Below are 57,002 nucleotides of genomic sequence, written 5' to 3' on the forward strand. Positions count from 1 at the left end.
ACGGCAATTTGGCCTTTCCCTGCTTTCAATGTACAGAGGAGCTTTATAGAATGCGGAAAGAGGCCATTGCTTATTTGTCTACAACCATTTTTTACATGAAAATTATAGATGGCTTTCTATTTTATATTTTAATACAATACTAATTATAATGATTATAAATATATATAGATTATTTCGTTGAATATATTCTGCTTGTGGGCAGGGAGGATCGTTGCATATGTACGGACTGGTAAACAAAGGGATTGAACAATTGATTTGTGACAGCTATGGGGAACAGACGTGGGAGGAAATCAAGAAAACAGCCGGGGTAGAAGCTGCAGGATTTGTGAGTATGCAGCCGTATGATGATCAAATTACATACCGGTTGGTGGAGGCAGCCTCTCAAGTGCTGGGCGTGCCGGGAGAAGAAATCTTGGAGACCTTCGGAACGCACTGGGTGATATACACCGTGCAAAAGGGATACGGAGAAATGTTGAATCTGGCCGGCGATAACTTTGTTGACTTTGTAAAAAATCTGGATGAACTGCACACAAGAGTTGGACTGCTTATGCCGGATTTGGATCCTCCTTCCTTTGAAGTGGAAGAGTTGGGAGAAAACAGGCTGATTGTGCGTTACTATTCCACACGGCGGGGGCTGACGCCAATGATTGCGGGTCTGCTGAGGGGATTGGCCCTGCGTTTTCAGGTGCAGGCAGACATTGCACTGGCGGCCGGGAGAAGTGAAAAGGCGGATTATGATGAGTTTTTCATACACATTCGGGGTGAAGAAGCATAATGAGCAGCAGGTGGGAGAAAAGCGCCGATTTTTTGGAATTGTTTCCTTTTCATATTGTGGCAGATCAGAATCTGCAGCTTGTGAGCGCCGGCCATGTGCTGCAGCGCCTATATCCGGAAATGCAGCCGGGCCAGCATATCGGCCGATATTTTTCTATTCATAAGCCAAAAGCCGTGCTGGAGTTCCATTCATTGCGAAAGCATCAGGACAGTTTATTTATTCTGCAGGGGCAAAACGGGCTCAAGCTGAAGGGGCAAGTCCATGTTTTACAGGAACAGGTATGCTTCCTGGTATCGCCATGGATTACCGATCTGGCCAATCTGGGGGGATTTGGCTTATCCTTAAAGGATTTTCCTCTCTATGACAACATGACTGACTTCTTATTTTTGCTACAGTCCCATCAAACAGCATTGCAGGAAGTAAAAGAGCTGTCCGGCAAGCTGCAGCAGCAGCATACCGCTCTGCAGGAAGCAAATCGTTTGCTGGAATCCCAAAAAACCATTTCTGAGGTGTTAATTGCATCCAGCGATGTGGAGGAAGCCATGGACCAGATTCTTCCCTTGCTGCAGAGCATGACGGACAGCGAGGCTTGCCGTATGTGGCAGCCTACAGCATGCGGCTGCTTCTTGCAGCCAGAGGGAAGCCAGATGCTCCTGAAGGTGGCTGTGGAGGATGAACATGCAGTGTCCCGGGCATTTGTGTCGAGGAAACCAGTGCACCAAGAGAATTCCTGTTGTGTGCCAGTCGTTTATAAGGAGAAGTGCTTCGGCGTGTTACAGCTGCAGCGGCACAAGGCGCTGACAGAAAGGTCGCAAACCGTTTTGCTGGAAATCACATATCGCCTCGGCCAGTTTATGGACCGGATCCTGTCCGAGCAGGAGCTGCGCCTGGCCAAGGAGCAGGCCGAGCGGGCAACAGAGCTGAAATCTGTATTTCTGGCAACGATGAGCCATGAACTGCGTACACCGCTGAATGCGGTCATCGGCATGACAGACCTGTTGTCGGATACGGAGCTGCAGGAGGAGCAGCGGGAGTATGTGGATACCATTCGCAGCAGCGGCAGTTTGCTGCTCTCGGTGATTAACGATATTTTGGATTTCTCTAAAATTGAATCCGGCAAGCTGGAGAGCGAGAGCATGCCGCTGCGTCTGGAGGAAACACTGAAGCTGACGGTGAATTTGCTGAAGCCTTTGGCGATGGAAAAGTGCATAGAGTTATATTATGAGATGGACTCATCTGTTCCAAGAGTGATTATGGGGGACGAAGTACGGCTTAGACAAGTGCTGCTGAACCTTGTCAGCAACGCCGTGCGATTTACGGAACGGGGAGAGGTGTGTATCCAAGTGCAGGCATATGAGTCAGATGAACAGGTACAGCTGGAGTTCTCTGTACGTGATACAGGCGTCGGTGTTCCACAGGATAAAATGGAATCTTTGTTTACTCCATTTACACAGGCAGATTCCTCAATCAGCAGAAGGTACGGCGGCACCGGGCTTGGACTGGCGATTTGCGCCGGGCTGGTGGAGATTATGAATGGCACCATCCGTGCCGAGAGTGAGGAGGGGCGGGGATCTGTGTTTACTTTCCATATCCCGGCTGCAGCAGTGAAGGAAGAAGCGCTTGTCTCCGGTTCGGCTGCGGCCCTGCCGGAGGAGGGCCCTCTTCGCCTTGAGGCCCGCATTTTGTTGGCGGAAGACAATGTGGTGAACCAGAAGCTGGCTGTTCGTGTTTTTAAAAATATCGGTTACGAGGTAGACTTGGCTGTAAACGGGGAAGAGGTGCTGCACAAGCTGAAGAAGCAGTCCTATGATGTAATCTTCATGGATGTGCAAATGCCTTATATGGATGGTTTGGAGGCTACCCGCATCATCCGCCGTGAGTATACAGAACGGCAGCCTGTTATTATTGCCATGACGGCCAATGCAATGGCGGAGGACCGGGAGCGCTGCTTTGCGGCCGGTATGGATGATTTCTTGTCCAAACCGATCCTTGTACAAGAAATTCAACGGAGCCTGCAGCATTGGCTGGCTGTAAAGGAGCAGGAGAATTGCCGGCAGGCGCCTGAATCAACCCCATCGGCAGAACTGCTGGACCGGGACATGATCCAGGAGCTCTGGGAGCTGGGCGGGAAAGAATTTCTGTTCGAGCTTGTCGAACTGTTTGAGGAGCAAGCAGCGTCATTGCTGGAGGTCATCAGACAATCGGTGATACAGCAGGATATACAGCGGCTGCGTGAAGCTGTGCACGGCTTGAAGGGCATCAGCTTAAATACGGGAGCGGCCCGTATGGCTCAAGTGTGCAAAGATATAGAGGATATAATAAAGAGCCATACGTTGGATTGGACTGCAGTGAACGGCACGGAACAGCAGCTGTGGCGCCTGCAGGCAGAGACGATACAGCAGTTGCAGAAGGACTTCCTGCAATCTGAAGGATAAGGGGTGGCAGGGATGAAGGAAACGGTTCATATTGTAGAGGTGCAGCCAGACAGTGTATTGGCTGAAGATGTACTTACAGACAGCGGCCTGCTGCTGGTGAAGAAGGGGACTCTCTTGACAGGTACGCTGCTTGAGAAGCTGCGTTATTTAGGAGTGGGCGAGGTTGCGTTGCAGAATGCGCCGGCAGAGAAGCCGCCTGCTTCCGAGGCAGGTCCTAAAGCAGGCATGAGAATGGTGAAGCGTGTGATGGTAGTGGACGATTTGCCGCTGAATCGCCGCCTGATTTCCAATATTCTGCAGCAAAGCTTCCCGGAGGCGGAAGTAATTGAAGCTTCAGACGGCTTGTCTGCTGTGGATATGTATGCATATGTGAAGCCGGATTTAGTGTTTATGGATATTGTCATGCCCGCCATGGATGGCATTACTGCGATTAGGAAAATGAAGGAGACAGACCCGCAGGCAAACGTGATTGTTTGTTCCACGCAGGGGGAAAGCAAGATGGTGCTGGCGGCGATTCACAGCGGAGCAAAGGATTTCATTGTGAAGCCGTATTCCCGCAGCCGGGTGATGCAGGCAGTAGAGCGGGTCATGGGAGTATAAGGGTTTCTGCCCAAAGGCACTAACATACAAACAGGCAGCTGTGCCCCCACAGCTGCCTGTTTGTATGCGGGAAGGAGATTTTCATAGAAAAGTAGAACGTACTAAAAATTGCCGCCTGTACGGATGGCGGATCAGGGAAGGAGGATTCTATGATATGAAGGCTTCTGTCATCATAAGCGACAAGAGGGGACACCATGTGCGGTTTGTTCCGTCCGTAGAAATAGAACAAGAGAAGGCAGCAGTGGAACTGCTGCAGCAGCAGGTTCAAAGACTATGCGGCTTGCCTGTGGCCATTGGCCGGGAGCTGTGCCGTCATGAAGCAGCGGACGGGGAGGTATTCTCTCTGTACGAGGCTTTTGCGGCGGAGCATGCAGGACAGTGGCATAAGCGGGGCGATTTGCAAATCATGCCGAATTGTGAAGCGCACCGCCCTGCCCTGCAGGCATGGCTCGCCGAAAAGAAGCCGCCAGAGCTGCGCGCTCCGTGGTTTCAGGCCGGATGGCACGAGAAGGCTTGGGCATGGGGAGAGCAGGCAGTCTTGCATGCCGGCCGGCAGCTGACCGGAGAGCTGGTGCAGCTCAAGGCATCTGATTTCAGCTTTGTGCAGCGAATGGGTACAAACGCGGGGGATGTATATTTGAAAGCAACAGGCACCGCGGCCCGCCATGAAGCTGCATTGACCCGCCACCTTGCCGGGCTTCATGCCAATACGGCCGCCGTGCTGGATACGCAGGAAACAGAGGGCTGGCTGCTTATGCCGGGCCTTGGCGGTACACCGTTGCGCGGGCAAACAGATCATGCTCTGTGGCAGGGGGCGCTGCGTGCCTATGCACAGCTGCAGGTAGCGGAGGCGGCGCAGGTTGAAAAATTGCTGACAATGGGCGTACCGGACCGCCGTATTCCGGTGCTGAAGCGGGATATTCGCGAGCATTTGGCTGATATGTGTGCCACCGGGCTGGCCGAGGAAGAAGCAAAGCAGGTGCTGGATTTGCAGGAGGAACTGCTGGATATGTGTGACCAGCTGATAGCGATTGGTCTGCCCGACAGCATTGAGCATGGGGATTTGCATTCCGCCAATATTCGTATTGTGGATGGGCAGCCGTTCTTTTTTGACTGGGGCGATGCCTCCATCACACATCCGTTCTTCAGTACCCGCATTTTCTGGCATGCGCTGGATGAGCTGATTGCTTCAGAGGCAGAATGGCTGGACATGGTGAATCGTTTCCGCCCGTACTACTTGGAGGCGTGGAAGGAATTTGCGGAGGAAGACAAGCTGAAGCAGGCCCTTCTGATCACAGACCAGTTGGCCTGTGTACAGCGCGCTTTAAGCTGGCACTTATACTTGACGCCAAGCAGAGAGGATCAGGCAGAGTCGTACCGGAGGCCGTCGCAGTGGCTGCAGCTGCTGCTGGAGCACCGAGCCCTGGTGAGACAGTCCTGACCGTAGCAGATTATTCCGGCGAGTGCCTTCTCATTTGGCACTCGCCTTCTTTGTATGCTGTGTTACATGTTGCTATTGGTGTGCAGTGCAGGTTCATTGCCCCTTGGAAATGAGAAATCTATACCATGAATTTGGACAGCCGTGAATGGTAATATGCATCGGCGTTTCAAGTACAAAGCATATTACTAGAAACTTATTCATAAAAAAGAATTTTCTGTACTGTAGCTGGCATGCTAGAATAGAAGGAAATGGAAATTTTGGGAAGAGGAGATAGGGTGCTGAGGGTTGAAATTGCAACGGCAGGATATACAGAGGAAGCGAGCATTCAAGATGTTTTCTTTCAGATTCAGGAGGGGGAACTGGTGGCCCTCATTGGGGCGAATGGAGCCGGCAAGAGCACGACCATTAAAGCCATTCTCGGCTTGCTGCCGCATGTGAAGGGGAATGTGATGTTTCCAGAAGGGGCGTATGCCTATGTGCCGGAGCAGCCCATTTACTATGATTATCTGACTCTATGGGAGCATCTGGAGCTGTTGGCGGCTGTCCGTGAGTTTAAGGGCTGGGAGGAGAGAGGAGAGGAGCTGCTGCGGATTTTCCGTTTGACCGAGCATAAGCACGAATACCTGACACAGTTTTCCAAAGGAATGAAGCAAAAGTCCATGCTGGTTCTGGCGTTTCTGGCGCAGCCGCAGATGTATATTGTGGACGAGCCGTTTGTCGGGCTGGATCCAACGGCTGTACGGGATTTTCTGCTGCTGCTGGAGAGGGAGCGGCAGCGCGGTGCCGGCATCCTGCTTTGTACCCATGTGCTGGATACGGCAGAACGGCTTTGTGAACGATTTCTGCTTGTCTCGGACGGAACACTTGTAGCGGACGGCAGCCTCGCGGATTTGCAGGGACGCTGCCGCATGCCTGGTGCGCCTTTAACGGAATGCTTCTATGTGTTGACGGAGCTTCGCCATGGATAAGCGCTTGTTCTCTAAACGCTTGCTGTCTGAGTGGAAGCAAAAAATGACATCGCTTCGCACAGTGGCGGACTGGACCGTTGCCCTATATTGTATCATTCCCGCCCTCGTGTTTGCCGGCTTGTACTACCGGTCTCTGTGGCTGGACCCACCGCCTTGGAGCAGGGCGCTGCCTGGCACGGCCTGGCTGTTCGGTATGTACCTCGTTACCTATGGCCGGCAGGCACGCTCCTTTTTGGAGGAGGCTGACAGCCTATTTTTGCTGCAGCAGCCCCATTTGCTGCGGGGCATTAGATGGAGAGGGACAGCGTATACAGGGATGCGGGTCGCATGCAGCAGCATATTGGCGGCGGCGCTCTTTTGGCCGCTGCTGCAGCTTGGAGCCGGAGAACTGCTGCGGGTGGTTCTTTGCTTTATTTTCATCCGATGGGCGGGTGTTCTGCTGAACAGACTTGTTGCTCTCCGCTTCGGGGGCAAATGGAAGCGCGGGCTGCTGCAAATCCCATTCTTTCTTGGCGGCTGGTATGCCTTATGGGGAAGTGTGTATGCTGCTCGCTTGCCCATCTCCGCCTGGATATGTGTGCCTATTGTTCTGGCTGGTCTTGTTGCTTTGCTTGTCAAGAAGCGGCTTGCCGATCAGGGAGGGTTTCTGCGGGAAGCAGTGCTGGAACGGGCAGAAGCAATGCGCTGGACGTCCATTCTTGTACTGGGAAGCGGCCAGGTGCAAAAGCCGGTGCATGATAAGAAGCCAGCCTTATTCCCGAAGTCCAAGCGGATTTGGCCGGGGAACAGACCCGATGCCCGCTTTCTGGACTCCTTCTTAAAGGACTATTTCCGGACAAGCCCCAGCCGCTCCTTTTACTGGCAGCTGACCGCCTATAGTCTCGTTCCTTCTTACATTGCGCCTTGGTGGCTGTCTCTCTTGGTTGCGGCATTTGCCCTGCTCGGACTGTATCAAAGCAGCGGCAGCCATTGGAGGGAGTTTGCCAGTAAACCGCTGCTGCAGCTGTACGGACAAAACGGACGGGTGCTGCTTTTGGGACAGCAGGCCAGGATGTATACCCTGCTGCCTGCCTTGGCTGTCTATCTTGTGCGCCTGGCAGCCTGCTGGAGCATCTGGGTGGGCTTGTCAGGTCTCGTGCTTCTCGCGGCAGTGCTGCTGCATCTTGCATTCGCGCCGGCCGGGAAGCGCCCTGCGTGACAACCGCCGCCACATTCCGCTACAATAAAAAAAGGAAAGAGGCAGCGGCACTCTTTCCGTCATGAGTCTGTAAGTGTCTGGTGGATGAGATAGGCCAATGTGACAATGCTCACACCGATGTATAAAGCTGTTAAAGTCATCACTGCTCCTCCTTCCCGGCAAATAGAATGGATAATTGTTACAATTCTATGGCAGATTTCAAAAAATTATGCATGCATGATATGAAAAAAGTAACCCTTCTGTAACAATGCAACAAACTGTTTTTGTTGTATAATAAAGGAAACAAAATGTGCATCCGCACAGAGAGATAGGAGGAGCACATATGCCGAGTTGGTTAAAACGGACGCTTGTCACGCTGATTACCGTCCTGACCTTCGGTCTTGTCACACCGCCAGCCAGCCTGCTGGAGAATACAAAAGCCGATAAGACAGCAAAAGGTGTGGAGGTATCTGCCAAAGGGCAGGGGCTGACTGCCGAAGAAGCTTTAAAGGAAGAGCCGCCCAGTCTTACACCGGCTATGTTTGTCACCTACGCTGTGGGGGAGGCCGAGCGGCAATCGATGCTGAAGTTTGGATCGAAGATTGGTCCGGTAATCGGCGACCGGTTCAAGCAGGATATCTTGCCGCGCATGGAGCAAACCCTGACAGGTTTTGCCGGCAACGTGCCAACGGAAGACCTGCAGCATCTGGCTTTGTCACAGCGGCCAAAGGGCGGCGAAAATGAAAAGATTTTTCATGTCTATGATGCCCGTTCCGGCGAGGACCTGCTGCGTTTTCATGTGCGGCGCGACCATCCGCCAAAGGACGGATACTATTTCGACTTTCACTACCACAGCAATACTGACGGATTTTTGGCGCACCATGAGCTGGGGCGCATTTATTGGAATAAAAATCAGCCACCGCAATGGCTGTCATAAGGGGAAAGCCTTGTCTGTTTTTGGGGACAAGGCTTTCTTTTTTTTGCCTCCAAACAATTCCGCCGGCAGAAGCCGGACAGCCGCGTCTTTTTTCAGAAACAGGCTCATATGCATGGAATATGTACAATCCGTACACAGAGAGGCGAGAGAAATGAACGAGGTGACAGCATGAGAGGTGCGAAAAAATTTCTGTTTCTGCTGGCGGCCAGTGCGGCATGTGTGCCAGGTCTTGCTTGGGCTGCCGATGACCCCATTGTCATTGTGCGCAATGTGACGAACGGTCTCATCAACTTCTTCATGATTGTGGCGCCTTCGCTTGGCACCGCTGCAATTATGGCACTGGGCACCATGTATATTGTGACAAATGACTCCGGCAAGAAGGGTGACTATAAGAAAAATATGAAGGAAATCTTGTTCATTGTCGCCCTTGTTCTCAGTGCCGGTGCCATTATGAAATGGTTTATCGGGCTTTTGGGGTGAAGGGATGAGGGAGAAGGAAGAATATACAATTCCGGATAATGTCCGCGGCCATTTCGAGGTGGCCCCGAATGTGTCACTGAAGGATCTGCTGTACTTTGTTCCGGGGCTGCTGATTGTGATTCCGGTGCTGCTCATGCCGGTGTCCATGTATGTGAAAATCCCGGCAGCCACCATTTGCCTGGCTGTATCCGGTGTTCTTGTGTATTTGCGTCCGGTGCGGGAGAATATCCCGTTTTGGCAGCATGTCCGTGAGCTGCTGCGCTTTGCCGTGCGGCAGCGGATGTATACATACCGAAAGGAGGAGTGGGGAGATGTGGAGCAGCTGGAAAGCGAAACGGGAAGAGCGGAAGCGGCGGCGGCAAGAGAAGGCGGTGCAGGATCTCATTCCCGTACGCGCGCTTGATGGCGGCATCGTTGTCACGGATGACTTCCGGCTTGTGCAGCTGCTGCGGGTGTCTTCTTTGAATCTGGACCTGATGAGCCATCGCGAGCTGCAGGAGGTTATGGAGAAATATGAGCTCTTTTTGCGCAGTCTGTCTTTTCCTGTCCAGACGGCCATCATGTCTCAGCCGGTTGATCTGGGCGGCTATATTCGCGGGCTGGAGGAAAAGCAGGCAAGCATGCCGGATGTGAAACGGGATTTGCTGAACGGCTATCTTGCGTATGCCCGCGCCATCGAGACGAGCACCAGCATGATTCAGCGGCAGCGGTATCTTGTGTTCATGGAGGCCATCCTCGGCACAACCCGGCAGGCATACGAAACTGCTATGCAGCAGCTGGAGCAAAAACGGAAGTATGTGAAAAGCGGACTGGAGGAAATGGGGCTGGAGGCGCGCGAAGCGAGCGGACTGGATGTGGCCCGTTACTTACATACCTTGTTCGACTATACAGGATCGCAATATCGGCCGGTTGAAGACGATCTTGTGCCCTGTCTGACGAGGAGGGAGGGCATATGAGCCTTTTCAAGAAGCAGAAGGAACAAAATGAGCTGGAGCAATACTTGGAGCCTGCTGTGCTGCTGAAGAACAAGCTGGCGCCCGGATGGATGGAAGAGCATCGCAACCATCTTGTGTTCGGGGGCAACTATGCCCGGACGCTGCTCGTGGTGGACTATCCAAACAGTGTCCGCGGCAACTGGCTGTCGCGGCTGTACCGTTTTTCCGGAAACATGAATATCAGCACACATCTCGTTCCTGTGCCGAGTGACAAGATGGTGCGCCATTTGAACCAGTCTATTGAGGAATATCAGGTTAGGCTCAACCAGCCCCTGTCGCCGGTGCGGCGCAAGGAAACGGAACGGAAGCAGCGCAGCGCGGAAAAAATGCTGGAGGTGCTCCTGCACCATAACCATAAAACGATTTTTCTTGTCCATACGTATATTCATCTGCAGGCAGCTTCCCTGGAGGAGCTGGACCGCTTGACGGAACGGCTGCAAAGCGTCATTTGGAAGACGGGTCTGTCTGTCGTGCCGGCGCGGGACAATATGCTGGAGGCGTTCCGCAGCGTTCTTCCCATCAGCGATGTCCGGCTGCCGCACTATACGCATCAAAACATGCATACCTCGGCCGCTTCGTCCATGCTCCCGTTTGACGAGAGCGAGCTGTTCATGAAAAGCGGCATCATCATGGGGCATAACCTGCACACGGATAATGTTGTGCTCGTGGACATGAATGACAAGAAGGCCTTTCCGTCCCGCAATATGCTCATTCTCGGCACGACAGGAATGGGCAAAAGCTTCTTCATGCAAAAGCATCTGCTGCGGCAATGGGTGCTCGAAAGCGCGGATACCCGCTTTTTTATTCTGGATCCCGAGCGTGAATTTGCGCGGGTTGTCAGTCAAATCGGCGGCCAGGTCATCCGGATCAGCAATAATACAGAGCATATCATCAATCCGTTTCATATTTTGCATGATGCGACGGACGATGATATGCAGGGCAGTGTGCTGTTTTTAAAAATGCAGCGGCTGAAAATTTTCTGTAAGCTGATTTACCCGGATATGACCATTCTGGAGAGCGCCTTATTGGAGCGGGCTCTGTTCGCTGTGTATGCGCAGTACGGGATTACGGAGGAAACCGTCTTTGCCGGCCGTGATGCACATTTGTTTCCTACTCTTGGAGATTTGTACCAGCTGCTGGAGGGCCTTGCCTATGCGCAGTTGGCCAGCTTCCGCGATATCCTGCGCATGTACACGGAAGGCACAAACTCCAAGCTGTTCAATGGCGTGACAAACGTGAACCTGCATAACAGCGTGATCTGCTTTGATATTAAGGATCTGCAGCAGGACGGCGACAGCCAGCCGGTGGCCATGTTTAATATTCTCTCGTTTCTGTGGGAGGAAATTACGCGTGACCGGGTGCATGGCAAGAAGCTGTACGTGGATGAAGCGCACCTGCTGATGGGCAGCGCCAAGAGCGCCATGTTCCTGCTTGATGTATATAAGCGAATCCGTAAATATGAGGGAGAGGCGATTGTTGCATCCCAGCAGCCCATCGATTTCCTCGGGACCGTGGAGGGCAGCCATAACGTCGGAAAAGCCATCCTGAACAACAGCATCAGCATGCTGCTCTTGGGTTTGCAGGATAATGACATCCGCGACCTCAAGCAGCATGATGTGCTCAGGCTGTCGGAGGAAGAGGAGCACATCATCAGCAGGCGGCGGCAGGGCGAGGGGATTTATGTGGTCGGGCACCACCGTGTCTTTATGAAGGTGGATGTGACCCCAGAGGAGCTCCGCCTCATTGATCCGCAGCAGTATGCTGAGCGTTACAAAGAGGTGACGTAGCATGTATGGCAAGGCCGTGCTGCTGGGGGCCCGCTATTGGCGCTATGTGGTGGGAGCCGCGCTGCTTTGCTTGCTGCCGTTGTTCCTGCTGTGGAGCATGGTCCCTGCGCCCTCCCCCGCTGTGCCGAATAGTGCCGGCGTTTCTGTAGACATATGGCGATGGGAGCCGATTTTGCGCGAAATGGTGAAGCGTGAGGGGCTGAATGAGGAGCATGTCGCCGTGCTGCTCGCCATTATCATGCAGGAAAGCGGGGGAACAGCGGCGGATGTCATGCAGAGCAGCGAATCCGCCGGGCTGCCGCCGGGAGCCATTACAGATCCGGCAGCGAGCATCCGCCAAGGCGTGGCCCACTGGAAAAATGTATGGAACATTGCAAAGGGGCTGGGCATTACAGACCTTGGAACAATTGTGCAGGCCTATAACTATGGTCCCGGCTGGCTGTACTATATGAAGGACAATGGCGGCATCGGCACGGAGGATTTGCGAAAGAGCTTCTCCCGGCAGCACACAAACCGTACCTCCTGCGGCTGGCGCAGCCCGTACTGCTACGGGGACTATACATATGCGGTGAAGGTCATGAGCTTTTTTCAGACGCTGCAGGGTACAGCATCCAACGATGCTTTGTACCGGCAGGTGATGGCAGAAGCCCTGAAATATAAGGGATGGCCGTATCAATGGGGCGGCGAAACACCGAATACGAGCTTTGATTGCAGCGGACTGCTGAAATGGTCCTTTGCAGCAGCGGGCATTTCCCTTCCGCGCACCGCCCAGGAGCAGTACCGCTATACAAGGCGCATTAACGAAAGCGAATTGCGTCCGGGTGATCTTGTCTTTTTTACAGGAACAAGCGACCATGCCTTCATCAGCCATGTCGGGCTGTATGTCGGCAATGGCCAAATGTACAACAGCAACAGCAGCGGTGTCGGCTACAGCGACTTGCGCAGTGCCGCCTGGCGCAGTAAAATTTACGGCTATGGCCGTGTATGGGCAGGTGGGAAGCAATGAAGCATTGGATCAAGGGTCTGGCCCTGTTGTCTGTCGCACTCTTCATCGCGGCCATTTGGCTGCTGATGCTGTATCTCAATAGCCGCAATGAGGTACAGCAGCCGGCCCGGCCTCCGGAAGCAAAGAAAGAAGTGAAGGGGCCGCAGCAGGAAGTGAAGCCGGCAAATGAAGAGCTGAGAAGGCTTGCTGTTGCCTTCAGCCGGGAGCTGTACGGGCAAAACCCATCGCCGCAGGTGCTGGCTAAGTATACGACAGCGAAAGCGAGGGCTTTGGTCATTCCGCCCGGAGACGGGGAAGGCAAAAGTGAAATAGACCGGAAAATTGTGCTGCAGGATGTGCAGGTGTACGAAGGAAGCAGCTCCGGCAAAGCGGCAGCGGTCATTGCAGCAATCAAACGGACGATTACAGTGAACGGGGTGTCCACTGCCAGCACCTCTTATATTCGCCTGGCTTTTGTAAAGGGGAGCAGCTGGCAGGTCGATGGACTCGTTCTAATTGGGGAAATACCGGCCCGCTGACAGCAGGAAGAGACGGAGGGAGCACGTTGTTTAAAAGTCCCGTTGAATATTTAAATGAAGTGATCGCTGGATTGATGACAGAAACCGCAAATGCAGCCTTTGCCGGCCTGAAAATCTACTTATTTGCTCCAACGGACCTGTCCCGATACGAATACGTGTCCGAGGCATATGACTTTGTATTCACTCTTTCGGTGATTATCGGCAGCGTCTTTTTCATCTATAACCTCATCTGCCTGCTGGTGCAAAAGGTCGGCGGCTACGAGCAGCGCAGCATGCAGGAGGTAATGGTGAAAACGGTTCTGGGCGGCACAATGGCAGTCTTGGCACCGTTCTTGCTGCAGCGGGTCATGATCCCAATCAATAACGCCATTGTCCAGCTGTTCTTGAACAAGGGCGTTCAGGTCGACAGCTTCAGCAGATTCACCGCAATACCGGGGGCCGGAACGACGGCCGTGCTGATTGCCGGATTTCTGATGGCACTTCTGTTTGTCATCCTGGCCATTCAATATGTCATCCGCACCGCGGAGCTGCTGATTATCCTCATTATGAGCCCGCTTGCCGCCTGGTCCATTGTGAATGACGAAATGAACATTTGGAGCATTTGGTGGCGGGAAATGACGGCGACCGTATTTACACAAAGCCTGCAGATTATAATTATTTGGCTTGCGTTCAACACAATCGGGGATGGGGCGGAGCTGAAGGACTTCATCGTCGGCTTTGGCTTCCTGATTTTCTGTATCATGAGCCCCCAGTTTCTGCGCAGGTTTTTGTACAGCACGGGTGCGGGCAAGAAGATTGCCGGCTTGGCGACAGGTGCCGGAAAATCAGTGCTGTTCCGGTATGTGACGGCGAAGCTGATTGGGTAAGAGGGTGCAGGCTCCTGCATCCTTTTTATATGCAAACAGCTGCCTGCAAGAATAGATTTAAAGGGTAAATATTCCATTTTAGGCTGATTTGATATAAAATTACCCGTACATTAAAAGGAGACTGTTTCTATGATATTTGAAACAGTGCCTGTTTGGTTTGGGGTCATGCATGATGGACGGGAGGAGAGAGGTTGATGAAAGGGCTGAACCACTTTTTGTTTTCTGTTTCAGATTTGGAGACATCCATCGCATTCTATCAAAATGTGTTCCATGCGAAGCTGCTGGTAAAGGGAAGGAGCACCGCATATTTCGATTTGCAAGGGATGTGGCTGGCGCTGAATGTAGAAAAGGACATACCGCGCAAGGAAATTCACCAATCCTACACGCACATCGCCTTCACGATAGAGGAGGCAGAGTTTGATAGCGTATATAAGCGATTGGAAGACTGGGGAGTGAACATATTGTCAGGGCGCCCAAGAGATGCACGCGACAAACGATCCATCTATTTTACGGATCCCGATGGGCATAAGTTCGAATTTCACACCGGCACACTGCAGGGTCGGCTGGAGTACTATCGAAATGAAAAGGAGCATATGGAGTTTTTTGAGTAAGGCATCCGGAGAAGTTTGTTTCCAAAGAGAGGCGACTGTAGATGAGATTTAAGACCATTGATGTGAAGCGGGATCGGGGGTTGATTGTACAGTTCCGCCGGGATTCCTATGTAGTCAGCTTTGGCAGTGACGAAGCCTTTGGCGATGAAGACGCGTATGTGAAGAGAATAGAAGAGCGTGCCCGCAGATTTCCTAAGGGACAAGTGCTTGTGGAAGAGGCTGGGGACACAATCGGCCAACTGGAGCTGCAGATTGTAGAGTATGAGGGCCGGGAGATTGGATATGTGAATCTGTACTACCTCGTCCCGGCATATCGTGGAAGGGGTGTGGGGAAACAGCTTGTAGAATATGCGGAGCGTTTTTTCCGCAAGCATCGTGTACAGGAATATCACCTGAGGGTGGCATCCACCAATGAAAGGGCCATTCGATTTTACATCAAGCATGGGATGACAAAGCTCAAGGAAGAAGCAAGCGACAATCCCGTGTGGCGGATGCAAAAGCAGCTGTAGGAACAGAAAATATTCCTTGGCATCTCTGTTGATGGAAATGGTACAATAAGGAAAATGGTATGGAGGAAGAGCATGAAGCATATTTTGCCTCTTTTTTGTTTAGAAATGCTGACAGTGCTTCTGCTTGCCTACAGGGCATATACACGCTGGGAGTTTTCGCTTATTCTTTGTATCGGGCTTGTGGTGCTTGCTGTCGTGCTGCTTGTGGCGTTTCATAAGCAGTATGAGAAATGCAGGGAACCCGAGGCTGGGAAGTAATGCATCCGCCAAAGGGCGCTGAGGAGAGTGTGGGATGAAACAAGATTGCCAGTTTACAAATCTGATTGAAACAGAAGCAGAGCTTCGCGATATGCTGGGCTACCCAAGTGAGCTTGTCGCCCGCAAGGTGATTGACCATTTGGATTCCAATTGTGAGGAGTTTATCTCCAAATCGCCATTTCTGGTCGTGGCCACGTCCGATGCCCACGGATTTTGTGATGTCTCGCCAAGGGGAGACGCACCTGGCTTTGTGCAGGTGCTGAGCGGAAAGCAGCTGCTGATTCCGGAGCGGCCGGGCAATAAACGGATGGACACGCTGCGCAACATCTTGCAGAATCCGCAGGTGGGCCTGCTGTTTCTGATTCCGGGATTGGGGGAGACGCTGCGGGTGAACGGCAAAGCGGTGCTGGTGAAGGACGAGGCATTGCTTGAGAGCATGGCGGTGCAGGGCAAGAAGCCGCTGCTGGGAATTGGTGTGGAAGTGGAAGAGTGCTTCATTCACTGTGCCAAGGCGTTCAAGCGCTCAAAGCTGTGGGAGCCGAAAGAATGGAACAGCCGGGAAAAGCTTCCATCAGCAGCCAAAATCCTTTTTGAACATGCAAAGCTGCCGAACACGAGTCGGGAGTCCATCCAGGAGCGGCTGGAGGAGAGCTATACACAGCGCCTCTACTAACGGAGACGTAAAAGGGAGACAGAGAATGTATGAGATTAGGATAAAAGAAATTACCAGGGATAACTGGGAAGAGGCCCTTAAGCTATCAGTGCATGAAGACCAAAAACCCTTTGTTCCCAGTATTGCGGAATCCCTTGCCTTTGCTTACATCAAACCATGGGATAAGGCTTTGGATCCTTACGTTTTATACGAATCCAATCAAATCATTGGAGCTTTTTATCTGACCTATACGCCAAACAGCGAAGAGAACTATTGGATTGGTGGATTTCAAGTTGATAAAAGGCTGCAAGGAAAAGGATACGGAAAGCAATCCTTCAAGAAGATCATTGAATTTATACAAGAGAAGCATCCTGCTTGCAAGGTTATATCATTAACAGTAGAAAAAGAGAATGAACAGGCCATTGGCTTGTATGAAAAGATGGGATTTGTAAGCTGGGATCAAGAAAACAGATATGGGGAGCACATATACAGGCTGAAGGTTAGATGACCTATGCATCATATCAACTTTGTTCTGACAGGATAAAGAGCAAAAAATGAAAGGGAATGAGCCGTTCTCTTGCTGTCTGTACGTTTTACCACTTGGGAGGTTCCCTTTTCCCCTTCTTCTTACGTTGCGGCGGGCCTGCTCTGGTCCATCGCAGCGTTTTTTTTGTGGGCAACAGAAAAAGTCCCTTGTCTAATATGTAATTTCCAGGTCATTACAGTAAACCGCGGTGAAATTTGTAATGCTGTTTCTTTTATGTAGAAGGGGAAGGCTGAATACAAAAGGAATTTACAATTTAAAATCTTTTAATCTTTTTATTTGATTTTATTGATATTATAGATGTATAATTAGGTATAACGCTGAAACCTATGGGGGATTTTCGCTTTTTACAGCAGGGGTTTTAAGGTTTTGGCTGTTTGTTGCTTTATACGGTTTACACTACAATACCAGTAAGCAGCACACATTAAGGCAACTATTTGCCGACGAGAAGAAAGGGGATAAAAGTTATATGTCGCCAGATCACATGATTTTTGAGAGTTTATGCCGCCAGTATGTGGGGAATCGGGTGGAAGTTTTAACCGGTGAACCGGAGGATATGAGAATGTACGAGGGGATATGGATTGGAAAAAATGATACAGGCATGTTTATTAAACCCGATAATCAAAGAATTATGTATATAGAATTCGATGATATCGCAGTTCTTCAGTTGGCAGTGTAAAGAGAGTTGCCGGCAGTGGTAATCCTTTTACATTGTGTTACGAATCCACGGAGACTCCTGTGGAAAATAAAGTAGATTAGGACTCTGGGCTACGGGAAACGATGTTCTCGAAAACAGCCTGACTTGTAAAGAGCATTTCCTTGTAGTGGGGAATGCTCTTTGTTTTTTGTCTGAAATTATTACTTGTTATCTATAAAAATATATTTCTAATCAGTAATGATTTATTGTAAAACAATAAAAGGTGTTTTTTATGAAGCGGGAGTCCACATTGTTTTTAAAAATGGCTGTCCTTCTTATTGGAACTCCAGTTCTTTCTTTGTGTCTATTTGGTTTAATCAGGTTGACTAATCAGCCAGTCAATCCAGACTATGCTTATATGCTGTATCCCATCTTGATTGTTATGTACGTGTCAGCAGCACCGTTTTTCGTAGCGTTGTATCAGGCTTTCGAGCTTTAAGGAAGAATGGAGATCTTGTAACAGGAAGAATGTTTTGCTGCGGGATTTGCCAATCACTGAAGCTATGATAACAGGGGATGGGGACTATATGAAGCGTATTCTGACGGCAGCTCTTGCGGGAAGCCTGCTTTTAGCCGGCTGCAGCAGCTCCAAAGTGCAATCTAAGCCGGAAACAAAGATCACCGTGGAGAATGTCAGCAAAATTAAAAAGGGCATGACTTATGAGGAAGTAAAGACCATTCTCGGTCCGGAAAGCAAGATAATTGAAAAAAACGAAGAGCGCAAGGCGGGCATCTATGGGTGGGACGGACCAAATAAGGGTGTGTTTGTTATTATTTCGTTTGCTGAAAATAAGGTCCTGATGATTCAGCAGCAGGGCCTGGCAAGTTAAACGTTTCGTTTAACTCCTTATAGCCTAGCTCCTAGTCCATAAGTTATGATAGGATAGAGCAATTTTTGGCTACAAGGAGGAGACAATAATGCATGGAGAACAAGCATATTTAGATATGTGCCGCCACATTTTGGAAAATGGCACGAAAAAGGAGGACCGGACCGGGACAGGCACCTTGTCTGTGTTTGGCTATCAGATGCGGTTTGATTTGCAAAAGGGATTTCCTCTCTTGACAACAAAGCGGGTGCCGTTCCGTCTCATCGTGAGCGAGCTGCTTTGGTTTTTAAAAGGAGACACCAATATCCGTTATCTATTGCAGCATAACAATAATATTTGGAATGAGTGGGCTTTTAAGAAATGGGTGGAGAGCCCGGATTATACAGGGCCTGATATGACCGACTTCGGCCGGCGCAGCCAGCAGGATGAGGAATTTGGCAAGGTGTATGAGGAGCAACTGGAGCTGTTCAAGCAGCGCATGTTGGAGGATGGCGAGTTTGCCCGGGTGTACGGCGAGCTGGGTCCGGTGTACGGCAAGCAATGGCGGGACTGGCAGACAACGCGCGGGGAAAGCATTGACCAAATACGCGATGTCATCGCGCAAATTAAGCGGAATCCGGATTCCCGCCGTCTCATTGTCTCAGCCTGGAATCCGGAGTTTGTGGCAGATATGGCGCTGCCGCCGTGCCACACGATGTTTCAGTTTTACGTGGCGGACGGGAAGCTGTCCTGCCAGCTGTATCAGCGCAGCGGAGATACGTTTCTTGGCATTCCGTTCAATATCGCCAGCTATGCGCTGCTGACGCATCTGATTGCACATGAATGCGGGCTGGCGGTTGGCGAATTTATCCATACGTCCGGAGATGCGCATATTTATGTGAACCACCTCGAGCAGGTGCAGGAGCAGCTGAATCGCGAGCCGCGTCCGTTGCCGTCCCTTCAGCTGAATGCCGGCAAGCAAAGTGTGTTCGAGTTTGATGTGGAGGACATTCAGCTGATCGGCTATGATCCGCATCCAACGATTAAGGCACCGGTTGCGGTGTGAGGAGGGGTACAGATGATTTCGATGATTGCAGCAATGGACGAGAATAATCTCATCGGCCGAAACAATGCATTGCCCTGGCATCTGCCGGCGGATTTGGCCCATTTCAAGCGTGTTACCACAGGACACACGATTGTGATGGGGCGGAACACCTTCGCATCCATCGGCAGGCCGCTGCCCAACCGGAGAAACATGGTGTTAACGCGTGATCCTGCGTTTCAGGCTGAGGGCTGTGAAGTGATTCATTCCCTGCAGGATATCCCGCAGGAGGAAGAGGTGTTCATTATCGGCGGAGCAAAGGTATATGAGCAGGCCATTTCATTTGCAGACCGTTTATATATTACCCGCATTCATGAAACATTTTCGGGGGACACATACTTTCCGGCCATCGACTCTGCGGAATGGGAGCTTGTATCCTGCGAGGCAGGGCAGACGGATGAACGCAACGTGTATGCACACGATTTTCTCCTTTATAAGAGAAAATAAAAAGACAGCCCGCAGGGGCAAGTAGTGCCATTTCGGTGAAGAAGCATACGAATGAAGAGACCAAATCGCATCATGATTTGGTCTCTTATTATGCATTTCTATCTGGAGTCTTGGGATTTCAGATAAAAATATAAAGGGAAGTGTTGGCTTCTGTGGAATACATTTCAATAAACGAAATAGGGAGATTTGAATGATTAAAGCCAATAACGAAGTACAAGTAAATGCAGAATTCAGTTTGAAGCAAATCACACCAATCATGTCAGTATTTTCACTTATCCTCGCGGTTTTAATATTTGTTTTTATTCAGATAGGCCTGATACCAATGCAAGCTTATTTTTCCTTCAATGATCCTTCTATCCTAGTTGTAAGCACTATTGCTGCATCTATCGGATTCATTATACTTAGCAGTTTGTTAGCGATGCTGATGCCCGCAAATCTGATTGATGATACAAATAAGACATTTCAAAATGAAACTCTAGTAACGATTGTGATTGGAATGCTTGTAATCGTATTGTTTGAAGAATTATTGTACAGAGGTATGATCCAGAACGGAATATTCCTTGTTTTTAAGAATGAATGGGCTGCAATAGCTGCTACAACTCTGTTATTTGTCTTTGCTCATAAGAGATATTTTAAAAAGCCTTTCATGCTGCTGAATATAGCTTTCCCCGGCCTGCTGCTTTGTTGGATCTATTTTTATACAGATAATATCATCGTTCCGTTTACCATTCACTATATAATGAACACAGCCACAACATTATTGTTCAAATATAATGTAATAAGGTTAAGAGGGAACGATTATTAAAAAGAGTAAAGCAACTGATATGCGAAATCAGTTGCTTCTTTTGCCATGCTGTCCGCCCGGTTCTTCCATTCAGAACGGAGGGTGTTATAGCATATATGTATGGACAAGCTCGAAGCAGTGCTTCTTTGTCCATTCCATGAGGCTCTCGACCTTCACGAACCGGGATAGCGAGCCGCCGCCCTCCTCATCATATTTTGCCTGGGCTGCAGTGTCCCTGTCGGCAATCCATTGCCGCTGCTTGTTTCTCAGCTCCTCCATTTGGGAGGGGGAGAGCTGGGTCTTCAAAGTGCTGTAAATATCATTTAGCGCGGTATCCCAAAGCTCCAGATTGCCGGCGCACATCTCGAGCCGCTGTACTTCATTCATGGCGTTGGCCGTGTTCTGTTCCTTTTCTTCCAATTTGGCAAGCTGGGCCAGGTACTCTGTTTTACTTTTTGCCTGCTGCTTTGCCGGAGCTGCCTTTGTATGTTGTTCTGCGGCAGCAGGCGCTGCTGCCTGCTGTTGCTCCTCAAAGTCATATACAAGTTGTGTATCCCTTGAGCTGATGGCCGCCATCCGATTGCTGGAAGCGCTCTGCATTTGAAATACATACGCTGTGCCGCCGGCCGATTTCGAAGTATACTCTCTGACAAATGCGGGCTGCTCAGCGTCGCTCGCCAGCAGCTTTGCGGCTTCTTCCTTTGTCAACTTGATGTCTTGGCCGCTTAGAGATTGTTTGTCCCACTGCTTCATCTTCCAGCGTCCCTGTTCTTTTGCCAGGATGAACTTCCACATGCTTCCCGTATTGGACAATTCAATGGCCGGGTCCAATGCGGAAATGGACAGCTCATCTCTCTTCGCTTGCTCAAAGCGGAAGCGGACGCGGTCATTGAGCTTCGGCTCAAAGGAAGCGTCGCATTCACAATAAAACTGGGAGACAAGCTGCTTTAGTGTAGAATCGGCAAAGTCTTCCGTGACATACGGCAGCAGCTTGGGCTTTATTACGGCAAAGTCTGCGGGCTTCGCCGGACTCCAGCCATTCTCTGCCCCTGATGCTTGGAGTGTATGAAAAATGGAAGTGAGATTCGCGTGTACGATACTTTGCACTTCCGCAGCGCTCAGTTTTTGGACCTCCTCTTGTTTGTCAGCTTTTGCTGTCACGCTCTTCGTCTCGCTTTTGGAGCAAGAAGTCGCGCTTGCGGCTGCTCCTGTAAGGAGAAGAAGCACGCTCAAGCTTTTGAACCATTTCAAATGAATTCCCCCTGTCTGTACATTACGATGCAATAATGATTGTATTAGGAAACTTTTGGGTTTTCTAGTATTTTAGTAAAATAATTTCCGGAGAAGGGGGGAGAGCCACGGAAGGCCAAGCCGGCAGTCCAAGAAAAGGTATTCTTTTTCTCAGGCTTGTCTTGTATAATGAAAAGGCACGCACAGGATGGTGCGGCTTATTTTGGAAAGATGGGGGCTATACATATGCTTCGGACTATTTACACAGCAGTGTGTTTAATTTTTCTTGTGCTGGGGACAGTTCCGTCCCTGCTCAGAATGCAGAGACTGAAGGGGAAGGTGTCACCGCAGGAATTCGACCGCCTTGTCCACCGGACTCCGCATTGGTTCGGCCGCGGCATGCTTGGTTTGACCGGATCGCAGGTGGAGGTGCGCGGGCTTGAAAACATGCCGAAGGATCAGGCAGTTCTCATTGTCGGCAACCACCAGAGCAACTTTGATATTCCGCTTCTGATGGGATACCTGGAGAAGCCGATCGGGTTTGTGGCGAAAGCCGAGCTGAAAAAAATTCCGATTGCAAGCACATGGATTGGTCTGATGAATGGCATATTCATGAACCGCAGTGACCGCCGCCAATCCCTGCAGGCAATCAAGGACGGCATTGAAGCCCTGAAGCAGGGCCACTCTCTTGTCATTTTCCCGGAAGGCACCCGCAGTAAAAGTAAGGAAATGGGAGAGTTTAAGACGGGCAGCCTGAGCCTTGCAGTAAAATCAGGCGTGCCAATTGTGCCTGTCACCGTAAACGGCACGTACAACATCCTGGAGGCGAACGGCAACCGCGTTCGTCCGGCGAAGGTTGTGCTCACGGTATCAAAGCCTGTCTATGCTGAAGAGTATCAAACTATGGATTCAAAAGCACTGACCCAGCATGTGCAGGAAATCATTGCGTCCAAATTGTAAAGCTCCGGTCCGCCGGAGTTTTTTCTATGTCTTGCCACCATAGGAAATGTGTTATGATAAAGGCGATTGCAGAGAAAGGAGTGAGCCGCATGCTGACGCTGCTGCAGGGCGGAGAAGTATACGCCCCTCACTATATGGGAAAGAAGGATGTTTTGCTGACATCCGACAGAATTGGATACATACAGGACACGATTGAAGTGCCGCACGGATTGAATGTAAAAGTGGTTGACGCATCCGGGCTGCTTGTCGTGCCGGGCTTCATTGATGCGCATGTGCATATTATCGGCGGCGGCGGGGAAGGCGGATTTAAGACGCGGACGCCGGAGCTGATGCTGAGCAATGCGACAACGGCCGGCATTACAACCATTGTCGGGGTGCTCGGTACAGACGGTACGACACGCCGCATGGAAAGTTTGTTGGCCAAGGCGCGGGCGCTGGAGGAGGAAGGGATTACGTGCTACATCCATACGGGCTCCTATCATCTTCCCTTGCAAACACTGACAGGCCGCATTCAGGACGATATCATTTTAATAGATAAAATTATTGGCATTGGAGAAGTGGCAATTTCGGACCACCGCTCCTCACAGCCGACTTTTGAGGAATTTGTAAAGGCGGCGGCAGCTGCCCGCAACGGAGGCATTCTGTCAGGCAAGGCGGGAATTGTTGAAATTCATGTAGGAGACGGCGAGGAGAAGCTTTCCCTGCTCGAGCGCATTATCGATGAGACAGAGATTCCCATCCGCCAGTTCCATCCGACGCATATCAATCGGAATGAAGAGCTGTTCCAGGCGGGCATCCGATATGCGCTGCGCGGCGGCTATGTGGATTTCACCACGAGCACCATTCCGCAGTTCTTGGAGGAGGGGGAGGTAAAATGCGCCCGCGGACTCCGTCTCATGCTGGAAGCGGGTGTGCCAATCGGCTGCATTACCTTCACCTCTGACGGCCAGGCCAGTCTGCCGGCATTCCATGCGGACGGCGAATTTGCCGGCTTGCAGGTCGGCAAGGTATCCTCTCTGTATAAAGAGGTGCGTGATGCTGTGCTGGAGGAAGGAATTCCGCTGGAAACGGCTCTGCAGGTTATCACAAGCAATCCGGCCGCAGTGCTGAAGCTTCCGCAAAAGGGTGCCGTTCAGGCGGGCAAGGATGCCGATCTCGTTCTCCTGAAGCGGGATACACTGGAGATTCACACAGTCATTGCAAAAGGAAATATTATGGTAGAATGTGGACAGCCTATGGTAAAGGGCATGTTCGAATGAGACAATATAAGCTGTTAAGGGCAAGGGAAAGCGCAGAATAAAGGGAAAATTTTGTGTCAGAGCATTGTTTGCGTTGACGGACACATGCTTTTTTGCCAAAATGAGAGAAGGAAGGCTTATGCCATTTTTAAGGGGGACCAACAAATGCCAAATATCGGATTTCCAGGACTCATATTAATTCTTCTCATTGCGCTGATTGTGTTTGGACCAAAGAAGCTGCCGGAGATTGGCCGTGCGTTTGGCGAAACACTGAAGGAATTTAAGCGCTCTACGAAGGATTTGCGCGATGAAATTGTTGAGGACAAGGATAAGAAATAAAAGCCGTAGGAAAGATGCGAGACTGCTCTTGCATCTTTTTTAGTAGATGGGGCTTGGGGGAAATGTGGTGGATATATGAACAATCAAGAAATGAGCGTAGTAGAGCACCTGAGTGAACTGCGCAAGCGGCTCATCATTACACTGGTTGCCTTTGTGGCCTTTTTGGCGGTTGGCTTTACGTTCACAAAGGATATATATGCTTTCATTGTGAAGGATTTGGATATGAAGCTGACAGTGCTGGGTCCGAGCGATATCCTATGGATTTATTTCATTATCGCCGGTGTATTTGCGATCGTTTGCACGATTCCGATTGCCGCATTTCAGCTTTGGCTGTTTGTCAAGCCGGCGCTCCGGCCAAATGAGCAGCGTCTGACACTCATGTACATTCCGGCGCTGTTCTTCCTGTTCGTCGGGGGACTGTGCTTCGGATATTTTGTTATTTTGCCGTTCGTACTGAAATTTCTCGTTGGCCTCGGCAGCACGATGTTTGAGACGATGTTCACAACAGAGAAGTATTTTGAGTTTGTCATCAATATGACCATGCCGTTTGCGGTGCTGTTTGAACTGCCGATTGTGGCGATGTTCCTGACCAGCATCGGCATTTTGAATCCGGTGGCGCTGCAAAAAATACGCCGTTATGCATACTTTGTGCTCATTGTTATTGCCGTCTGCATTACACCGCCGGATTTCATCTCCGATTTCTCGGTGGCGCTGCCGCTCTTGTTGATCTATGAAATCAGTATTTCACTGTCCAAGATTGTCTATAAGCGCCGATTGAAGAAGGAATTGGAAGAAGAAAGTGTCTACGAAGAGTAGGCACTTTTTTTCGTTTCTTGTTATACTATTTTTGTAAGCGCATACAATAAACGAAAGACATAAAAATTTAATACTTACACAGAAATTTAGACAAACTTTTTATGCTTTTGCCCTTATACTTGAAGTATATAAGCACTAAATCCATTAAAAAAGAGGATTGATATTGTGATTATGAAAAGCTTCTATTTCACCCACGCATCCGGCAAGACAGTCAAAATTATGGATATCCCCGTGCTGCAGGCACAGCATCCTTTAACATTTCACATTCAGAACCGCCTTCAACTGTTTGTCTCCAAAATTCAAAAGCAAAAGCACCCGCTCTACTCTTACTCATTCCGGGAATATCTGCGCAACTGCATGAAGTGGCCGGATTACTCAAATGTTTACGAAGTCAATTCGTTGGAAAAAAATGCATAATGGCTATCAGGGCGGAATGGGAGTTCCGCCTTTTTTTGTGTGTAAAAGACTGAGAGAGCCCGCCTGTCCAAGGGGCGCGGCTGAAAAAGCTGCGGCCAATTTCGTGTATTCTTTTACTTTTCGGGAAATATAAGGAAAAAAGAATGAGGAATGCAGGATGTGGTTTTGGCGTAGAAAACGAAAGCAAAATATAGAGGAAGACCCGGCAGTTCTGGACCTGGAGGCTGAGGTGGGCAGCGCAGATAATAAGGAGAAACCGCTGCAGGAAGAAGAGCACACTTTTGGGCAAGAATCGCATGGGAGAGAGCTGTCCCTGGAACAAGAGGGGGGACAGATGGAAGCCTTCGCGTTGAAGACGGAAGCATGGCAGGAGATAGAAGCCTCCGCGAAGCATGAGGAGCTTGTGCCCGGGTCAGAGGAAGAAACGGCAGCCGAACGCGGGATACCAGAGAGCGAGAATCCGAAGATTGAAGAGGAAGAGGTAAAGGCGGAAGAGGAGCTGCTTGAGCAGGAAGAGGCCCCTTCACAGGAGGCGGCCGAAGAAGCAGAACTCCCGGACAACAATTTCAAGAGCAAGCCGGAGGAAGACCCGGCAGCCGAACGCGGGATACCAGAGAGCGAAAATCCGAAGATTGAAGAGGAAGAGGTAAAGGCGGAAGAGGAGCCGCTTGAGCAGGAAGAGGCCCCTTTACAGGAGGCGACTGAGGAAGCTGAGCCCCCGGACAGCAATTTCGAGAGCAAGCCGGAGGAATCCGGTTTGCGTGTGGAGAACGGGCAGCAGAGGCTGGATGAGCAAACGCAGCAGACTGCACTCATGCTGAACAATGCGCTGCTGCGCGAGCAAATTCGCCTGGCAATGAATGATAACCCGGATTTACGTGCCAAGTTGCTGCTGAAAAACAATGAAGATATCACCATTTTCTATTTGAACGGCGCCGTGAATGAACAGGTGCTGAATCAGGACATTGTCAGCGTGATTCTGGACATGGACACAGTTGTGTGGAGCAACGAAGCTTTAAGGAAAGCCATCCCGCTTGCTGCTGTGCAGGAAAGCAGCGTTCTGGAGGCGGTGTGCCCCAGCCTGATTGGCGGCAGTGTATTTATTCATCTGAACAACAAAGCCAGCGGTCTGCTGTATACTTTGCCGCAGCCGCAATATCGGAGCCTGGCGCAGCCTAACAACGAAGCAAATGTATTGGGACCCAAGCTGGAGTTCACAGAATCACTGGCAACCAATACGCAGGTGTTGCGGCAGCTCATTCAAAACGAAAATCTTGTCATGGAATCCTTCACCATCGGCAAGCGGGCGCCGAAGGAAGCGCGCATTGTGTATATTAAGGACTTGGCCAACGAGGAGAATGTGCAGACCCTGCGGGAGCGGCTGACGAAGCTCGATGTAGATGATATTATGGACACCTCGGTGCTGATTCAAATGATTGAAGAGAATGAGTACTCCTTATTTCCACAGTTGCTCATGAGCGAACAGCCGCAGCGTTTGTCCTATGCGCTGATGAGCGGAAAGCTCGGCGTGCTGTTGAATGGCAGCCCGATGTGCATCATTGGGCCGGTTACCTTTTTCAGTTTTTTTGAATCGACGGAGGATTTGTATTTCCGCTGGAATGTCAGTACGTTTCTGCGGGCTTTGCGCGTGCTGGCCATGTTCATTTCCGTTATCTTTACACCTGCCTATGTCGCGGCGCTAACCTATCATTATGAAATTATTCCATCCGCCCTGCTTGTGTCCATCGGTCAATCGCGGGCGAATGTTCCCTTTCCGCCGGTTATGGAGGCTTTATTGCTTGAAGGGCTGATTGAATTGCTTCGGGAAGCGGGGGCCCGTCTGCCGACGAAAATCGGCCAGACAATCGGGATTGTCGGCGGTATCGTGATTGGACAGGCCGCTGTGCAGGCGGGATTTACGAGCAACATTCTCATTATTGTGGTTGCCTTGAGCGCCCTTGCTTCCTTCACCGCACCCAATTATGTCATGGGCACGATCATCCGGATTGTTCGCTTTCCGTTAATTATGCTGGCGGGGCTGGCCGGCGGAATCGGTCTTATGTTTGGGCTTTGCTTTCTCCTCATTCATTTGCTGAAGGTGACGAGCTTAAACCGGCCGTATTTGGCGCCCATATATCCCTTCCACTGGCAGGATCTGGCCCATAGCCTGATCCGGATTCCGCACCGGTTCGTGAAGGAGCGTCCGGCCTATAATGAGTCGCCGGAGATGGTTCGCAAGCGTGTGAAGCAGCCGAAGAAGAAACGACAGGATATTGATGAGTAGGAAGGCAGGAGGCAAATGCATGAAGCGGGCAGGAAAAGGACTGCTGGTGCTGTTGTCGGCTGTATTATGCACCGGCTGCATCATTAAGACACGGCCGCTGGAGCAGCTTGGCTTGGCGACTGCGGTGGGAATTGACAAGGGAAAAGGAGATAAGCTCAAAGGAGTGGTCGTGCTGCATCATTTTGGCACGAAGCCTGAGGACGTCGCCCAGCAGCTGACGAGCACGGCTTACACCGGACGCGGCCTTACTAAATTTATGAATTTGGAAACAAGTGACCGCCTTGTTTCCGGCCAGCTCCGGATTGCTGTATACGGAAAGGACTATGCCACGGAACGCGGCATCACGGAGCACGTAGAGGCATTAAAGCGCGATGCATCCACACAAACGAATATGTACCTGGCCATCAGCAAGACCACAGCCAAGGATATATTGTATCAATCCAAGGGGGAGGAGCATTCCAAGAATATCGGGACATACCTGTACAAAATGATTGAACAAAACATACGCGAGGACGAAATGATATCCTGTACTGTGCAGGAATTTCTTCGGGACTATTACCTGGTTGGCCGGGATATTGTGCTGCCCTTGCTGGAAAAGCGCCGTGACTATGTACTGATTGATGGGGCGGCTTTGGTCCATAGAGGGAAATACGTTACGAATATAACTGCCGATGAGGCATTTTATATTAAAGCCCTGCGGGAGGGTTATAAGGGAGGGAGCCAGAAGGATTTAAGAATTCCGCTGCAGCCGCTGCGCAGGTTTTATCCCCAAAAGGACCCTGACAAGTATGTGCATATTAATCTTGAGCAGATTGGCATGAAGCAGCAGATTACGCTTTCCCGGCAAAGAGACCCCGTTTTTGATGTGTATTTGCAGACAACCGTCAGCATTTCTGCACTGACCAAGGCGATCGATTTAGGCAAGCCGGGCGTATATACAGCCTTTGAACAGGAGATTGAAAAAGAGCTGGCGCGAAACTTCAAGCTGACCATGAAGCGGATGCAGGAGCATAGCATCGATCCGGTTGGATTTGGAGCCATCTATGATACCTCCATCCGCCATCTGACCTTGACGGAACGGCAATGGTATGATGAATTATATCCGAAAGCGAAATTTCGCTTTCATGTAAAGGTAGCAATTGCGAGGTCCGGTGTGCTTAACTAGTCAGCCAATAGGACAGTGCCAGGGTGAGCAGCGCTGCGCTGCTCATGCACATGCGTGTTTGCAGGTAAGCGGGAATTGTGCGCATGAGAAAGCCTCCTGAAGGTTTTTCTATATAGGATGTTCAGGAAGCTTTCTTTGCTATACGTCAATGCGTATGTACAATGAGAAAAACTTTGAAACTAGGCTGAAAAAGTGTAAAATTACATGTGAATACATACATTTCATTGAGGTACGGACATGAACAGAGGGGAAGCAATTGTGCAGGCTGCTGCAAAAATGAAGCTGGTCCGCACTGAGGGCGGCTACAGCCAGGAAAAAATGGCGGAGATTCTCGGACTATCGAAGAAAACGCTGGTCCAAATTGAGAAAGGCCGAATCCTGCCATCCTGGACAACGGTCATTGCTGTATGTGCTTTGTTCCCGGAAAGCGAGACTTTACAGGCGGCATTTGGCAGCGATCCGCTTGAGGTCGTGCAGCTTCTGGCACGTGAGCATGTGGAACGGCGGAGGGAGAAGACGATGGGCGGCAAGGTTTGGTGGCAGGAGGTGGCGCGGCAGGGGCGGTTCCGGCTGCAGCGGAATGTTATTACACAGCATTACAGGGTGCTTGATGAAGGGGATTACCGTTGGTTCAGCACCTTTGACCAGCAGGAAGCAGAAGTGAAAATGTTATCATTCTGTGAACAACTGCCGTAATTTTTTGGGCAGGTATGCTTCTTTGCTACAATGAAGCATGTGGATGCACGAGAAGGGAGATGTTGCATGAAGCGGTTGCTGACAACTGGAGCCTTGCTGGTTGCCCTTGTTCTATCGGGCTGCGGCTTGGATACAAAGATTCCAAATGCGCTAAACTATAAGCTGGAAAACTTCCAGTACACAAATCAGGATGGCAAGCCATATGGCTTGAAGGATCTGAAGGGAAAGGTATGGGTGGCAGACTTTGTTTTTACAAGCTGTGAGACGGTTTGCCCGCCGATGACAGCCAATCTGACCCGTCTGCAGAAGATGGTGAAGGAAGAGAAGCTGAATGTGCAGTTTGTATCCTTCAGTGTCGATCCCGGGGTGGACAAGCCTGAGGTCATGAAGGCGTATTTCCAAAAGTTTACGGATGATTTAAGCAATTGGCATCTGCTGACGGGCTACAAGCAGGAGGAGATCGAGCGTTTTGCGAAGGATAACTTCCGCACGCTTGTGGACAAGCCGGACTCGTCCACGCAGGTTACGCATGGCACGTCATTTTACTTGGTTGACCAGAAGGGCGTTGTCATGAAGAGCTACAGCGGAGTGTCCAATACGCCGTACGAGGACATCATCCGTGATATGAAGCGCTTGCTGCGTTAAGGGAAAATGGCGGATAGGGAAAGAGAGGGTGCTCCATTGGGGCACCCTCTTGCTTGGAAGGGGAAGTGGGACCTAATCAATGGACAGGATATCGTTGCTTTGCGGCAGGCGCGGCGCGCGAATCTCGAGGATGCCGTCACGGTAGGATGCTTTTGCCTGCTTTTTATTGATGGGATAAGGAAGTTTAATGAGCCGCATGGCTTCAGATACGGCCCGTTCGCGGCGATAGTAATTGTCGGCATCATTTTCTTCTTCCGTAAGCACATCTTCCTTCACGGCAATGCGCAGGTAGTCTCCCTGAATCTCAATCTGAATTTGATTTTTGCTGATGCCCGGGAGCTCAGCCTGCACTACCAGGTAATCGCCGGATTCATAGAGATCGACCGGGAATGTCAGCAGACGGTTGCCTTTTTGGAGGAAATGGTTCATTTCCGCAATCAGCCCGCGCAGCGGTGTCTGCTCAAAAAACTCATCAATTTGTCGCAGGTAATTTCGCATTTGGGAACGAGACGGCACGTTTTTGTTTTCTTCGCTCATCGTTCAAAAGCCTCCTTAAGATGAATCTGAAATATCATATGAGGCAGGTGCCCAAAGGTGAAGAGGGGACGTGAATTGTAACCGTTTTCCCGAAAAAAATATCCTGGGTGCGCTTCCGGGAATCTTTTCTCTCCGGCATTGACGTGAATCGGCTGCTGATTTAGTATAAATAGAGTCAACAATCGCAGACTGAAAAGAAATGTATTTATATAGAAAGAAGGGTATAACAATATGTGTGGCTTTGTCGGCTGCTTTTACAAAACACCAACCGTACTCTCCCCGGAGGATCGCCATCTTTTCGAGGAGATGAATACAATCATTTACCACCGCGGGCCGGATGATGAAGGCTATTACCGTGATGAGCATGTACAGTTCGGCTTCCGCCGTCTCAGTATTATTGATATTGAGGCCGGGCATCAGCCGCTGATGTATGACAATGAACGTTATGTCATTATTTTCAACGGGGAAATCTATAACTATGTTGAACTTCGTGAAATGCTGCTGGAAAAGGGCATGACGTTTGCCACACATTCTGACACAGAAGTGATTGTCGCATTGTATGCGCATTATAAGGAAAAATGTGTAGATTATTTGCGCGGCATGTTTGCGTTCATGATTTGGGACCGCCAGGAAAAGACGCTGTTTGGCGCACGCGACCATTTCGGCATTAAGCCGTTGTACATTGCTGAGGATGGAGATGCCCTGTACTTCGCTTCCGAGAAGAAGAGCATTCTGAAGGCCCTCGAGCAAAAGGGCGTGAATCCAACGTCCCTGCAGCATTACTTCACCTATCAGTATGCGCCGGAGCCGGAGACGCTGACAAACGATGTCAACAAGGTGGAGCCGGGCCATTGCTTTACGCAAAAGGCAGATGGCACCATTTCCTTCCGCCGCTACTGGAAGCCGTATTTCCAGGCAACGGGCGAAACAAAGGAAGAGCACATCCAGAATATCCGGGATGTGCTGTATGATTCCGTAAAAGTGCATATGCGCAGTGACGTGCCGGTTGGTTCGTTCCTGTCCGGCGGCATTGATTCCTCTATCATCGCCTCCATCGCGAAGGAGTTTAACCCAAACCTGCTGACGTTTTCTGTCGGCTTTGAGCGCGAGGGCTTCAGTGAGGTGGACGTGGCGAAGGAAACAGCCGAGAAACTCGGTGTGGAAAACTTTAGTGTGAATGTCACACCGGAGGAGTTCATGCGTGAGTTCCCGAAGATTATATGGCATATGGACGACCCGTTGGCGGACCCGGCAGCTGTGCCATTGTACTTCGTGGCGAAAGAGGCACGCAAGCACGTAACAGTTGTCCTGTCCGGCGAAGGCTCTGACGAATTGTTCGGCGGCTATAATATTTACCGCGAGCCGGGTTCTTTGAAGGTGTTTTCCTATATTCCAGAGCCGGGGAAACGTGTGCTGAAGGCACTGAGCGGCGCCCTGCAGGAAGGCTTCAAGGGCAAGAGCTTCATTGAGCGCGGCTGTACGCCAATCGAGCAGCGCTACTATGGCAACGCCAAGATTTTCACTGAGCCGGAGAAGCAGACGCTGATGAAGCATTATAACAGCGGCGTGAACTATATGGACATCACAAAGCCGTTGTATGAAGAAATCCGCGCTTATGATGATGTCAGCAAAATGCAGTACATTGACATGTTCACATGGCTGCGCGGCGACATTCTGCTGAAGGCGGATAAGATGACGATGGCACATTCCTTGGAGCTTCGCGTACCGTTCCTTGATAAGGAAGTATTCCGGGTGGCAGCGAAAATTCCAACGGAGCTGAAAATTGCTGACGGCACAACGAAAGCGATTTTGCGTGAAGCGGTGAAGGGCATCGTTCCGGATCACGTACTTGACCGTAAAAAGCTTGGTTTCCCGGTGCCAATCCGCCACTGGCTGAAAAACGAAATGCATGACTGGGTGGTTGGTATCATCAAGGAAAGCGCAACAGATCATCTGATTGACAAGCAGTATGTGCTGAACCTGCTGGAAGCGCACTGCGCCGGCAAGGGAGATTACAGCCGTAAAATTTGGACGGTGCTGACCTTCATGGTGTGGCATCAGATCTATGTAGAAGGCAAGTATGATACAAATGCGTTCCATGAAGCGACGAAGGAAGCCTACGCGAACGTGTAAAGGGCATGGCTCCCAAAAGGATTTATGTGTTTACAGAAAAGGGACCCGGCCGAAAACCTTAGAGCACCCGCTCTAAGGTTTTCTTCATAAATACTTGTCTTTGCTTATACAATAATAGTATCGGGAGGAACTGACATGCTGACATTTGAACCGGTCACCGAAGCGGGGCTGGACATTGTGCGGGAGATTGTGCATTCCAATCCGGATTACAACAGGATGGAGAACGGGAGCGAAGCAAGGAGCGATGCTGCGCTTCGCGAGGAATTCTTGCACGGCGACCCGGCACGCCGCACTCTGTTTATTAAAGCGGATGACACCTACATCGGGCTGTTGGAGTATATGGAACATAATGTGCGGGACAATCATCCGTGGTTGGGTCTGCTGATGATCCATGGCGACTATCAAGGCTACGGCTACGGGGCCAATGCTTACTTTACTTGGGAGGAGCAACTCCGCGGACAAGGGCATACGTCCGTACGTCTTGGGGTGCTGCCGGCCAATGAACGGGCACGCCGTTTTTGGGAAGGTCTCGGGTTTACCTTTTATGAGCAGAAGCAAACCACAGCAGGAGCGGTCGCAGATTGCTTCGAGAAGCAGCTTGCATAACGGAGGACGAAGCAGTGAATATTCGCACCGCTGTACTGGCGGATTTATCAGGCATTCTGGAAATTTACAATGATGCAATCTTGCATACGGCCGCAACCCTTGACCTGCAGCCGCAAACGCTTGCGGAGCGGGCGAACTGGTTCCGCCGTTATAATGATACATATCCGCTCATTGTAGCGGAGGAGGATGGAAAGATACTGGGCTATTGCTCGCTGTCGCCGTTTCGTGAAAAGGAAGCGTACAAGCAGACAGTGGAGATTTCTGTCTATGTTCACCCGGAGGCGAGGGGCAAGGGACTGGCGCGCCGCCTGATTGATCGTATTTTGGAGCTTGGGCGAGGGGCGGAGCATCATGTCGTAATCGCCGGTATTACAAGAGGAAACGACACGAGTGTAAGACTGCATGAATCCTACGGCTTCACCTATGTAGGATGCTTCCAGGAGGTCGGCTATAAGTTTGATGCTTGGCAGGATGTGCTGTTCTACCAGCTTATTCTGTAATCCTGAGAAAAGGCAGTGAGGAGATATGGCTGTTGCAGGGGGAACAATTGGGGCTGTTCTGGCCGTTCTGCTGGCGGAGCGCCTCGGGGCATGGACCGCACGCGCACTGCAGCGGCGCGGCCTGCCGTTCGAGTTTCAATATATGCCGCTGTTTGTGTTCTTATTTCTGGCGCTGTACGGACTGCACAGCATGGTCCTGTTTCCGCCCACAATATCACTTTTGGTGAAATTCGGGCTTCTATACAGCATCATTGGTGTGCTTGTTCTGTGTGTGCTGGCGTTCCTGCGTCTGCTGCACTACCAATCGTATATCTTCCTTGTGAATTGGCTAAAGCGCAAATAGCTGTCCGTGCCGGATGGCTATTTTTATTTCACCAGCTGAAAAATAGGCGTTGCCTCCCGCACGCAAGCCCCGTGATACTCGTATACTGTAGTACAAACTCTGTATTTATACAGGGGTATATAAGAAGGAAAGGATGAATAAGCATAATGAAACTTGTAATTGATCCAGGGCATGGCGGGTCGGATTCCGGCGCTGTCGGCAACGGTTTGCAGGAGAAGCAGGTAGTTTTACAGATTGCGCGGCGGGTGCGGGATATCCTGTCAGCCGGCTACGTCGTTGATATTCTCATGACGCGGGATTCTGACATATTTATTCCACTGTCTGAACGGGCCCGGATGGCGAATAGCTTTGGCGCCAATTATTTCTTCTCTGTCCATATTAACAGCGGCGGCGGAAGCGGCTACGAGGACTATATTTACATTGGTGTGTCCGGCACAAGCACTGCAGCCAAAAAGCAGCGCCAGGTACACGCGGCGGTTGTGCCTGTGCTGCAAAAGTACGGGCTGAAGGACCGCGGCACAAAGCAGGCGGACTATGCCGTGCTGCGTGAAACAAGTATGGATGCCATTTTAACGGAAGCCGCTTTTATTGATACAACCTCTGATGCAGGCTTGCTGAAGAACCCCCAATTTATTGAGGATATATCGCAGGCATATGCAAATGGGATTGCGGCGGTCATGGGACTGCAGGCCAAAGCACCAGCTGTTGTTTATATTGAGACAGGCGGACTGGGAGAAGAGGGTGTAGCAGAAGCGCACCGCTTTATGATGTCCAAAGGCTGGTACGGACAAATCTTGTACCCGGGAGGCGGGAAGACCCCATTTTTACGGACTGGCGGTTTAACTCCTTCCATGCGGGCGGAAGCAGAAGCTTGGCTGAAGTCGCTTGGCTGGTATTATGTAGTGAAAGCCTAAAAAGTGGAAATGGACAATTTTTATATTAAAATAGTATAATGAAAGAAAAAGTCTGATAAAGGCAAACTTCACCGAAAGGGAAGGACGCAAAGCCATGAGCCTAACCGCTGCTACGCAGCGTATGGTCGTCAGGTTGCCGGGCTCTCCTTTTGTGAGCCTTGGCCCACAGAGGGAGGAGTATGGTCATGATGAAGCAAAAGGTGACAGCTGTCCTGCTGAGCGCTTTTATCGCGTTCAGCAGTGCGGGTGTATCCGGGGAAGCAGCATCCGTTCCGGGCAAGGCAACGTGGCTGTGGGATTCGCAAGCAATGGCTGCGGATGCATCCGGAACAGTTGCATTTTTAGTGAGTAAACAGGTAAATACAGTATATGTACAAATTGACCAGCGCATCCCGGCGTCAACATATCATATGTTTATTGAGAAGGCTGGCAGCAAGGGGATTCGGGTCTATGCCCTGGACGGATCGCCGGATTGGGTGGATGCAGGGGATAGCGGCCGGCAGCAGCTGATGGATTGGCTCGCTGATTATCAAAAAACAGCGACAGCACGCCAAAAATTTTCCGGCATCCATCTGGATGTGGAGCCGTACTTATACAGCGGATGGACAAACAATCGGGATGAGACAGTTCAGGCCTACCAAGCTCTTCTGGCAAAAGCGAAAAGCAATGCAGCCTCCCTGCGATTGCCGCTGGAAGTGGACATGCCCTTCTGGTTCGATGAGATTTCCTACAGCAACAGCTATGGCAAGGGCTGGCTTGCCGATTGGGTCATCCGCCAGACAGACAGCGTAACCATTATGGCGTACCGGGATTCCGCTGCCGCCATCCGCGATCTGGTGAAACATGAAATGGACACAGCTGTAAAGTACAAGAAGCCGCTTGAAATAGGGGTGGAAACTGCCTTCTCCGCAGAGGGAGACTATCTTACCTTTGCTGAGGAGGGAGAAGCCCAAATGAACCGTGAACTGGATGCACTGAAGCGTGCGTACACGAAGGTGGGCAGCTTTGGCGGAGTTGCGGTGCACAGTGTGGAAAGCTGGAAAACGATGAAGCGTTAAAAGCGTGTGTATAAAAACAGGCAGATCCGACAATTCGTATCTGCCTGTTTTTGCTTTATGCCTACCTCAGTGACTTGCGGTAACCGGCAGCTTTCGCTTCCTCTTCTGTGCAGAAGAGGCGCTCCGGATTTGTTTTGTCGTAAAATTGCTGTCCCGGCAGGTGGTAAATCTTCTCGCCTTTGCTGTTGATATTGCCTTTGATGCTGCAGTCTGAACCAGTATTGGGCTTCGCAGTTTGGCCTCCATTGTCCTTCGGAGTCTGTGCTTCACCTGCCCTTGCCTGGAAGCCCCGGTCCGTGACATAGTTTTCAATGCTCCAGATCCCAAGCTGTGCGTCCTGCGCCTTCTTTTGAATGTGCCGGAACTGGTCGACATATTTTGTATTCGGCGGGAACACCGCAACGCGGGCATAGCCCTTTTCCAGCAGCTGCGCGTTGTACAGGCTTCCTTTGTACCATACATAAGCGAGCAGGCGCCCATACTGGTCGCGCTCCTGCGCATCCAGCTCCAGCTCCACGGTTTGTCCTGTCAGCTGCGCCTTTGTAAAGTCGCTTGCTTCCTTGCCAAATGGCTGCACCGGTGTATTCGGTTTCACTGTCTCCGGTGTGTCCACCAGGATGAGGCGCACGGTTTCCTCTTTTCCCTGATAGCTGACCTTCAAGGTATCGCCGTCCACTGTGCGAAGCACCTTTACTGGGAGGGTGTTGGCGGGCTTGGAAGGCAATACACTTGCCGTCTGCTGCTGTTCGGTTTGCTTATTTTGATTTGTTTGTGTTGTTGTCTGCTTGCCTTGATTGGCTTGCGCCTGTTCAGGCTGTTTGCTTGAACTGCAGCCGGCCAGCACCATACAAATCAGCAAACTTATCCATACAAATTGCAATCTTTTCACGGTAATTCCTCGCTTTCCCATATCCCTTTTCTTTGTTTAGTATATCAGAAAGAGAAAGCGGGATGTCGCATTTCCAGCAGAGCGGATTGTCCGTGTCATTTTAGAGAGCCGCTGCGTACGATAGAACAGGAGGTGAAGCATTTGGCTGATGAAATTCGTTATGTTGTGACCGGCGGTCTTGGAGAAGGCGGCCTTCGTGAGCTGCACCAATTTCTAACGTCCAAAGGCTGGTATACGGTCATCCAATATGATGGCGGAGGGAAAGCACCCTATGCGCGTACCGGCGGCTTGAATCCGGCTGCGCTGGCTGAGTTTGAGGCATGGCTGAAGGCGCGCGGTTGGTATTACACAGTAGAAGCCTAGAGGGATGAGCCATAGAAAAACCGCCTCCGTGGAAGAAAGGCGGTTTTTCTATGGCTTGGGAACAGTTGTACACATGCTTGGCAAGCTAACAGTTGACTGGTGAAGGGGTTAGTTTCAGTATACTGGAGCAGCAAGAAGGTTTCTCCTTTCTTGTCAGAAAATCTGACATGATTCTTATGAGTTATAAATACATTCGGAATTTTTGCAATACAAGCGGGTGTCCTCTTATAATAGAATCATAGGACATACATAGGAGGGACAGCGTGGAAATCATTGTGACCGCAATTTTGAAGCCGAAGGAAGGCTGCCGGGAGCAGCTGCTGCTGGAGCTGCAGAAGGTGCAGGCTGCTTCGCAAGAAGAGACCGGCTGTGTGCAATACAAGCTCCATGAAAGTGAAGAGTCCGCTTTTGTGCTGTATGAAATTTGGAAAGATGATGCTGCGTTTGCCAGTCATATGCAATCCGCACATTACCAGGAGTATCGCAACCAAATTGCAGATCTGATTGAAACGAGAGAAGTGTACAAGCTGAAAGCAATTCACTGATGATGATGAAGGAGGCGTCTGCAATGATTATCATTCATGCTTATATGAATGTAAAACAAGAAAAGCGCGAAGAGTTTCTGGAGCTGGCCAACGGGGTTGCATCTGCATCCCAAGCGGAAGCGGGCTGCATGAGCTACCGCTTCTATGAGGACCCAAATCAGCCCGGCCAGGTTGTATTTGTGGAGGCTTGGCAGGATGCTGCAGCTGTGAAGTTTCACGGGGAAACGCCGCATTTTCAAGCCTTTGTCGCAGGTGTGTCCAGCCTGCTGCAGGAGCCGTGGCACGCAGATGTGTACGAGGCGGAGCCCAAGCGGTAAGGGACGGCAGGTTTGCGGTCAACTCCTTATAAGGAGTCGGCCGCTTTTTTTGTGGCGGCGCTTCTCTTCCTGCGCAAAACAGCTCTCTAAGAGCACAGACAGTGAAGCGAAAAGGAAAAGACCGCCTGATGACGGTCTGCATGACGGACGGAACCTCTTATTTGCTTTTTCCTTTTTGTGCTTTTACAGCCAACTGCTCCAGTCCGGTTTCCCCTGCGAACTCCGTATTCTGGGAACCGGCGTTTTTCTTGCCCTTAAATTGCTTATCCTTATTCTTTGCCATGATGTTCACCTCCGATTCAAGCTGATGGATGACACCCATCTGTACTTTAGTTTGCTTTCTTTTTTGCGGCGTATGCGATGTAAAGAGATTAGAGGGATTCTCTTGTGTCTGCGCTATTTTAGACTGTAAGGGAATTCAACCATATAAACATGCAGAGAACAGAAATGGGGCATAATATCAAGAACGAATGCAGGGCCCCGTTCCTGGGGATGACTGTGCTCGTAAATTTCCTTTCATAGGTGGACTTGTATGACAAATACAACCGGTATGAGACGGTCTGTTTTATTGCTGTCCGTTTTAACCGTATATCTCATTGTGTACTTCGGGATTGTATATGGTGTAGGACAGGAGTCTTGGCTGCGGGCATACGGACTGAAATATTGGTACGCAGCGGCTGATATGGCAGCTGTCTTTTCTTTGTTCGGCACATACCGGCGCGCGCAGGGCAACTCTCAAACTTTTTGGCTGTATGCCGGGGTCGGGTCTTTGCTTTACTTGCTCGGAGATTTGGTTTGGATATTTCATTTCAGTACACCAGGCTGGAGCGGAAAAGCCACCATGGCTTCCGACCTTTTCTATATATGCTTTGCAGGATGCTGTATTTTTGCGTATACATCCGGTTTAACGCGTGGATATTCATCAATACAAAAGCGGCTGTTGTATTGTGATGTTGCTATTTCAGCGACAGTGGTTGTGACGCTTGACTATGTGCTTGTCATTCAGCCGATTTTGCGTCAGGAGGAATTCAATGCAGCCGTACAGTTTGTGCAAGTGCTGTATTTGACAGAGGATATTTGGCTTGTGACCATAAGCATATCCCTGCTGATCCGCTCCCGTGTTTGGTTAACGAAGAAAATCATGTACATATTGGCTGTTGCTTTTGGCATCTATGCGCTTACAGATGTTTCATATGAGTATTTGACCATCGCCGGATCCAGTATCCCTGCCGATCGGGCAGGCGGGTTTTACCAAGTGGCTCTGCTGCTGATTGCCCTTGCCGGCGCGCTATCGCCTGCTGTGATGGAGCAGAGGGTGCAAGCATCAGAGACAAGGGTATCGCAGAGGCTGCAGAGAATGACTAGTGTTGGCGGGCTCCTCATACTTGGTGTTGCTACGATTCTGTACTATGAGAAATCTCCTATATTCGTCGCAGCACTCTTGCTAGAGCTGGCGCTTATTATATTGCGCCAACGCCTGTTAAGAAAGGAAATTGAAGTATTATCGCAAAACCTCCGCCTTTTAAATCATGACTTAGAAGAGCGTATCGCGGACCGCACAAAGGAGCTCGAGGAAAGCAAGCAAGAATTCGAATCCCTATACACCTATCATCCTGATGCTATTTTGACAGTTGATACAGAAGGGAATTGGATTGACACGAATCATGCCGGACGCTATCTGTTTGGGAAGAGAGATGGGAAACAGTTTGTTCAGGAGGTTTCTCCTGATGATGAGAAAAAAATAAGGCACGCGTTTCGAGTGGCAATTCAGGAAGGCTCCTCCACGGCTTTAGAAATACAAAGCACCTACCGCGGAGATGGCAGGCTGCGTATTTTAAACCTGACCTTTGTTCCCATTATTACAAACGGCCGGATAACAGGTGTGTATAATATTGTAAGAGATGTGACCGAGGAACGGGAAGCGGAACGGAGAATTAAGTACCTGGCTTACCGTGATACGCTTACGGATTTGCTGAATCGCTCTTCGTTTATGCTTCAATTGAAGCAAGCCATTGAACGGGCGGAACAGACAGGGGAGCACTTTGCACTGTTGTTTTTGGACCTGAATCAATTCAAGCATGTGAATGATACATGGGGGCATTCCACCGGCGATCTTGTGCTCATTGAGGTGGCCCAACGATTGCAGCGGCTTGCTGCCCCATCCACTGTGCTTTCGCGTCTTGGAGGGGATGAGTTCCTCTGCCTCATACAAGGATCTCCGTCGGGTGAGGAGCTTGCAGCATTTGTGGCAGATATCGCATCCGCCATAAAGGAGCCAATTAAAATCTCTCATCACACCCTGCAGATTACAACCAGCATTGGAATCGCCTGTTACCCGGAAGCGGGCAAAGACGCCGTTACCCTCCTGCAGCATGCTGATTTGGCCATGTACGATAGTAAGGAAGGGACAAAGGAGTATGCCTTCTATACAAAGGAGCTGGGTGCTAAAGTGAAGCGCAAGCGCCGGCTGGAGGCGGAGCTGGATGAGGCAGTCAGAAGCGGTGCCATCTTTGTCGTATATCAGCCGCAAGTGGATATGAGGACGGGCCGGGTAATCGGCTTTGAGGCGCTTGTTCGCTGGAATCATCCTGAGCTGGGCTTTATTTCACCTGCCGAATTTATACTGATTGCAGAGGAAACAAACAAAATTCTGCTCCTTGAAGAATGTGTGTTTCGAACGGCCGGCAGGCAAATGAAGCAGTGGGCGGATGCTGGATATACAGATTTGAAAATGGGGGTGAACCTGTCTGCCAAGCAATTCAAGAGCTTGGATATGACAGAGCAGCTGACGTCCATTCTGAAAGAGGTGGGCTTAGAGTCATGTTCTCATTATATCGATGTAGAGTTAACGGAACGGATTGCCATGGGAAATGAAGAGCAGACCCTGCATACATTAAGGCGGTTGAAGGAGCATCAATTCCATATCTCTATCGATGATTTTGGGACAGGATATTCCTCCCTTTCTTATCTCACGCGGTTCCCCGTCGATACCTTGAAAATTCCGAGGGAGTTTATTTCTCTCATTGCAGAGGGAGAGGAAGGGCAAGGCATTGTGGCAACGATGATCGGATTGGCGAGGGTGATGAATATGTCTGTCATCGCGGAAGGGGTGGAAACAAAGGAACAGGCTGAATTTCTGATTGGGAACGGCTGCTATCACGCACAAGGCTATTACTACAGCAAGCCGCTCAGCGCAGAGGAAAGCACCGCGTTTTTACTACATGCCAATGGCTGTATCTGAGGGTGGGCTGTCAGATAAGGGAATAAACGAAGGAGAGACGGGCCGCGGGTGATGGAAATCCGTGGTCTTTTTGGCGGATAGAGAGAAAATACATAAAAGAGCATAAAAATGAAAAGAATGATTTTCTTTTTCGTCTAATTGTGGTAGTGTATGTATGGGTGAAGTGCAGGCTTCACAAGCATAAAAAAGTGAAGTTTACACTTCAGGCGAGAAAGGGATATGAGAATGAAACAGCTTCTCTTTCAAACGATAGCAAAAGAAAAGTTTCCCCAGCTTTCAGCGGGACAAAAGAAGGTGGCTGCCTATATGGTGGAACACCTGGAAGAAGCGGCATTTATTACCGCCTTTCAAATTGGACAGAAGGCAAAAGTAAGCGAGACAACCGTAATCCGCTTTTCATATGCGCTAGGCTTTGATGGGTTCAGTGAAATGCAGCATATCATTCAGAGGCAGCTGCTGCAGCAAACAGATATATCCCATGCGGCACTGCAGTTACGTGAGGAAGACCCGTTTGCAAAGGTAATAGAAAGTGAGATTCATATTTTACGGCATTTGTTGAATCGCACGACTGTACGGGATATATGGAAGGCAGTTGATGCTCTGGTTGGAGCTGATCAGGTGCTGATTGCCGGGCATCGCATTTCTCATGCGGCTGCCTATTGGTTTTCTTATACACTGGGAGCGCTGCGGGAGCATGTGCGCCTTTGCTCGCCGGCAGGGGATTTTTATGAAAAACTCTGCAGCTTGACTGATCAATCAGTTGTTGTTATTTTCTCTTTCCCGCGCTATGCCAATGAAACGCTGAAAATTGCCGAATGCACGAAGGAACAGGGCATTTGCCTCATTTCTGTGACGGACCGTCTGCTTTCTCCGGTAGGCCGCATTTCTGATATCGTGTTGACGACGGAAGAGCATGCGGAAAGCGGGAGAAACTCCATGGCATCTGTCATCAGTCTCTTGGATTTGGTGATTGCCGGTATTCATGAAAGAGATCAGCATCGAGTACAAGCCTACCAGCAGAAGCTGGAGAAGCTGTATTCCGGCTATGAAGTATTTGCCGAGTAAAGTGTAGAAAGAGGTATGGTGAATATGGATCCAATTCAATATATTGAAGAGCAGCGGGAAGTCTTGCTGCAAACATATCAAGATCTGCATGCCTTGGCCGAGCCGAGCTGGGAGGAGAAGGAAACCTCCCGCTATATTGCTGATCGCTTGCGCCAGGCAGGATTTGCCGTACAAACATTTCCGGATCACTATGGAATGATTGCGGAAATCCCGGGCCGTACAGATACAGTGATTGCACTGCGGGCAGACATGGATGCTCTTGTGCAGGAGGTGGACGGAGTCATCAAGCCGAACCATTCCTGCGGGCACGACGCCCACAGTACGATGGTGTTATATGCGGCATTGGCTATTGCCGCAAGCGGCATACAGCCCGCACACACGCTCCGTTTCATTTTTCAGCCTGCTGAGGAGAAGGGGGAAGGGGCGCTGCGCATGGTACAGGAAGGGGCATTGGAGAATGTTTCTTATCTATTCGGCGTCCATGTCCGCCCTCATATGGAGGTTTCGGACGGACAGGCAGCCCCGGTCATTATTCACGGCGCAGCCGGAACCATCAGGGGCATGGTCAAAGGACTGCAAGCCCATGCCGCCCGCCCGCAGGACGGAATCAACGCGATTGAGGCGGCGGCTTTGCTGGTGCAGAAGCTGAAGCATATCCAGCTCGAGACAGATGTGCCATACTCTATTAAAATGACGCAGCTGCGGACGGAAAATGAGTCATCGAACATCATTCCGGAGACAGCAGCCTTTACTATTGATGTCAGAGCGCAGACGAATGAAGTCATGAGCGAATTACAGCAGTTGGCGGCAGAAGCCATGGAGGAAACGATGCGTGAAACAGGCGCGGCCATTTCCTGGTCCATGAACGAATACGTGCCTGCAGCCACCATAAATGAAAAAGCAATGGCTTTCGCTGCGGCAGCCATTGCCGATATTCTGGGGAACGGGCAGGCAGCGCCTCCGTGCGTGTCACAAGGTGCGGAAGACTTTCATTATTACACCTCCACAACACCAAGCATTGCGGCGACAATGGTCGGGCTTGGCTGCGGTCTGGCGCCAGGCCTTCATCATCCGCATATGAGCTTCAATAGAGAGGCGCTCGTTGACGGCGCAAAAATTTTGGCGCAGACCATGCTGTTGGCTGCACAGGAATAAATACTACATGATAAGGAGAGAAGAAATAGCATGCAAAGTGCAAAGCGCGCCACAGAAGTGTATGCTGAGACGGTTTCCGGCGAACACCGTCTCGAGCGAAAACTGAAAACAAGACATTTATCTATGATTGCCATTGGCGGTACAATTGGAACAGGATTATTTTTGGCAAGCGGCTCCACCATTGCCGCTGCAGGGCCGGGCGGAGCGCTCGCAGCCTATTTGATTGCGGGGCTGATGGTGTTTTTCCTGATGACAAGCCTGGGGGAAATGGCGGCATTTATGCCGACATCCGGTTCCTTCAGCACATATACTTCCAGATTTGTCGATCCTGCCCTGGGATTTGCGATTGGCTGGAACTATTGGTATAACAACGCGATTATTGTCGCGCTGGAATTATCAGCCTCCGCGCTGATCATGAAATATTGGCTTCCGGATGTGCCGGGCATTCTGTGGAGCGCCATCTTTTTAGTGCTCATTTTCAGCCTGAATATTTTATCGGTCAAAGGCTATGGAGAATCTGAGTTTTGGTTTTCCATCATTAAAGTAGCCACCATCATTATCTTTATCGCAATCAGCTTACTGATGATTTTCGGCATTATGAACGGCCATACAGGCGGCTTTCGCAATCTGACAGAGGGAGATGCCCCGTTTCATGGCGGCTTCTTATCTATTATCAGTGTCTTCATGATTGTCGGGTTCTCCTTCCAGGGAACAGAGCTTGTCGGGATTACTGCAGGCGAAAGTGAGAATCCTGAAAAGGACATGCCAAGAGCGGTTAAACAAATCTTCTGGCGGCTGCTCCTGTTTTACGTACTGGCGATTTTCGTCATCGGCTGCCTGGTCAGCTACAAAGACCCGCACCTGCTGAGCTCGGATGTGTCCAATATTGCAGTCAGTCCGTTTACGCTGGTCTTTAAAAATGCGGGTCTTGCGTTTGCGGCTTCTGTCATGAACGCAGTCATCCTGACATCTGTTTTATCAGCGGGCAACTCCGCCATGTATGCGGCATCCCGTGTGCTTTGGATGCTGGCGAAGGAGGGAAAGGCACCGGCTTTCCTGAAAAAGGTGAACAAAGGCGGTATTCCAATGAATGCCCTGTACGTGTCCACGCTGATCGGAATGGCAGCCTTCCTGACGTCCTTGTTTGGCGACGGTGTGGTATATTCCTGGCTGCTGAATGCGGCAGGCTTGGCCGGCTTCATTTCCTGGCTTGGCATTTCCATCGCACATTACCGCTTCCGTAAGGCATTCCTGGCACAAGGAAGAGAGTTGAGCGAGCTGCCGTATGTGGCAAAATGGTTCCCATTCGGCCCAATTTTGGCTACAGTTCTATGTACAGCCGCCATCCTGGGACAGAACTATGGCGCTTTCTTCGGCTCGAAAGTTGACTGGAACGGCGTTTTGGTTTCCTACATCGGTCTGCCGTTGTTCCTTCTCGCGTATCTTGGGTATAAGATTGTCAAGCGGACGAAGCTCGTTCCGCTGGAGCAGGCTGATCTCAGCAGGGAATAGGAGGCAGCTATGAAACATGAAGAAATCCAAATTCGCTCTCTCCACAAGATTGAGGAGCTGGAGGAAGTAAGACAGCTGGAAAGTGATATTTGGGGAGGGGAAGATTCTGTTCCGACCCATCAGACGATCACCGCAGTGAAAAATGGCGGCCTGGTGCTGGGCGCTTATGCCGGAGAACGGCTTGTTGCCTTTCAATACAGCTTTCCGGGCTTTAATGGGACATCCGTCTATCTGTGCTCCCACATTCTGGCCACTGACCCGGCGTTCCGGAGTCGGGGCATCGGGGAGAAGCTGAAGTGGGCCCAGCGCGAGGAAGCTCGCAAGCTTGGCTATTCTCTCATCACTTGGACGTATGATCCGCTTGAAAGCATTAATGGCTATTTGAACATCGCGAAGCTCGGCGGCGCCTGTTCGACGTATATCGAGAACTGCTATGGCGAGATGGAGGATTTGTTAAATAAGGGCATCGCCTCCGACCGGTTTCTTGTAGAATGGCGTATTGCCGAGGAACAGACGGACAGAGGGCCGGAAATCGGGCTTGACGTCCTGCTGGATCAATCTTTACTTCGCTGGGAGAGAAACGGGGCGGGGCAGCCTGTGCCTTCCGCTGTTCTTCCTGTGCCCGAAGAGAAGATGGTATTCGTTGCTGTGCCGAAGGATTACCGGACCATCCGGGAGACTGATCTGGAAGCTGCCATCCAGTGGAGAATGGCCACAAGACAAGTATTCCAGGATTTGTTCCGGCAGGGCTGGCAGGTTACGGACTTCAAGAAGAACAGCCAAGCAGACGTTCCGGTGCAGTTTTACGTGCTTTCGAAGCAGGTGCGATAAGGGAAAGGGGTATATGGCATGAAAATCAAACAAGTCATTTTGCGGCATGTGAAGCTGGATCTGCTGCATCCGTTCACGACCAGCTTCGGAACGGAATATGACAAGGATTTTATTCTTGTGGAAGCAGTGGGAGAGGACGGCACCTCCGGCTGGGCGGAATCGGTCGCCATGCTTGATCCTCTCTATAATGAAGAAACGGTGAAAACAAATTGGCATATCCTGGAGGACTATCTGATTCCACTTGTGCTGGGGCATGAGATCCATCACCCGGATGACATTTCAGAACAGCTCTTTGCCCACATCCGCGGCAACTATATGGCGAAGGCGGCAATAGAAGGCGCTGTTTGGGATTTGTATGCCAAGCAGCAGAATATGTCTCTTGCCAGTGCGCTCGGCGGGACGAAGAAAACCATTGATGTCGGCGTCAGCATCGGCATTAAGGACTCTATTGAAGAAACGCTGGAGGTCATTGAAGCGCGCTTGCAGGAAGGCTATAAGCGCTTTAAGCTGAAAATCAAGCCGGGCTGGGATCTGGAACTGATTGACCGCGTGCGGCAGGTATATCCGGACATTCCGCTCATGGCTGATGCGAACTCGGCTTATACATTAGAGGACATCGACCGGTTGGCGGCACTGGATGCCTATAATCTCATGATGATCGAACAGCCGCTGGCTTACAACGATATCATTGACCATGCCGAGCTGCAGGCAAGGCTGAAAACGCCGATTTGCCTCGATGAGAGCATTCACTCTCTGGAGGATGCGCGCAAAGCATTGAAGCTTGGCAGCTGCCAAATCATCAACATCAAAATCGGCCGTGTCGGCGGCTTGACACAGTCCCGCAAGATTCATGACCTTTGCCAGGAGCACGGCATTCCGCTCTGGTGCGGGGGCATGCTGGAATCCGGCGTCGGGCGGGCACACAATATCGCCATCACCTCCCTGCCAAACTTCGTCCTGCCGGGCGATACGGCGGCTTCTGCCCTGTACTGGGCGGAGGACCTCATTCATCCGGAGGTTACGGTGCAAAACGGGACCATCACCGTGCCGACTGGGCTGGGAATCGGCTATGAGGTGGATTTGGAGAAGGTTGAGAAGTACACGATGTACAGCAAGAGCTATAGCTGATGTATGAAGAGGATAACCCGAAAGTCCGCCGGCAGACTTTCGGGTTATCCTCTTTTTTGTATCTGTTCGAGCTCTCATGCGTCATGCGCAATTGCAGGAATCCGGCCCCCTTCCAAAGTTCTTTCTCAGAAGCTTGCTGGCACAGCTGCTTATATTCAAAAGCTTCTGTTGGCTTCCAGCTGATATATATATATAACCCCGCCTTCAACAGTCCGTCGAGAAATAAGAATGTTCACGTGTTCTCCAATCTTATTGAAATTATTGGATATTTTTATTATGATAAGAGTGGATTTCATGGATGGATGCCATGGTCTGTGCAGGTAAAGAGTTTTCAATTCAACATCGTACATATATTTTGGAAGATGAGATAGACAATGCGAATTACGCTATGGCATAAGCCAAAATAGGGAGCTTTGACGATCTTCCTATTTTGGCTTTTTGTTTTAAATAATTAGAATTACATATCTGATTCATTTCCATCCAAAATCTATATAGCGAGCAATTCAATAGGGGGAATTCACATGAAGACACCGGCAGTAGATGCTCACGAAATGCTGGATCGAATTCAGGACGCATTCTTGGCACTGGACTGCCAAGGCAATTGCACGTATATAAATGCGGAGGCATCCCGTCTCCTGTCCCGCAGCCGGGAGGAATGGATGGGGCGGCATATCCGGGAGATGTTTCCGGAGGCTTCATTCCATGAATGTTATAAAGCAGCTATGGAGAAGCAGCAGCCTGGTGTTTACAGCGGCTTTTTTCCGCCCCTGCAGGCATGGCTTTACATCCGGATGCACCCGTCTCCAGATGGCCTGAGCATATACTTTTGGGATGTAACAAAGGAGCAGGCGGCAATGTCAGAACGGGAAGGACATTATCAATCTTTATTCATCCATAATCCCGATGCAATCTGCTGCTTTGATTTACACGGAAACTATATGAATGCCAATACGGCGATGGAGCAGCTGCTGGGATACAGCAGAGAGGAATTGCAGCAGCTGTCCTTTATCCGGCTGGTGTCCCAAGGGGATGTGGAGAAGGCAAAGCGGCATTATAGGCTGGCTGCAGGCGGGACAACGCAGAGATATGAGATGAGGGTAATCCATAAGGATGGTTCGCTGGTTCATGCTGATATGATCAATATCCCAATTCTTGTAAACGGGAAGGTGGCCGGAGTGTATGGCATCGCCAAGAACATTACAGACCGCAAGCTGGCGGAGCAGGAGCTGCGGAAAACAAAGGAAAGCCTGCAGTCTCTGGTGCGGAACAATGCGGATGCCATCTGGATCATGGACATGGAGGAACAGGTGGTGGAGGTGAATGAGACCTTTGAAGCCATGTATCAATGGTCTGCGGCGGAGGTCATAGGGAAAGAACTGCCCACAATCCCGGATTCTGCGAAAGAAACCGAAGGGGAAATGCGCCGAAGAGTGAAGGCGGGCGGGCGTATTGTTGACTTAGAAACGATCCGGCAAAGGAGGGATGGCAGCCTGCTTAATATCAGCGCCACGCTTTCCCCAATCCTGAATGAGGCAGGGACTGTCATCGGTATTACAGGCATATGCCGGGATATTACACCAAGGAAAAGGGCGGAAGCATCCCTCAAGGCAAGAACGCAACAGCTGGAATCCTTTATTGAAAACAATGCGGATGCCATTCTGGTTCTTGACTTACAGGGAACAATTCTGCAGGTGAACCCAGCCTTTGAGCGTATATTTGGCTGGCGCAAAGAGGAGATGGTGGGCATCCACCTGCACAAGCTGCCGACCATTCCGCCCGAACAGGAAGAGGAAATGAAAGACCTGGAGGCGAGTGTAAGAGAGGGCCATCTCTTATCGGGTGTAGAGACACGCCGCATGAGAAAGGACGGCACTCTCTTGGATGTCATTCTGACCTTGTCGCCAATTCAAGATGAAAAGGGAGATATCGACGGCTGGTCCGCTTCCATCAGGGATATAACAGAATGGAAGAAATCCCAGCTGCTGCTGCAAAACACAGAGAAGCTGTCTGTAGCCGGCCAACTGGCAGCCGGGATTGCACACGAAATCCGCAATCCGATTACAGCCATTAAAGGATTTATCCAGCTCATCCGCTCAGGCCTTGGCGAGCGGGAGGAGTATTTTGATATTATGGTTTCAGAGATTGAGAGGATTGAGCAGATTCTCAGTGAACTGCTGCTGCTGGCAAAGCCGCAGGCGGCCAAGTTTGAGCGTAAGGATATCAAAGTCCTGCTGGCGCAGGTCATCACCCTTCTGGACACACAGGCCATCCTGAACAATGTAGAAATTGTCACCCAGTTTCAGCCGGGCTTTACCTATATCTCCTGCGATGAAAACCAGCTGAAGCAGGTATTTATCAATTATATTAAAAACGCCATTGAAGCCATGCCGCGGGGCGGCAGATTGGTCATCCAGGTGAAGCGGTTGGGCCCGGATCAAATCAGCATTTGCTTTATCGACCAAGGAGTGGGCATGTCTGAGGAAGTGCTCGCCAAGCTTGGACAGCCATTCTATACAACAAAAGAGAACGGGACCGGGCTCGGCTTTATGATCAGCAAGAAAATTATTGAAAATCACTCCGGGGAAGTGCATATCACAAGCAAACACCAGCATGGAACCACCATTGAGGTGCAGCTGCCGCTGCATCAGGAGTAATGGAGCACATATGACAGCTGTCTGCGCTTAGCCTGTTTGCTTTTGGGAAATAAATGAAGGAGGAAGATAAGAATAGGGGGAAATTAAGGGCAGAACAGAGGTGCGGCAATGCCGGAGCATTATGAGGTTGCGCTTAGAACGGTGGCTTCCGTAATCATTTTATTAATGAGCGCGCGCATACTGGGGAAGCATACGATTTCCCAAATGACTATGTTTGATTTTATCGGCTCCATTTCATTGGGGGCCATTGTTGCGAATTTAGCATTTAATATGTCGGTAAAAGTGCATCACGCAATCCTGGCATATGGGATACTGGTTACCGTCATATTCCTGATTGCCGTTATTTCCTTAAACAGCAGAAGGGGAAGAAAATTTTTTGCCGGGGACCCGACGATTGTCATACAGAATGGCAAGGTCTTGGAAGGTAATATGAGAAAGATGCGTTACACCATTGATTACTTAAACCAACAGCTGCGGGAAAAAGATGTGTTCAATATTGAAGAGGTTTTGTATGCCATTATAGAAACAAGCGGGCAGCTGACCGTCCTCAAGAAGCCGCAATACAGGCAGCCTACCATGCAGGACCTGCTCATGCTGACTATGCCGGAGCACAGGCTGCCCATTGAGCTCATTATGGATGGCGAGGTCATTGAACAAAATTTAAGGCAAAACAATCTTTCCCATGGATGGCTGCAATCGGAGCTTGAGAAACGTAAATTGCAGAAGCGGGACGTCATGTATGCAGTTCTGGCTGCAAACGGTAGTATATACATTGATACATATAAGGATCATATCCTTGCCCCAGTGGACAAGGAATAGACAGAATACATCGCTTCTTTTCCGTTTTGCTCTTCCGTATGCAAAACAAATAGGTGCAAGCCTGTTTTAGGCTGCACCTATTTGTTTAAGCTGGTTTTCTATTTCAATTGGAAGGAGACAGAGGCAGAACTGCCTGTATAGCCGGTTAAGCTGGTATTTGCCTGCACCTGATATGTGCCTTTCACCGAGTATCTGCTTGTGAGAAACTTAAACACGACTTGGCCATTGGAATTGGTCATCGCTTTTCCTGTCAGCTTGCTTCCCCTTGGCGTAGTAATGATTGCCTGGACGGCAGCTCCGGACACAGGCGCCCCGTCTTGGTTGACTACATGTGCAGTCATTGTAACGGTTTCTCTGGCGAAGTAGCTTGCTTTGCCAGTCATAAGCTTTGTAGCTGTGGCAGATGATAGGACTGGGGCAGGCTGTGCTGCTGTTGGCTGGGGTGTTGCCCCGTCCGCTTGAATGAGTCCATACCCGTATAATGTGTCCCTTCCGGCTGCGCCCAAATCATGGACCTGCTGATCAAGCAGGCTTCGTAAATCGGCAGCGGATGCAGTCGGATTGGCTTGCTTCAGCAAGGCCAACCGTCCGGCCACCATAGGTGTAGCCATGGAAGTGCCGCTCATGCCGGCATACGAATTATTTAAATACGTGCTCAAGATATTCACACCAGGTGCAGCGACTTCGACTTCGTTCCCTCTCGAAGAGAAAGAGGCAATTCGATTATTGGAATCAACAGCAGACACAGCAATGGCGGAGCTGTATTTGGCCGGATACTCAACCGTATCTGCAGTGCCGGACCCGCCATCATTTCCCGCTGCGGCAACAACAAGAACGCCGCTTTTATAGGCTTTATCGATTTCCTGATGAAGAGCATAGCTGTCCGTGGAGGAGCCAAGCGACAGGTTCACAATATCCATATGGTTCGTAATGGCCCAGTCAATGCCGGCGATGATATCTGACAGATAGCCGGACCCATCTGAATCCAATGCTTTCACAGCATATAAGTTCACATCCGGTGCGACCCCGACGACTCCGGTGCTGTTGTTCAATGCTCCGATAATGCCGGCTACGTGTGTTCCGTGGCCGTTATCATCCGCATAGGAAGAGGTGTAGCCGACAACGCTTGTCCCTCCGGCAATTTTCAAATCCCCGTGAGGCGCAATGCCTGTATCCACTACGGCAACGTTGACTCCCTTGCCTGTATAACCATTGGACCATGCTGCAGGGGCCTGTACATCACTGATGCCCCAGCTAGTTGTTTGTGACTTCACTGTCACCTTCACGTCCTGTTCAACGGATTGTACCTTTGGATTCTTTTTCAATCCGTCCAGCGCTGATGCAGGCACGGTGGCTGTGACCACAGGCAGATTTTTCAGTTTTTTGCGGACATGCCCCTTCTTATTGGTAATCAGCGTTTCATCTGCTCGATCCTTAAACACAACCAAGACCCGTTGTTGGTTGCCGGATGGAGCTGCTGTTTGGGTGGATGCAGCATGTGCAGCCGGTGCAGCCGCCAGCAGAAACATAGATGATAAGGCGGCAGTCATCCATTTCTTCTTCATTACAAATTCCCCTCTCAAATACAAAATGAATCCCCTGACCCGGATTATTTTTTAATTGCGGCAGCTGGCTGGCCTGGTGAAACCCACGTTAGCCCCTGTAGCTTTGCGTCACATTCTTTCGAGTGCTTTGCCTTTATCAGGAGAAGGATAAGTTGCTTTCGAAATAATTATATACCTAATAATAAAATATTTAAATGTTAATTGGGGCAAAAATCATGTATATAGAGTGGAATTTCTAGTAAGCAATGTTATATGTAACATGGGAATAACAAGAAGGAGGATACTGGTAGAATAATGTTTCCTTGTGATGTTGCAACGGAGTGCAAGGGCACATGATATTGTGAAGCGGGTGCGTAGGAAAAGGTGGTTTACAGCCTCATCATAACCCGCAAATGGGGTCTGATGAAAGTGGAAATATGGTACAATCGTATGTATACCATTGGTAATATAAACTAATAAATTCCAAGCTGAACCAGCAGAAAAGAGGGGCGGGGATTTTTTTATGTGTTTTTGAATCACTACTAGACTACAAATATATGAAAGGCTAAAAGGGTAACCGGCACAAAGAATCGGCGGATTCATCTGCCCCAACACAGACATATAGGAGTGTAGCTGACGATGGGAAAGAAGTATACAGCATTTGTAGAAGAAATTCCGCAACAAGCACCGCCAAAACAGTCAAGTGGATACACAAAGATCATTGCAATCATCCTTCTCCTTCTTGCAGGAGCCCTGTGGTTTTTCTGGGTATTTGAGAGTGAAAAGCCTACGGAAGGCAGTAGAACGGTTGAGAACGGCAATGAAGTGAAGGTCGTTTCGAACGATTTCCAAAGTGAGCGCTATAAGAGCTTTGTAAAGGAAGAAACAGAGAAGTATATCCTGCAGACTGTGCACGATTCTTATCACCATGATAAAAAGTATTTTGCAAAGTCCAGTATGGAGTATTACATAGAAAATTTCAGAAAAGCAGTGGGATTGAGCTATGATGAGAATCAGGGCTATATTTCCTTAGAAACGTTCCCGTATGTCACAGGCGATGGTTCGTCTGTCCAACATATAAGCGGTGGATCTTACACAGCAACGGTGCACCTGAAAATTATGGAGAAAGTGAATGGAAATTGTGTAAATACTGAAAACAAGACCTATACAGTAAATGGGCATGTGACAACAGAGCCCGTTAAGGTCTTGTTCCTGTTTCATTACTATAAGAAGAAATATATCGTCGATCATATGGGAGAGGGGAAATAAGGTTTTGTTGTGTAAATAAGAAAATGAAAAGACTCATTGCGGATAGCATCGCTTGATTTTTATGGTTGGATATAAAGAGTCTTCTATTAATCTGATTTATAAAGGACGGCGGACAAGTTACAATGAGATTGTGAAGATATACATAATAGCTGGATGCAACATAGAGGGTGATCGTTATGAAACAAAAAGGAAAGCAAAAACAAAAGGAACAAAGAAACTGGCGCAACATAGTCTCTCTTCTCTTCCTCGCCGGTTTTTTTGGTTCCGCTCTTATATTTTCAAATGACAGCATCTCAAAAGGGCTTGCAGGAACCGGCATCCTAATTGGATGCACAGCCTTGGTCTACAGGCGGCGGACGGGCATGCTGATGGCTTTAAGTGCGCTGGCCGCACTCCTATGGCTGCTGCTTCCTTCTATCAGGCAGGCTTCCTGGCAGGACATCATTGGCTTTCTTCCTGTTCCGGTGCTGATATACGGTCTGTTATCGGGTATACGGAAGAAGCAGGTTACGGAAAGCCGTCCGGCGGCAAAACGCGGACGAAAGCCAGCGGCTAAGAAAAAAGAGGGACAATCTCTTACCCGCAAGGCGCCAACAGGGAAAGCAAAGGCCCAGCCGGCAGTGAACAAGAAGAGCAAGGCAGCCGGAAGCTAGGAGTGGGACATAAGTAGGCAGTCTTACTGTCAATTTGTGAACAAAGGGAATATTTTTCATAAATTGACAGTTGTCATTCGACGAATTTTGACACATAAAACTGTCAGAAACCTGTAAAATGATTTGCGCTTATAAGTCTCGATATAATGAAATAGAAATACATGCGTCCAGAAGAACAAAATGGGGTGAGTCGATGAGCGCTGGCAAGGTTGAGCGTTTGTTTCAATATTTGATTGCTGTGAATGATTTGGGAAGCAAGGTAATCCGCCGCTATCAGGAATATGATTTTACCTTGCTGGATACCGAAATAGAGGAGGCCGAGAACTGCAGCCTGTTTCAAAGTGAACAGGAGGAGGTTTGGCTGGAGGTACGCAAGGTTTATATTTCAAGCGAAGAAGAAACGCCACCGCCCTATCCGCTGGAATTGGCCGGATGGCTGGCGGACGACCCGAAGGACTATAAAAAGGCTGTCATCCGAGTGAAAGACGAGCAGGACGGAGAGCTTTTTGCGGAGAAGGAAGACCGGGCTGCCTTGTATGCCGACTGGCTGGAGGAGTGGCAGTCCTGGAAAGAAGAGCTTGCCAAAAAGCAGAAGGCCAAAAAGATTTACGATGACTTCTTTAGGCTGTATCAACGCTTTGAACGGGAAGGAGAACGTCTGGAGCTAGTGTTTGGCGCGGGCATTTTGACGTGGAGAAAAACAGAAGCAATTGAACATCCCGTACTGACAGTCAGAATGGAACTGGAATTCTCCGCGGACCAAGGAGCCTTTCTCATTAAACCGTCCGCAGGCGGCATACAGACAGAACTGGAAGCATTGAGTGGCTATCCGATTCCAAATGCCACGAAAATTCAAGATATGGCTGATGCCTGGCGGGAACTAGAACCAAATGCTGCCGCGTTTACGGAGCTGGAACAGGATTTCGTGAAGTTTATTCATCTGTTGGATGCGGAGGGGAAGTATGTCCCAAATGACGATGTGTCGATCCGGCAGACGCCGCAGTTGTTTAACCGCTGCTTATTCATGCTGCGCGAAAAGAACCAGCGTGTGCTGAAAAAAGACCTGCAGCAAATTTTAGAAAAGACCCAAAGCGGCGAACTATTCCCGCCTGCTTCCATCCGTTCCTTGGTCGGCGAGAGCACAGCCCATGATGCAGGAAACAGCCATGAATGGGAGGGAGTAGGGCATGAGTTATATTTCCCGATGCCGGCCAATGAAGACCAAAGGGAGATTGCCCGCCGCATTGCCAGATCCTACGGTGTAAGTGTGCAAGGGCCGCCGGGAACAGGGAAGTCGCATACCATTGCCAACCTTGTGTCCCACCTGCTGGCACATGGAAAAAAGGTGCTGATCACGAGCCAGAAGGAGAGCCCGCTGCGCGTATTGCGCGATAAAATTCCTCAGGATATTCAAAGCCTGTGTGTGCCTGTATTGGGCGGAAGCCGTGATTCCCTGCGGGAGGTGGAGAAGTCTGTACAGGCCATCTCCGAAAACCTCGGCAGTATGGACATCGACAGACTGGGAAGAGAGATTGAGACGGCGAAAGCACAGTTGGATGCCAGCAAGCGCCGGGAAGCAGCGGCGCAAACCAAGCTGAAGCAGTATGAGCTGCGGGAGCAGGAAACCTTGCATTGGGAAGGCAAACAAATCCTGCGTGCTGATGCAGCCCGGCTGCTCCGCGAGAATACGGTTCCTTTCGACTGGATACAGGATGATCTGCCGGCAAGTGCGGACATGCCGTTGTCAGCGCAGGAATTCCAGCAGCTGTGGCAGCTTCGGGGCGAGCTTTCTCCCGCAGATTACCGCTTATTGTTATATGCATTGCCGGAAGGGATTCCAACGGCAGAGGAGTTCCAGGACCTATTGGCGGATGGGGCTGAGCGTGAGAAGCGGATGCAGGCTGCCGGAGAGGGCCTTGCCTTTGACCTGAACATTCAGCTGGACCGGGAGTATGTTACGAGCATGCTGACAGCTCTGGAATATATTATGGCATCGCGCGACATATTTGCCTCCAAGGCCTACACGTCTATTTTGCAGGATGTGGAAAGCGGCGGTGTGCGCCGGGAAACGTGGGAAGAGTTTGTCAGGGATACAGAAGAAGCCATTGGAAGCTTGCTGCGTATGAACAGGGAATTGCAGGAGCATGAGATTTCCCTGCCTGCCAAGCCGTTATTTGAGCTGAAGCAGCAGGTTGCCAAGGCAAAAGAAGCGTTCGGGCAAGGAAAGCCGGGCATGTTGTATTTTATGCTGAAGGGCAAGGACGTCAAGTATCTGTTTAAAGAGCCTGTCATTAACAAAAAGCCGGTGACTGCAGCTGCCGAATTTGATGTGCTGGAAATGTACTTGCAATTCCAAGAGCAAAAAGAGAAGCTGCTCCGCAAATGGAACAACAGCATGGAGCCCATTGGCGGCATGCTGGCGGAAGAAGCAGCGTTCATTAACAAGATTGACAATGAACTGCAGCAGATTCGCCGCATATTCGCGGTGCACGAGAAAATAGAAGCATTTCGTTCTGCTTGTGCCGAAGTGCTGCCGATCCTGAAATGGGATGAGCTTCAGACCTATGAAAGTTTGAAAGCAGCTTTCCGGCACGCAAGCGAGCAGATTAGCCTGGCAGAGTGGCAAGCAAGCTTTGAAAAGCAACGAACTGAATTAGCAGAGGGCGGAAAACGGACCGATGCCCATGAAATGTGGACGGTGCTCCTGCAGGCTTGGGATCATAAAGATACGGCCGCATGGC

At 50.2% G+C, this 57,002-nt stretch carries 57 protein-coding genes, 2 pseudogenes and 2 riboswitches (1 of these 61 only partly in view); of the genes and pseudogenes, 54 read left to right on the forward strand and 5 right to left on the reverse strand.

The annotated features are described in order from the left end of the window. Positions 1-217: 217 nt before the first annotated feature. From NK662_RS10360 to NK662_RS10480, 25 genes and pseudogenes are all read left to right on the forward strand, one after another. Positions 218-775 carry a heme NO-binding domain-containing protein gene (locus NK662_RS10360; RefSeq protein WP_254758847.1) on the forward strand — a complete coding sequence of 186 codons (558 nt, stop codon included), beginning with the start codon at positions 218-220 and terminating at the stop codon, positions 773-775. Then, on the forward strand, positions 775-3,210 hold the full coding sequence (locus tag NK662_RS10365; RefSeq protein ID WP_254758848.1) for an ATP-binding protein: 2,436 nt from the start codon (positions 775-777) through the stop codon (positions 3,208-3,210). The genes NK662_RS10360 and NK662_RS10365 overlap by 1 nt, the downstream gene beginning before the upstream one ends. Positions 3,211-3,222: 12 nt before the next feature. Beyond that, the gene (locus NK662_RS10370; protein WP_254758849.1) at positions 3,223-3,810 is read left to right on the forward strand and encodes a response regulator; all 588 of its coding nucleotides are present in this window, start codon (positions 3,223-3,225) and stop codon (positions 3,808-3,810) included. A 154-nt stretch (positions 3,811-3,964) separates the two neighbouring features. Beyond that, positions 3,965-5,251, forward strand: coding sequence for an aminoglycoside phosphotransferase family protein (locus tag NK662_RS10375; protein WP_254758850.1), 1,287 nt, complete (start codon positions 3,965-3,967; stop codon positions 5,249-5,251). Between the two features lie 275 nt (positions 5,252-5,526). Then, positions 5,527-6,219: an ABC transporter ATP-binding protein gene (locus tag NK662_RS10380; RefSeq protein WP_254758851.1), complete on the forward strand. Its 693-nt coding sequence runs from the start codon at positions 5,527-5,529 to the stop codon at positions 6,217-6,219. Continuing rightward, a complete protein-coding gene (locus tag NK662_RS10385) occupies positions 6,212-7,417 on the forward strand; it encodes an ABC transporter permease (RefSeq protein WP_254758852.1) in 1,206 nt (401 codons plus the stop codon). The genes NK662_RS10380 and NK662_RS10385 overlap by 8 nt, the downstream gene beginning before the upstream one ends. Before the next feature lie 322 nt (positions 7,418-7,739). After that, positions 7,740-8,333 carry a YpjP family protein gene (locus tag NK662_RS10390; RefSeq protein WP_254758853.1) on the forward strand — a complete coding sequence of 198 codons (594 nt, stop codon included), beginning with the start codon at positions 7,740-7,742 and terminating at the stop codon, positions 8,331-8,333. A 168-nt stretch (positions 8,334-8,501) separates the two neighbouring features. Next, a complete protein-coding gene (locus NK662_RS10395; protein ID WP_254758854.1) occupies positions 8,502-8,813 on the forward strand; it encodes a hypothetical protein in 312 nt (103 codons plus the stop codon). Between the two features lie 4 nt (positions 8,814-8,817). Continuing rightward, positions 8,818-9,216 (forward strand): PrgI-related protein, encoded by a 399-nt coding sequence (locus NK662_RS10400; protein ID WP_254758855.1) that lies wholly within the window; start codon positions 8,818-8,820, stop codon positions 9,214-9,216. Further along, entirely contained in the window at positions 9,125-9,769 is a 645-nt protein-coding gene (locus NK662_RS10405) for a TraC-like domain-containing protein (RefSeq protein WP_254758856.1), read from the forward strand. The genes NK662_RS10400 and NK662_RS10405 overlap by 92 nt, the downstream gene beginning before the upstream one ends. After that, complete coding sequence (locus NK662_RS10410; RefSeq protein WP_254758857.1) at positions 9,766-11,595, forward strand: VirB4 family type IV secretion system protein; 1,830 nt, start codon at positions 9,766-9,768, stop codon at positions 11,593-11,595. The genes NK662_RS10405 and NK662_RS10410 overlap by 4 nt, the downstream gene beginning before the upstream one ends. 1 nt (position 11,596) lies before the next feature. Continuing rightward, positions 11,597-12,601, forward strand: coding sequence for a bifunctional lytic transglycosylase/C40 family peptidase (locus NK662_RS10415; protein WP_254758858.1), 1,005 nt, complete (start codon positions 11,597-11,599; stop codon positions 12,599-12,601). After that, positions 12,598-13,119 (forward strand): hypothetical protein, encoded by a 522-nt coding sequence (locus tag NK662_RS10420; RefSeq protein ID WP_254758859.1) that lies wholly within the window; start codon positions 12,598-12,600, stop codon positions 13,117-13,119. Before NK662_RS10415 ends, NK662_RS10420 begins: the two co-directional genes overlap by 4 nt. 26 nt (positions 13,120-13,145) lie before the next feature. After that, a complete protein-coding gene (locus NK662_RS10425; RefSeq protein ID WP_254758860.1) occupies positions 13,146-13,985 on the forward strand; it encodes a conjugal transfer protein TrbL family protein in 840 nt (279 codons plus the stop codon). A 191-nt stretch (positions 13,986-14,176) separates the two neighbouring features. Further along, positions 14,177-14,596, forward strand: coding sequence for a FosM family fosfomycin resistance protein (gene fosM, locus NK662_RS10430; RefSeq protein ID WP_438503609.1), 420 nt, complete (start codon positions 14,177-14,179; stop codon positions 14,594-14,596). A 41-nt stretch (positions 14,597-14,637) separates the two neighbouring features. Then, positions 14,638-15,105: a GNAT family N-acetyltransferase gene (locus NK662_RS10435; protein ID WP_254758861.1), complete on the forward strand. Its 468-nt coding sequence runs from the start codon at positions 14,638-14,640 to the stop codon at positions 15,103-15,105. A 72-nt stretch (positions 15,106-15,177) separates the two neighbouring features. Further along, on the forward strand, positions 15,178-15,363 hold the full coding sequence (locus NK662_RS10440; RefSeq protein WP_254758862.1) for a hypothetical protein: 186 nt from the start codon (positions 15,178-15,180) through the stop codon (positions 15,361-15,363). Positions 15,364-15,397: 34 nt separating this feature from the next. Then, positions 15,398-16,036, forward strand: coding sequence for a pyridoxamine 5'-phosphate oxidase family protein (locus NK662_RS10445; protein WP_254758863.1), 639 nt, complete (start codon positions 15,398-15,400; stop codon positions 16,034-16,036). 25 nt (positions 16,037-16,061) lie between these two features. After that, positions 16,062-16,523, forward strand: coding sequence for a GNAT family N-acetyltransferase (locus tag NK662_RS10450; protein ID WP_254758864.1), 462 nt, complete (start codon positions 16,062-16,064; stop codon positions 16,521-16,523). A 505-nt stretch (positions 16,524-17,028) separates the two neighbouring features. Continuing rightward, a complete protein-coding gene (locus tag NK662_RS10455; protein ID WP_254758865.1) occupies positions 17,029-17,238 on the forward strand; it encodes an LSm family protein in 210 nt (69 codons plus the stop codon). 250 nt (positions 17,239-17,488) lie between these two features. After that, positions 17,489-17,692, forward strand: a pseudogene (locus NK662_RS10460) (DUF2975 domain-containing protein); the annotation flags it as partial. 91 nt (positions 17,693-17,783) lie between these two features. Continuing rightward, positions 17,784-18,086, forward strand: coding sequence for a hypothetical protein (locus NK662_RS10465; protein ID WP_254758866.1), 303 nt, complete (start codon positions 17,784-17,786; stop codon positions 18,084-18,086). A gap of 88 nt (positions 18,087-18,174) precedes the next feature. Next, on the forward strand, positions 18,175-19,128 hold the full coding sequence (locus tag NK662_RS10470; protein WP_254758867.1) for a thymidylate synthase: 954 nt from the start codon (positions 18,175-18,177) through the stop codon (positions 19,126-19,128). 12 nt (positions 19,129-19,140) lie between these two features. Beyond that, the gene (locus tag NK662_RS10475) at positions 19,141-19,611 is read left to right on the forward strand and encodes a dihydrofolate reductase (RefSeq protein WP_254758868.1); all 471 of its coding nucleotides are present in this window, start codon (positions 19,141-19,143) and stop codon (positions 19,609-19,611) included. Positions 19,612-19,801: 190 nt separating this feature from the next. Further along, positions 19,802-20,416, forward strand: coding sequence for a CPBP family intramembrane glutamic endopeptidase (locus NK662_RS10480; protein WP_254758869.1), 615 nt, complete (start codon positions 19,802-19,804; stop codon positions 20,414-20,416). Positions 20,417-20,500: 84 nt separating this feature from the next. On the opposite strand, the gene NK662_RS10485 is transcribed toward NK662_RS10480, so the two are convergent. Further along, entirely contained in the window at positions 20,501-21,646 is a 1,146-nt protein-coding gene (locus NK662_RS10485; protein WP_254758870.1) for a lysozyme inhibitor LprI family protein, read from the reverse strand. Between the two features lie 225 nt (positions 21,647-21,871). Between NK662_RS10485 and NK662_RS10490 the strand changes: the two genes are divergently transcribed. From NK662_RS10490 to NK662_RS10530, 9 genes are all read left to right on the forward strand, one after another. Then, positions 21,872-22,585 (forward strand): lysophospholipid acyltransferase family protein, encoded by a 714-nt coding sequence (locus NK662_RS10490; RefSeq protein ID WP_254758871.1) that lies wholly within the window; start codon positions 21,872-21,874, stop codon positions 22,583-22,585. A gap of 89 nt (positions 22,586-22,674) precedes the next feature. Then, the gene (gene iadA, locus NK662_RS10495) at positions 22,675-23,844 is read left to right on the forward strand and encodes a beta-aspartyl-peptidase (protein WP_254758925.1); all 1,170 of its coding nucleotides are present in this window, start codon (positions 22,675-22,677) and stop codon (positions 23,842-23,844) included. 144 nt (positions 23,845-23,988) lie between these two features. Then, positions 23,989-24,162, forward strand: a complete 174-nt coding sequence (tatA, locus tag NK662_RS10500) for a twin-arginine translocase TatA/TatE family subunit (protein ID WP_254758872.1) — start codon at positions 23,989-23,991, stop codon at positions 24,160-24,162. 75 nt (positions 24,163-24,237) lie between these two features. Next, positions 24,238-24,978, forward strand: a complete 741-nt coding sequence (gene tatC / locus NK662_RS10505) for a twin-arginine translocase subunit TatC (RefSeq protein WP_254758873.1) — start codon at positions 24,238-24,240, stop codon at positions 24,976-24,978. Positions 24,979-25,143: 165 nt separating this feature from the next. Next, entirely contained in the window at positions 25,144-25,395 is a 252-nt protein-coding gene (locus NK662_RS10510) for a DUF2535 family protein (RefSeq protein WP_254758874.1), read from the forward strand. A 157-nt stretch (positions 25,396-25,552) separates the two neighbouring features. Next, entirely contained in the window at positions 25,553-27,679 is a 2,127-nt protein-coding gene (locus tag NK662_RS10515; protein ID WP_254758875.1) for a spore germination protein, read from the forward strand. A 19-nt stretch (positions 27,680-27,698) separates the two neighbouring features. After that, the gene (locus NK662_RS10520; RefSeq protein ID WP_254758876.1) at positions 27,699-28,844 is read left to right on the forward strand and encodes a Ger(x)C family spore germination protein; all 1,146 of its coding nucleotides are present in this window, start codon (positions 27,699-27,701) and stop codon (positions 28,842-28,844) included. A gap of 237 nt (positions 28,845-29,081) precedes the next feature. Beyond that, positions 29,082-29,540 (forward strand): helix-turn-helix transcriptional regulator, encoded by a 459-nt coding sequence (locus NK662_RS10525; protein ID WP_254758877.1) that lies wholly within the window; start codon positions 29,082-29,084, stop codon positions 29,538-29,540. A gap of 66 nt (positions 29,541-29,606) precedes the next feature. Further along, entirely contained in the window at positions 29,607-30,185 is a 579-nt protein-coding gene (locus NK662_RS10530) for an SCO family protein (protein WP_254758878.1), read from the forward strand. Positions 30,186-30,257: 72 nt separating this feature from the next. On the opposite strand, the gene NK662_RS10535 is transcribed toward NK662_RS10530, so the two are convergent. Then, positions 30,258-30,722 carry an Hsp20/alpha crystallin family protein gene (locus NK662_RS10535; RefSeq protein ID WP_254758879.1) on the reverse strand — a complete coding sequence of 155 codons (465 nt, stop codon included), beginning with the start codon at positions 30,720-30,722 and terminating at the stop codon, positions 30,258-30,260. A gap of 231 nt (positions 30,723-30,953) precedes the next feature. Between NK662_RS10535 and asnB the strand changes: the two genes are divergently transcribed. The 6 genes and pseudogenes from asnB (at position 30,954) to NK662_RS10565 (ending at position 36,276) form a co-directional block, all read left to right on the forward strand. Beyond that, positions 30,954-32,855 (forward strand): asparagine synthase (glutamine-hydrolyzing), encoded by a 1,902-nt coding sequence (asnB, locus tag NK662_RS10540; RefSeq protein ID WP_254758880.1) that lies wholly within the window; start codon positions 30,954-30,956, stop codon positions 32,853-32,855. A gap of 135 nt (positions 32,856-32,990) precedes the next feature. Then, positions 32,991-33,461 carry a GNAT family N-acetyltransferase gene (locus tag NK662_RS10545; protein ID WP_254758881.1) on the forward strand — a complete coding sequence of 157 codons (471 nt, stop codon included), beginning with the start codon at positions 32,991-32,993 and terminating at the stop codon, positions 33,459-33,461. Between the two features lie 14 nt (positions 33,462-33,475). Then, positions 33,476-33,961 (forward strand): GNAT family N-acetyltransferase, encoded by a 486-nt coding sequence (locus NK662_RS10550; protein WP_254758882.1) that lies wholly within the window; start codon positions 33,476-33,478, stop codon positions 33,959-33,961. 25 nt (positions 33,962-33,986) lie between these two features. Continuing rightward, the gene (locus tag NK662_RS10555) at positions 33,987-34,304 is read left to right on the forward strand and encodes a hypothetical protein (protein ID WP_254758883.1); all 318 of its coding nucleotides are present in this window, start codon (positions 33,987-33,989) and stop codon (positions 34,302-34,304) included. Positions 34,305-34,450: 146 nt separating this feature from the next. After that, a pseudogene (locus tag NK662_RS10560) lies at positions 34,451-34,990 on the forward strand (N-acetylmuramoyl-L-alanine amidase family protein); the annotation flags it as partial. 278 nt (positions 34,991-35,268) lie between these two features. Further along, positions 35,269-35,359, forward strand: a riboswitch (cyclic di-GMP riboswitch). Positions 35,360-35,403: 44 nt separating this feature from the next. After that, positions 35,404-36,276 (forward strand): amidase, encoded by an 873-nt coding sequence (locus NK662_RS10565; protein WP_254758884.1) that lies wholly within the window; start codon positions 35,404-35,406, stop codon positions 36,274-36,276. A gap of 61 nt (positions 36,277-36,337) precedes the next feature. Here NK662_RS10565 and NK662_RS10570 read toward each other — a convergent pair whose 3' ends face one another. Further along, positions 36,338-37,165: a thermonuclease family protein gene (locus NK662_RS10570; RefSeq protein ID WP_254758885.1), complete on the reverse strand. Its 828-nt coding sequence runs from the start codon at positions 37,163-37,165 to the stop codon at positions 36,338-36,340. A 141-nt stretch (positions 37,166-37,306) separates the two neighbouring features. Here NK662_RS10570 and NK662_RS10575 point away from each other — a divergent pair, with 141 nt between their 5' ends. The 3 genes from NK662_RS10575 (at position 37,307) to NK662_RS10585 (ending at position 38,390) form a co-directional block, all read left to right on the forward strand. Beyond that, the gene (locus NK662_RS10575; RefSeq protein ID WP_254758886.1) at positions 37,307-37,528 is read left to right on the forward strand and encodes a hypothetical protein; all 222 of its coding nucleotides are present in this window, start codon (positions 37,307-37,309) and stop codon (positions 37,526-37,528) included. Between the two features lie 263 nt (positions 37,529-37,791). Further along, on the forward strand, positions 37,792-38,073 hold the full coding sequence (locus NK662_RS10580; protein WP_254758887.1) for a putative quinol monooxygenase: 282 nt from the start codon (positions 37,792-37,794) through the stop codon (positions 38,071-38,073). Positions 38,074-38,096: 23 nt separating this feature from the next. Beyond that, complete coding sequence (locus NK662_RS10585; protein ID WP_254758888.1) at positions 38,097-38,390, forward strand: putative quinol monooxygenase; 294 nt, start codon at positions 38,097-38,099, stop codon at positions 38,388-38,390. 157 nt (positions 38,391-38,547) lie between these two features. On the opposite strand, the gene NK662_RS23575 is transcribed toward NK662_RS10585, so the two are convergent. After that, on the reverse strand, positions 38,548-38,673 hold the full coding sequence (locus tag NK662_RS23575) for a hypothetical protein (RefSeq protein WP_279664246.1): 126 nt from the start codon (positions 38,671-38,673) through the stop codon (positions 38,548-38,550). A 249-nt stretch (positions 38,674-38,922) separates the two neighbouring features. Here NK662_RS23575 and NK662_RS10590 point away from each other — a divergent pair, with 249 nt between their 5' ends. From NK662_RS10590 to NK662_RS10625, 8 genes are all read left to right on the forward strand, one after another. Beyond that, the gene (locus tag NK662_RS10590) at positions 38,923-41,631 is read left to right on the forward strand and encodes a putative bifunctional diguanylate cyclase/phosphodiesterase (RefSeq protein ID WP_254758889.1); all 2,709 of its coding nucleotides are present in this window, start codon (positions 38,923-38,925) and stop codon (positions 41,629-41,631) included. A 225-nt stretch (positions 41,632-41,856) separates the two neighbouring features. Next, entirely contained in the window at positions 41,857-42,696 is an 840-nt protein-coding gene (locus NK662_RS10595) for a MurR/RpiR family transcriptional regulator (RefSeq protein WP_254758890.1), read from the forward strand. A gap of 24 nt (positions 42,697-42,720) precedes the next feature. After that, positions 42,721-43,851, forward strand: a complete 1,131-nt coding sequence (locus NK662_RS10600) for an amidohydrolase (RefSeq protein WP_254758891.1) — start codon at positions 42,721-42,723, stop codon at positions 43,849-43,851. 30 nt (positions 43,852-43,881) lie between these two features. Then, positions 43,882-45,363, forward strand: coding sequence for an amino acid permease (locus NK662_RS10605; protein ID WP_279664249.1), 1,482 nt, complete (start codon positions 43,882-43,884; stop codon positions 45,361-45,363). 9 nt (positions 45,364-45,372) lie between these two features. Further along, the gene (locus NK662_RS10610; RefSeq protein ID WP_254758892.1) at positions 45,373-46,194 is read left to right on the forward strand and encodes a GNAT family N-acetyltransferase; all 822 of its coding nucleotides are present in this window, start codon (positions 45,373-45,375) and stop codon (positions 46,192-46,194) included. A gap of 18 nt (positions 46,195-46,212) precedes the next feature. Beyond that, complete coding sequence (menC, locus tag NK662_RS10615) at positions 46,213-47,322, forward strand: o-succinylbenzoate synthase (RefSeq protein ID WP_254758893.1); 1,110 nt, start codon at positions 46,213-46,215, stop codon at positions 47,320-47,322. A 521-nt stretch (positions 47,323-47,843) separates the two neighbouring features. Next, the gene (locus NK662_RS10620) at positions 47,844-49,976 is read left to right on the forward strand and encodes a PAS domain S-box protein (RefSeq protein ID WP_254758894.1); all 2,133 of its coding nucleotides are present in this window, start codon (positions 47,844-47,846) and stop codon (positions 49,974-49,976) included. 108 nt (positions 49,977-50,084) lie between these two features. Continuing rightward, positions 50,085-50,795, forward strand: coding sequence for a DUF421 domain-containing protein (locus NK662_RS10625; protein ID WP_254758895.1), 711 nt, complete (start codon positions 50,085-50,087; stop codon positions 50,793-50,795). 98 nt (positions 50,796-50,893) lie between these two features. On the opposite strand, the gene NK662_RS10630 is transcribed toward NK662_RS10625, so the two are convergent. Continuing rightward, on the reverse strand, positions 50,894-52,360 hold the full coding sequence (locus NK662_RS10630) for a S8 family serine peptidase (protein ID WP_254758896.1): 1,467 nt from the start codon (positions 52,358-52,360) through the stop codon (positions 50,894-50,896). Between the two features lie 56 nt (positions 52,361-52,416). Then, positions 52,417-52,502: riboswitch (cyclic di-GMP riboswitch) on the reverse strand. 476 nt (positions 52,503-52,978) lie between these two features. On the opposite strand from NK662_RS10630, the gene NK662_RS10635 reads away from it, so the two are divergent. From NK662_RS10635 to NK662_RS10645, 3 genes are all read left to right on the forward strand, one after another. Beyond that, entirely contained in the window at positions 52,979-53,608 is a 630-nt protein-coding gene (locus tag NK662_RS10635; protein WP_254758897.1) for a hypothetical protein, read from the forward strand. Positions 53,609-53,970: 362 nt separating this feature from the next. Beyond that, positions 53,971-54,261 carry a hypothetical protein gene (locus NK662_RS10640; RefSeq protein ID WP_254758898.1) on the forward strand — a complete coding sequence of 97 codons (291 nt, stop codon included), beginning with the start codon at positions 53,971-53,973 and terminating at the stop codon, positions 54,259-54,261. Between the two features lie 193 nt (positions 54,262-54,454). Next, positions 54,455-57,002 carry the start of a PDDEXK-like endonuclease domain-containing protein gene (locus NK662_RS10645; protein WP_254758899.1) on the forward strand. Its footprint extends 2,606 nt past the window's final position, so the window shows 2,548 of its 5,154 coding nt (coding positions 1-2,548); its start codon is at positions 54,455-54,457; its stop codon lies off the right edge, out of view.

It is taken from the genome of Ectobacillus ponti (assembly GCF_024294785.1).
Lineage (GTDB): Bacteria > Bacillota > Bacilli > Bacillales > Bacillaceae_G > Ectobacillus > Ectobacillus ponti.

What these genes read in the sequence shown, in the direction of transcription:
- NK662_RS10360 (WP_254758847.1), top strand. Translation starts at nt 218, where the DNA reads ATGTACGGACTGGTAAACAAAGGGATTGAACAATTGATTTGTGACAGC.
- NK662_RS10365 (WP_254758848.1), top strand. Translation starts at nt 775, where the DNA reads ATGAGCAGCAGGTGGGAGAAAAGCGCCGATTTTTTGGAATTGTTTCCT.
- NK662_RS10370 (WP_254758849.1), top strand. Translation starts at nt 3,223, where the DNA reads ATGAAGGAAACGGTTCATATTGTAGAGGTGCAGCCAGACAGTGTATTG.
- NK662_RS10375 (WP_254758850.1), top strand. Translation starts at nt 3,965, where the DNA reads ATGAAGGCTTCTGTCATCATAAGCGACAAGAGGGGACACCATGTGCGG.
- NK662_RS10385 (WP_254758852.1), top strand. Translation starts at nt 6,212, where the DNA reads ATGGATAAGCGCTTGTTCTCTAAACGCTTGCTGTCTGAGTGGAAGCAA.
- NK662_RS10390 (WP_254758853.1), top strand. Translation starts at nt 7,740, where the DNA reads ATGCCGAGTTGGTTAAAACGGACGCTTGTCACGCTGATTACCGTCCTG.
- NK662_RS10395 (WP_254758854.1), top strand. Translation starts at nt 8,502, where the DNA reads ATGAGAGGTGCGAAAAAATTTCTGTTTCTGCTGGCGGCCAGTGCGGCA.
- NK662_RS10400 (WP_254758855.1), top strand. Translation starts at nt 8,818, where the DNA reads ATGAGGGAGAAGGAAGAATATACAATTCCGGATAATGTCCGCGGCCAT.
- NK662_RS10405 (WP_254758856.1), top strand. Translation starts at nt 9,125, where the DNA reads ATGTGGAGCAGCTGGAAAGCGAAACGGGAAGAGCGGAAGCGGCGGCGG.
- NK662_RS10410 (WP_254758857.1), top strand. Translation starts at nt 9,766, where the DNA reads ATGAGCCTTTTCAAGAAGCAGAAGGAACAAAATGAGCTGGAGCAATAC.
- NK662_RS10415 (WP_254758858.1), top strand. Translation starts at nt 11,597, where the DNA reads ATGTATGGCAAGGCCGTGCTGCTGGGGGCCCGCTATTGGCGCTATGTG.
- NK662_RS10420 (WP_254758859.1), top strand. Translation starts at nt 12,598, where the DNA reads ATGAAGCATTGGATCAAGGGTCTGGCCCTGTTGTCTGTCGCACTCTTC.
- NK662_RS10435 (WP_254758861.1), top strand. Translation starts at nt 14,638, where the DNA reads ATGAGATTTAAGACCATTGATGTGAAGCGGGATCGGGGGTTGATTGTA.
- NK662_RS10440 (WP_254758862.1), top strand. Translation starts at nt 15,178, where the DNA reads ATGAAGCATATTTTGCCTCTTTTTTGTTTAGAAATGCTGACAGTGCTT.
- NK662_RS10445 (WP_254758863.1), top strand. Translation starts at nt 15,398, where the DNA reads ATGAAACAAGATTGCCAGTTTACAAATCTGATTGAAACAGAAGCAGAG.
- NK662_RS10450 (WP_254758864.1), top strand. Translation starts at nt 16,062, where the DNA reads ATGTATGAGATTAGGATAAAAGAAATTACCAGGGATAACTGGGAAGAG.
- NK662_RS10455 (WP_254758865.1), top strand. Translation starts at nt 17,029, where the DNA reads ATGTCGCCAGATCACATGATTTTTGAGAGTTTATGCCGCCAGTATGTG.
- NK662_RS10465 (WP_254758866.1), top strand. Translation starts at nt 17,784, where the DNA reads ATGAAGCGTATTCTGACGGCAGCTCTTGCGGGAAGCCTGCTTTTAGCC.
- NK662_RS10470 (WP_254758867.1), top strand. Translation starts at nt 18,175, where the DNA reads ATGCATGGAGAACAAGCATATTTAGATATGTGCCGCCACATTTTGGAA.
- NK662_RS10475 (WP_254758868.1), top strand. Translation starts at nt 19,141, where the DNA reads ATGATTTCGATGATTGCAGCAATGGACGAGAATAATCTCATCGGCCGA.
- NK662_RS10480 (WP_254758869.1), top strand. Translation starts at nt 19,802, where the DNA reads ATGATTAAAGCCAATAACGAAGTACAAGTAAATGCAGAATTCAGTTTG.
- NK662_RS10490 (WP_254758871.1), top strand. Translation starts at nt 21,872, where the DNA reads ATGCTTCGGACTATTTACACAGCAGTGTGTTTAATTTTTCTTGTGCTG.
- iadA (WP_254758925.1), top strand. Translation starts at nt 22,675, where the DNA reads ATGCTGACGCTGCTGCAGGGCGGAGAAGTATACGCCCCTCACTATATG.
- tatA (WP_254758872.1), top strand. Translation starts at nt 23,989, where the DNA reads ATGCCAAATATCGGATTTCCAGGACTCATATTAATTCTTCTCATTGCG.
- tatC (WP_254758873.1), top strand. Translation starts at nt 24,238, where the DNA reads ATGAACAATCAAGAAATGAGCGTAGTAGAGCACCTGAGTGAACTGCGC.
- NK662_RS10515 (WP_254758875.1), top strand. Translation starts at nt 25,553, where the DNA reads ATGTGGTTTTGGCGTAGAAAACGAAAGCAAAATATAGAGGAAGACCCG.
- NK662_RS10520 (WP_254758876.1), top strand. Translation starts at nt 27,699, where the DNA reads ATGAAGCGGGCAGGAAAAGGACTGCTGGTGCTGTTGTCGGCTGTATTA.
- NK662_RS10525 (WP_254758877.1), top strand. Translation starts at nt 29,082, where the DNA reads ATGAACAGAGGGGAAGCAATTGTGCAGGCTGCTGCAAAAATGAAGCTG.
- NK662_RS10530 (WP_254758878.1), top strand. Translation starts at nt 29,607, where the DNA reads ATGAAGCGGTTGCTGACAACTGGAGCCTTGCTGGTTGCCCTTGTTCTA.
- NK662_RS10535 (WP_254758879.1), bottom strand. Translation starts at nt 30,722, where the DNA reads ATGAGCGAAGAAAACAAAAACGTGCCGTCTCGTTCCCAAATGCGAAAT.
- asnB (WP_254758880.1), top strand. Translation starts at nt 30,954, where the DNA reads ATGTGTGGCTTTGTCGGCTGCTTTTACAAAACACCAACCGTACTCTCC.
- NK662_RS10545 (WP_254758881.1), top strand. Translation starts at nt 32,991, where the DNA reads ATGCTGACATTTGAACCGGTCACCGAAGCGGGGCTGGACATTGTGCGG.
- NK662_RS10555 (WP_254758883.1), top strand. Translation starts at nt 33,987, where the DNA reads ATGGCTGTTGCAGGGGGAACAATTGGGGCTGTTCTGGCCGTTCTGCTG.
- NK662_RS10565 (WP_254758884.1), top strand. Translation starts at nt 35,404, where the DNA reads ATGATGAAGCAAAAGGTGACAGCTGTCCTGCTGAGCGCTTTTATCGCG.
- NK662_RS10585 (WP_254758888.1), top strand. Translation starts at nt 38,097, where the DNA reads ATGATTATCATTCATGCTTATATGAATGTAAAACAAGAAAAGCGCGAA.
- NK662_RS23575 (WP_279664246.1), bottom strand. Translation starts at nt 38,673, where the DNA reads ATGGCAAAGAATAAGGATAAGCAATTTAAGGGCAAGAAAAACGCCGGT.
- NK662_RS10590 (WP_254758889.1), top strand. Translation starts at nt 38,923, where the DNA reads ATGACAAATACAACCGGTATGAGACGGTCTGTTTTATTGCTGTCCGTT.
- NK662_RS10595 (WP_254758890.1), top strand. Translation starts at nt 41,857, where the DNA reads ATGAAACAGCTTCTCTTTCAAACGATAGCAAAAGAAAAGTTTCCCCAG.
- NK662_RS10600 (WP_254758891.1), top strand. Translation starts at nt 42,721, where the DNA reads ATGGATCCAATTCAATATATTGAAGAGCAGCGGGAAGTCTTGCTGCAA.
- NK662_RS10605 (WP_279664249.1), top strand. Translation starts at nt 43,882, where the DNA reads ATGCAAAGTGCAAAGCGCGCCACAGAAGTGTATGCTGAGACGGTTTCC.
- NK662_RS10610 (WP_254758892.1), top strand. Translation starts at nt 45,373, where the DNA reads ATGAAACATGAAGAAATCCAAATTCGCTCTCTCCACAAGATTGAGGAG.
- menC (WP_254758893.1), top strand. Translation starts at nt 46,213, where the DNA reads ATGAAAATCAAACAAGTCATTTTGCGGCATGTGAAGCTGGATCTGCTG.
- NK662_RS10620 (WP_254758894.1), top strand. Translation starts at nt 47,844, where the DNA reads ATGAAGACACCGGCAGTAGATGCTCACGAAATGCTGGATCGAATTCAG.
- NK662_RS10625 (WP_254758895.1), top strand. Translation starts at nt 50,085, where the DNA reads ATGCCGGAGCATTATGAGGTTGCGCTTAGAACGGTGGCTTCCGTAATC.
- NK662_RS10630 (WP_254758896.1), bottom strand. Translation starts at nt 52,360, where the DNA reads ATGAAGAAGAAATGGATGACTGCCGCCTTATCATCTATGTTTCTGCTG.
- NK662_RS10635 (WP_254758897.1), top strand. Translation starts at nt 52,979, where the DNA reads ATGGGAAAGAAGTATACAGCATTTGTAGAAGAAATTCCGCAACAAGCA.
- NK662_RS10640 (WP_254758898.1), top strand. Translation starts at nt 53,971, where the DNA reads ATGCTGATGGCTTTAAGTGCGCTGGCCGCACTCCTATGGCTGCTGCTT.